This window comes from Duganella hordei (assembly GCF_040369125.1).
Taxonomy (GTDB): Bacteria; Pseudomonadota; Gammaproteobacteria; order Burkholderiales; family Burkholderiaceae_D; genus Rugamonas; species Rugamonas hordei.
The window spans coordinates 168,389-226,059 of sequence record NZ_BPWI01000007.1 but is presented as its reverse complement, the minus strand read 5'-3'; the positions used below and the strand labels follow the sequence as shown (position 1 = coordinate 226,059).

43 protein-coding genes (2 of these 43 running past the window's edge) are annotated in these 57,671 nt (G+C 64.1%); 7 read left to right on the top strand and 36 right to left on the bottom strand.

Annotated features, from left to right (window positions below):
* Nucleotides 1-1,329: the 5' portion of an acetolactate synthase large subunit gene (locus ABWW33_RS18240; RefSeq protein ID WP_353403117.1), read on the bottom strand. The gene continues 252 nt to the left of window position 1, outside the view; only the first 1,329 of its 1,581 coding nucleotides appear in the window; its start codon is at nt 1,327-1,329; its stop codon lies beyond the left edge, outside the window.
* Nucleotides 1,330-1,716: 387 nt separating this feature from the next.
* On the opposite strand from ABWW33_RS18240, the gene ABWW33_RS18235 reads away from it, so the two are divergent.
* Nucleotides 1,717-2,682, top strand: coding sequence for a helix-turn-helix domain-containing protein (locus ABWW33_RS18235; protein WP_353403116.1), 966 nt, complete (start codon nt 1,717-1,719; stop codon nt 2,680-2,682).
* Between the two features lie 60 nt (nt 2,683-2,742).
* Here ABWW33_RS18235 and ABWW33_RS18230 read toward each other — a convergent pair whose 3' ends face one another.
* The 6 genes from ABWW33_RS18230 to ABWW33_RS18205 form a co-directional block, all read right to left on the bottom strand.
* The gene (locus tag ABWW33_RS18230) at nt 2,743-4,065 is read right to left on the bottom strand and encodes an aspartate aminotransferase family protein (RefSeq protein WP_353403115.1); all 1,323 of its coding nucleotides are present in this window, start codon (nt 4,063-4,065) and stop codon (nt 2,743-2,745) included.
* Between the two features lie 151 nt (nt 4,066-4,216).
* Entirely contained in the window at nt 4,217-4,963 is a 747-nt protein-coding gene (locus ABWW33_RS18225; RefSeq protein ID WP_353403114.1) for a LuxR C-terminal-related transcriptional regulator, read from the bottom strand.
* A 63-nt stretch (nt 4,964-5,026) separates the two neighbouring features.
* Complete coding sequence (locus ABWW33_RS18220; protein WP_353403113.1) at nt 5,027-5,347, bottom strand: 2Fe-2S iron-sulfur cluster-binding protein; 321 nt, start codon at nt 5,345-5,347, stop codon at nt 5,027-5,029.
* Entirely contained in the window at nt 5,344-6,561 is a 1,218-nt protein-coding gene (locus ABWW33_RS18215; protein WP_353403112.1) for an NAD(P)/FAD-dependent oxidoreductase, read from the bottom strand. The genes ABWW33_RS18220 and ABWW33_RS18215 overlap by 4 nt, the downstream gene beginning before the upstream one ends.
* A 5-nt stretch (nt 6,562-6,566) precedes the next feature.
* Entirely contained in the window at nt 6,567-8,555 is a 1,989-nt protein-coding gene (locus tag ABWW33_RS18210) for a cytochrome P450 (RefSeq protein ID WP_353403111.1), read from the bottom strand.
* Between the two features lie 3 nt (nt 8,556-8,558).
* Nucleotides 8,559-9,863: a type I glutamate--ammonia ligase gene (locus ABWW33_RS18205; protein ID WP_353403110.1), complete on the bottom strand. Its 1,305-nt coding sequence runs from the start codon at nt 9,861-9,863 to the stop codon at nt 8,559-8,561.
* A 275-nt stretch (nt 9,864-10,138) separates the two neighbouring features.
* On the opposite strand from ABWW33_RS18205, the gene ABWW33_RS18200 reads away from it, so the two are divergent.
* Both ABWW33_RS18200 and ABWW33_RS18195 read left to right on the top strand, forming a co-directional pair.
* Nucleotides 10,139-11,872 carry an amidohydrolase gene (locus tag ABWW33_RS18200; protein ID WP_353403109.1) on the top strand — a complete coding sequence of 578 codons (1,734 nt, stop codon included), beginning with the start codon at nt 10,139-10,141 and terminating at the stop codon, nt 11,870-11,872.
* Nucleotides 11,873-11,903: 31 nt separating this feature from the next.
* Nucleotides 11,904-12,839 carry a SphA family protein gene (locus tag ABWW33_RS18195; RefSeq protein WP_353403108.1) on the top strand — a complete coding sequence of 312 codons (936 nt, stop codon included), beginning with the start codon at nt 11,904-11,906 and terminating at the stop codon, nt 12,837-12,839.
* 19 nt (nt 12,840-12,858) lie between these two features.
* Here ABWW33_RS18195 and ABWW33_RS18190 read toward each other — a convergent pair whose 3' ends face one another.
* From ABWW33_RS18190 to ABWW33_RS18145, 10 genes are all read right to left on the bottom strand, one after another.
* Nucleotides 12,859-13,989, bottom strand: coding sequence for a helix-turn-helix transcriptional regulator (locus tag ABWW33_RS18190; RefSeq protein ID WP_353403107.1), 1,131 nt, complete (start codon nt 13,987-13,989; stop codon nt 12,859-12,861).
* The gene (locus ABWW33_RS18185) at nt 13,986-15,608 is read right to left on the bottom strand and encodes a methyl-accepting chemotaxis protein (RefSeq protein WP_353403211.1); all 1,623 of its coding nucleotides are present in this window, start codon (nt 15,606-15,608) and stop codon (nt 13,986-13,988) included. The genes ABWW33_RS18190 and ABWW33_RS18185 overlap by 4 nt, the downstream gene beginning before the upstream one ends.
* Before the next feature lie 10 nt (nt 15,609-15,618).
* Nucleotides 15,619-17,094, bottom strand: a complete 1,476-nt coding sequence (locus ABWW33_RS18180) for an APC family permease (protein WP_436143790.1) — start codon at nt 17,092-17,094, stop codon at nt 15,619-15,621.
* 13 nt (nt 17,095-17,107) lie between these two features.
* The gene (locus ABWW33_RS18175) at nt 17,108-18,100 is read right to left on the bottom strand and encodes a WD40/YVTN/BNR-like repeat-containing protein (RefSeq protein WP_353403106.1); all 993 of its coding nucleotides are present in this window, start codon (nt 18,098-18,100) and stop codon (nt 17,108-17,110) included.
* Between the two features lie 10 nt (nt 18,101-18,110).
* Nucleotides 18,111-20,507 carry an efflux RND transporter permease subunit gene (locus ABWW33_RS18170; RefSeq protein ID WP_353403105.1) on the bottom strand — a complete coding sequence of 799 codons (2,397 nt, stop codon included), beginning with the start codon at nt 20,505-20,507 and terminating at the stop codon, nt 18,111-18,113.
* A gap of 5 nt (nt 20,508-20,512) precedes the next feature.
* Nucleotides 20,513-22,165, bottom strand: coding sequence for a DUF1302 domain-containing protein (locus tag ABWW33_RS18165; protein ID WP_353403104.1), 1,653 nt, complete (start codon nt 22,163-22,165; stop codon nt 20,513-20,515).
* Nucleotides 22,166-22,213: 48 nt separating this feature from the next.
* Nucleotides 22,214-23,581, bottom strand: a complete 1,368-nt coding sequence (locus tag ABWW33_RS18160; RefSeq protein ID WP_413449566.1) for a DUF1329 domain-containing protein — start codon at nt 23,579-23,581, stop codon at nt 22,214-22,216.
* 86 nt (nt 23,582-23,667) lie between these two features.
* Entirely contained in the window at nt 23,668-24,306 is a 639-nt protein-coding gene (locus ABWW33_RS18155) for a cytochrome b (RefSeq protein WP_353403208.1), read from the bottom strand.
* 28 nt (nt 24,307-24,334) lie between these two features.
* Nucleotides 24,335-25,786 (bottom strand): aldehyde dehydrogenase family protein, encoded by a 1,452-nt coding sequence (locus ABWW33_RS18150; protein WP_353403103.1) that lies wholly within the window; start codon nt 25,784-25,786, stop codon nt 24,335-24,337.
* A gap of 16 nt (nt 25,787-25,802) precedes the next feature.
* Nucleotides 25,803-27,149, bottom strand: coding sequence for an aspartate aminotransferase family protein (locus ABWW33_RS18145; protein WP_353403102.1), 1,347 nt, complete (start codon nt 27,147-27,149; stop codon nt 25,803-25,805).
* A 248-nt stretch (nt 27,150-27,397) separates the two neighbouring features.
* Between ABWW33_RS18145 and ABWW33_RS18140 the strand changes: the two genes are divergently transcribed.
* Nucleotides 27,398-28,195 (top strand): IclR family transcriptional regulator, encoded by a 798-nt coding sequence (locus tag ABWW33_RS18140; protein ID WP_353403101.1) that lies wholly within the window; start codon nt 27,398-27,400, stop codon nt 28,193-28,195.
* A gap of 59 nt (nt 28,196-28,254) precedes the next feature.
* On the opposite strand, the gene ABWW33_RS18135 is transcribed toward ABWW33_RS18140, so the two are convergent.
* The 12 genes from ABWW33_RS18135 to ABWW33_RS18080 form a co-directional block, all read right to left on the bottom strand.
* Nucleotides 28,255-29,457: a helix-turn-helix domain-containing protein gene (locus tag ABWW33_RS18135; protein ID WP_353403100.1), complete on the bottom strand. Its 1,203-nt coding sequence runs from the start codon at nt 29,455-29,457 to the stop codon at nt 28,255-28,257.
* Between the two features lie 230 nt (nt 29,458-29,687).
* Complete coding sequence (locus ABWW33_RS18130; RefSeq protein WP_353403099.1) at nt 29,688-32,078, bottom strand: dockerin; 2,391 nt, start codon at nt 32,076-32,078, stop codon at nt 29,688-29,690.
* Nucleotides 32,079-32,197: 119 nt separating this feature from the next.
* A complete protein-coding gene (locus tag ABWW33_RS18125; RefSeq protein WP_353403098.1) occupies nt 32,198-33,724 on the bottom strand; it encodes a tryptophan halogenase family protein in 1,527 nt (508 codons plus the stop codon).
* Between the two features lie 125 nt (nt 33,725-33,849).
* Nucleotides 33,850-36,924 carry a TonB-dependent receptor gene (locus ABWW33_RS18120; RefSeq protein WP_353403097.1) on the bottom strand — a complete coding sequence of 1,025 codons (3,075 nt, stop codon included), beginning with the start codon at nt 36,922-36,924 and terminating at the stop codon, nt 33,850-33,852.
* Between the two features lie 404 nt (nt 36,925-37,328).
* Nucleotides 37,329-38,276 (bottom strand): alpha/beta hydrolase, encoded by a 948-nt coding sequence (locus tag ABWW33_RS18115; RefSeq protein WP_353403096.1) that lies wholly within the window; start codon nt 38,274-38,276, stop codon nt 37,329-37,331.
* Nucleotides 38,273-38,659: a hypothetical protein gene (locus ABWW33_RS18110; protein ID WP_353403095.1), complete on the bottom strand. Its 387-nt coding sequence runs from the start codon at nt 38,657-38,659 to the stop codon at nt 38,273-38,275. The genes ABWW33_RS18115 and ABWW33_RS18110 overlap by 4 nt, the downstream gene beginning before the upstream one ends.
* Nucleotides 38,660-38,779: 120 nt before the next feature.
* A complete protein-coding gene (locus tag ABWW33_RS18105; RefSeq protein WP_353403094.1) occupies nt 38,780-40,423 on the bottom strand; it encodes an alpha-L-fucosidase in 1,644 nt (547 codons plus the stop codon).
* 279 nt (nt 40,424-40,702) lie between these two features.
* On the bottom strand, nt 40,703-41,494 hold the full coding sequence (locus ABWW33_RS18100; RefSeq protein ID WP_353403093.1) for a substrate-binding periplasmic protein: 792 nt from the start codon (nt 41,492-41,494) through the stop codon (nt 40,703-40,705).
* Nucleotides 41,495-41,524: 30 nt separating this feature from the next.
* A complete protein-coding gene (locus ABWW33_RS18095; protein ID WP_353403092.1) occupies nt 41,525-43,129 on the bottom strand; it encodes a methyl-accepting chemotaxis protein in 1,605 nt (534 codons plus the stop codon).
* Nucleotides 43,130-43,251: 122 nt separating this feature from the next.
* Nucleotides 43,252-43,398 carry a hypothetical protein gene (locus ABWW33_RS18090; RefSeq protein ID WP_353403091.1) on the bottom strand — a complete coding sequence of 49 codons (147 nt, stop codon included), beginning with the start codon at nt 43,396-43,398 and terminating at the stop codon, nt 43,252-43,254.
* Between the two features lie 33 nt (nt 43,399-43,431).
* Nucleotides 43,432-44,523 carry a porin gene (locus ABWW33_RS18085; protein WP_353403090.1) on the bottom strand — a complete coding sequence of 364 codons (1,092 nt, stop codon included), beginning with the start codon at nt 44,521-44,523 and terminating at the stop codon, nt 43,432-43,434.
* A gap of 253 nt (nt 44,524-44,776) precedes the next feature.
* Complete coding sequence (locus ABWW33_RS18080) at nt 44,777-47,056, bottom strand: glycoside hydrolase family 31 protein (protein ID WP_353403089.1); 2,280 nt, start codon at nt 47,054-47,056, stop codon at nt 44,777-44,779.
* A 177-nt stretch (nt 47,057-47,233) separates the two neighbouring features.
* Here ABWW33_RS18080 and ABWW33_RS18075 point away from each other — a divergent pair, with 177 nt between their 5' ends.
* Entirely contained in the window at nt 47,234-49,204 is a 1,971-nt protein-coding gene (locus tag ABWW33_RS18075) for a sialate O-acetylesterase (RefSeq protein WP_353403088.1), read from the top strand.
* A 48-nt stretch (nt 49,205-49,252) separates the two neighbouring features.
* A complete protein-coding gene (locus tag ABWW33_RS18070) occupies nt 49,253-51,169 on the top strand; it encodes an NPCBM/NEW2 domain-containing protein (protein WP_353403087.1) in 1,917 nt (638 codons plus the stop codon).
* A 286-nt stretch (nt 51,170-51,455) separates the two neighbouring features.
* On the opposite strand, the gene ABWW33_RS18065 is transcribed toward ABWW33_RS18070, so the two are convergent.
* The 7 genes from ABWW33_RS18065 to ABWW33_RS18035 form a co-directional block, all read right to left on the bottom strand.
* Nucleotides 51,456-52,493, bottom strand: a complete 1,038-nt coding sequence (locus ABWW33_RS18065; RefSeq protein ID WP_353403086.1) for an HAF repeat-containing protein — start codon at nt 52,491-52,493, stop codon at nt 51,456-51,458.
* Between the two features lie 207 nt (nt 52,494-52,700).
* A complete protein-coding gene (locus ABWW33_RS18060; protein ID WP_353403085.1) occupies nt 52,701-53,204 on the bottom strand; it encodes an SRPBCC family protein in 504 nt (167 codons plus the stop codon).
* Nucleotides 53,194-53,538, bottom strand: a complete 345-nt coding sequence (locus ABWW33_RS18055; RefSeq protein ID WP_353403084.1) for an ArsR/SmtB family transcription factor — start codon at nt 53,536-53,538, stop codon at nt 53,194-53,196. Before ABWW33_RS18055 ends, ABWW33_RS18060 begins: the two co-directional genes overlap by 11 nt.
* A gap of 146 nt (nt 53,539-53,684) precedes the next feature.
* Complete coding sequence (locus tag ABWW33_RS18050; protein WP_353403083.1) at nt 53,685-54,755, bottom strand: S41 family peptidase; 1,071 nt, start codon at nt 54,753-54,755, stop codon at nt 53,685-53,687.
* Between the two features lie 81 nt (nt 54,756-54,836).
* The gene (locus ABWW33_RS18045; RefSeq protein ID WP_353403082.1) at nt 54,837-55,589 is read right to left on the bottom strand and encodes a LytR/AlgR family response regulator transcription factor; all 753 of its coding nucleotides are present in this window, start codon (nt 55,587-55,589) and stop codon (nt 54,837-54,839) included.
* A complete protein-coding gene (locus tag ABWW33_RS18040; RefSeq protein WP_353403081.1) occupies nt 55,589-56,920 on the bottom strand; it encodes a sensor histidine kinase in 1,332 nt (443 codons plus the stop codon). Before ABWW33_RS18040 ends, ABWW33_RS18045 begins: the two co-directional genes overlap by 1 nt.
* A gap of 205 nt (nt 56,921-57,125) precedes the next feature.
* The gene (locus ABWW33_RS18035; RefSeq protein ID WP_353403080.1) at nt 57,126-57,494 is read right to left on the bottom strand and encodes a winged helix-turn-helix transcriptional regulator; all 369 of its coding nucleotides are present in this window, start codon (nt 57,492-57,494) and stop codon (nt 57,126-57,128) included.
* Between the two features lie 100 nt (nt 57,495-57,594).
* Between ABWW33_RS18035 and ABWW33_RS18030 the strand changes: the two genes are divergently transcribed.
* Nucleotides 57,595-57,671 carry the beginning of an NADH:flavin oxidoreductase gene (locus ABWW33_RS18030; RefSeq protein WP_353403079.1) on the top strand. It continues 1,039 nt past the right edge of the window, so only the first 77 of its 1,116 coding nucleotides appear in the window; it begins with the start codon at nt 57,595-57,597; the stop codon falls past the right edge of the window.

Below are 57,671 nucleotides of genomic sequence, written 5' to 3'. Positions count from 1 at the left end.
CATGACCACCGGCAAACGCTCGCGCGCCATGGTCCACAAGGACTGGATCGTGTATTGCGCGCTGCCGTCCGACTGCAGGGCATACACGCGGCGATCCGGGCAGGCGATCGCCGCGCCCAGCGCGACCGGCAAGCCCTGGCCGATGGCGCCGCCGGTATTGGTGAGCAAGGTGTGTCGTTTGGCGGCGGCCGAGGCGGTGACAAAGGGATAGCCGCAGGTCCCGCCCTCGATTGAAACGATGGCGTTGTCGGGCAGCGCATTCGACAGCGTGCGGCCGACGGCCGCCGGCGTCAGCGGGCCATCTTCAAGCGCGTAGCGGCTGGAGGCGACACCGGCAATGGTGCGCGGCGCGTCGAGCAAGTCGGCCAGCGCCTCGAGCGCCAGGTGCCCCGCCTCGCCGGGCGCCGCCAGTGTGATGAGAGCGTCCCGGGGAGCGAGCTCGCTGGGCAGTCCTTCGTAGCCGAAGTACGCCACTGGCGCGATCGCGCCGGCCAGGATGACGGTGGCGCCATCGAGCGCGGCAATGGCCACTTCCGGGAAATACGGCAGGCGGTCGATATCGGGCAGACCGCCGCCCCGCTCGCTGCGGGCCGGAAAGGTCTCGCTGAAGAGACGGGCGCCGGTCGCCGCCGCGATGCGGCCGGCGGCGATCTGGCCCCGGGCGTTCAACGCGTCCGCGCCGCCGAGCAGGAGCACTGCCTTGCCGCCGCCACGGAGCGTGCGATGGGCCTGCGCCACCAGATCGGCAGAGAACGTGGGCTCGGGACGGGAAACCGGGGCGCGCGTCGTCTGCGCGGGCGCCGCGATTTGCTGGAAATCGACCGGCACAACCAGCGTCGACACCAGGCCAGGACTGGCGTGCGCCGCGCCGATGGCGTCGACCGTATCTTGCTGCAGGTCGGGGGCCGACGCCACGCTGCGGTACCAGCCTGAAACGGGCCGCGCCAGCGATTCGATATCCGAAGTCAGCGGCGCATCGTACTGCAGATGCCAACTCGCATGATCGCCGATGATATTGACGATCGGCGTGCGCGCCCGACGGGCGTTGTGCAGATTGGCCAGGCCGTTGGCCAGGCCCGGGCCGAGGTGCAGCAGCGTGGCCGCCGGCTTGCCCGCCATGCGGCCGTAGCCGTCGGCGGCGCCGGTGCACACGCCCTCAAACAGTCCGAGCACGGCCCGGACGCCGACGCCTTCATCGTCGAATGCGGCAACGAACGGCATTTCCGTTGTTCCCGGGTTGGCGAAACATACATCGACGCCCGCCATGCTGCAGGCACGAAGTACGACTGATGCGCCGGTCGGCGCTGGATTGGGTGTTGGAGTGTTCATGTTTTAAAGAGTAATCCCACAATACGGGACTGTCAATCGATATTTCCGACCATTTTTGTTTTGAAATTCCATGATCCAGCGCAAGGAACGTGCGCCAGCTGGGATGAAATTGTTGTATTTGCGCTTAAAACGCCATTTCATTTCAATAATCCCGCCCCCAAGCGTGGTTTTCTCTCGAAAAGCATGTGACATCGAGTCCCGCAATGTGGTACTTTAAAATCATTCATGCAATGGACGATATTTGCTCTACATCAAGTCGAATGGGCGTACGATGGACTAAGCATCCCGTTGATTGCAGGCATGAAATTCGCTTGGATAGGCGGACGGCCGCAACGTCGATTGCCCGCTGCAGGACACCCACTTTGTGAACAGACCGGTGAGGACGCTATGAACGCAACAATGGATCGCTTCCGGGACGTGCATCTCCACGCCGCCTCCGTAAACGAGTGGAATCAGACCTACAACCAGATAACACCGGGGTGCCTGCAGAGTTCACTGGTGCAGATTTCTACCGGCCACCTCCATGTTTTTCGCGAATACATGAATCAGCGTGTGGTCCAGCACGGCCAGGCGCCGCGCGGAAAATTGTGTTTCGCCGTCCCCACCGCCATGCCCGGAACCGCCCGCATGCAGGGGCGCAAGGCGTCCGACAACAGTGTCTTCGTGCTCCAAAGTGGTGAAGAATTCATGTTCCACATGCCGATGGACACGGACATGCTGGCCATCACGCTTGAATATGAGGTATTCGAGAACTTATTGTCCGCGTCGATGTCGCCCAGCAGCCTGGATGCGCTGCTGAAGCAGCCCGTGATCGAGGTCCCCGAGGATAGGCTCAACGAGGTCCGAACCAAGTTGCTCGCACTGTTCTCGCACGCGGCGGCCAATCCGCACCTGATCGGGACACCCGCGGCGGAAAAGATGCTTGAGCACTCGATCATCAGCGCCCTGCTGGACCTGATCAATGACCCGGAGTGCGACAAGAACCAACGCCTGAGCAGTTCCACGCAAAGCTTTATCGTTGACAAGTGCCACCACATTGCGATGTCGAGCGGCGACATGCCGGTCACTATTCTCGATCTCTGCGAACGGCTGCATACCAGCCCGCGGACGATCCAGAACAGCTTCAACGCGGTGACCCAGACCTCGCCGCTCGACTACCTGCGCTCCATCAGACTGAACGCGGTGCGCAGGCTGCTGGTGTCAACCAGCGCGATCGAGCTAGGCATCGGACAGGCCGCCGCGAACTGGGGCTTCTTCCACCTGAGCCACTTCGCGACCTGCTACAAGGGTTTGTTTGGCGAGCTGCCGTCGCAAACGCCGCGCGCGCGCGCCGCCATCCAGTCCTCTTTGTAAGGCTGCAAACCGCCGCTCAACCATGCGGCGCAGCAGCGGGCATGGTCGAACGGCGGGCACTCAGAGCGCAGCCAGCCCTTCGCCGAAGACGTCCAGCGCCTTGAACAGCAGGGAGCGCGGTATCGTGAGAGACGGCATGACACGCATCACATTGGTGTAACGGCCGCACGGCACCATCAGCACGCCGTGGCTCAGGACGTAGCCCATCAACTTACCCAGTTTCTCGCCGCTCAGCGGCTCCTTGGTGACCTTGTCTTCCACCAGCTCGATACCGATCATCAGGCCGCGGCCGCGCACTTCGCCCACGTACGGGCTGTTGAAGGCGCGGATATGCTGTTGTACTTCCAGGCCCAGCGTATGCGCGCGGTTGAGCAGATCCAGCTCGGGATCTTGCAGCAGGCTGATGTTGGTCAGGGCCACCGCCGCCGCCACCGAGTTGGCCGCGAACGTGTTGGGCACCGAGCCGTCGGGGATCTTGGCCGCCAGATCCGAGCGCATCGCCAGGCCGGCCATCGGGACGTCGCCGCCCATGCCCTTGCCGAAGGTCAGCATGTCAGGCTTCACGCCCGAATGTTCCACCGCCCACATCTTGCCGGTACGGCCGGCGCCCGATTGCACTTCGTCCACGATCAGCAGCGCGCCGCTGCGGTCGCAGGCCTTGCGCAGCAGGCGCAGGAATTCCGGCGACGGCGGCACGTAACCGCCTTCGCCCTGCACCGGCTCGACGATCACGGCGGCCACGTCATCGGCCGCCGTGTACGGAGTGTTCAGCAGATAGTCGATATACTCGCCGGCGATCGTCTCGGCGCTCTTGTGGGTGGTGTCGAACGGGAAGCGGTAGGCGTAGGGATAGGGAGCATGGATCACGCCGCCCATGAACGGACCGTAGCCCTTGCGGTAGGCGGTGCCGGTGGTCAGCGCGTTCGAGGCGTTCCACACGCCATGGTAGGCGCCGTGGAAGGCGATGATCTGGTGCCGGCCGGTGACGCGCTTGGCGAACTTGACGGCCGCTTCCAGCGCATCGCTGCCGCTTTGCGTGAAGAAGGTGATGCAGTCGCCACGCAGGCCATCGGGCATGATTTCGGAGATCTTGGCGGCCAGTTCGGTGCGCTTGGAGCTGTTCACCTCCATCGCGTGCATCAGCACTTCCGACTGCGCGCGCATGGCCGCCACCACCTTCGGGTGGCAACGGCCAACGCTGCTCACGCCCACGCCGGCCGACAGGTCGATGAAGGTATTGCCGTCCGGGTCCTTGATCGTCACGCCGAAGGCTCGGTCCATGACCACCGGCATGCGACCGCCGCCACGTGCCATCGATTCCGTGCGGGCGGACAATGCGAGCGCCGCTACCGCCTTGGGGCCGGGGAATTCGGCGGATATCATTTTCGGAGCATCTGGGAAATTCAGAGCTTCCAGTTCAATTTCAGTCATAAACGTACCTCGTCTGGGAATATATTCGGCGAATTGCTCGGTGCGCAGCGAACCCTGATCGGCAAGCATGATCAAAGTTTGTTTTGCACATGCCAATAGTGATTCAGATCCCGTCTGGCGCGTTAGCCCGAATCGGCAATGTGGGCGTGATCGCGAGGTCGACGCGTCCCAATTTTGCGATCAGCTCCGCATTCGAGCGCACGCCCATCTTGGTGTAGATGTTCTGGATATGGGTGCGCAGCGTGGGCAGGGAAATGGCAAGGTGCTTGCAAAGGACCTTGTTGCTGACCCCGGTGGCGGCGATCTCGACCACATCGATCTCCCTGGGGGTCAGGCGATACTCGGCCGACAGGCTGGCGCGATTGTGCACGCGGCTGGGCACGTAGATCGCGCCCAGGGCATATTCGACAAACGGCTGCACCTGGCGCAGGAGCGCGATTTCACCGGCCGTGAATGGCTGATCCGCACGCTTTCTCACCAGCGTCAGTACCGCGACTATCCGGTCTTTTTGCCTGAGAAAGATATCGCAATTATGGAAATAGCCGTTCGGCTGGTAAAACCCCTTGAAAATCCCGGTTTCGCGCCACGCGGCGTCTTCCATGATCGTCGAGTTGGAAATGACGACGGTCCCGGTCTCCTCGAACCGGGACGGATGCATGGGATCGAGCGCCCAGAATGTTCTCGCATAGTCGTCGACCATTTGATCGAGCTGGCCGTCCGACGCGGTGTCCTGCTTGAGCTGCGCCCACGGGACGTAGATATAGAATCGGGTGCCGTCGGCCGGCAGCAGCCCGCTCACGAGAGCGAGCAACTCCCGTTTGAACTCGTCCGAAACATGCGAAATATCCATGAAGCCGCGTCCCTATCCTGGTTCGACCGGGCACAGTATGCACCGCCGTCGGCCGGCTCGTCCCTAATACTGGCTTTCCGGCAAGCGGACGGTCATGCCATCCATGTCGTTGGTCAACGTAATCTGGCAGGACAATCGACAGTTGGGCTTGTCGCCCGCAGCCGATTCCAGCATGGCATGTTCCATGTCGCTGGCGCGATTCAGGGTTGCCGCCCATTGCTCATCGACATAGCACATACAGGTCGCGCACGAACAAAAGCCGCCGCATTCCGCGACCACCCCGGCAATGCCATTGTCGACGGCCGCTTGCATCAGCGTGCTTCCAACCGCCGCCTCCGCCACGCGCACCTGATCGAGATGGTCAACGAAATTTACTTTAATCATGGCTTGGGAGACTCCAGGTTGAGAAGGTGACTGGGATTGAAAACTTGTTCTGATGCGATCATTTTTTTGCCCTGCATGAATTCCTTGGGTTGATTCACGCAATCGAGCGCGATGAGTTTGCCGGCCGCCAAATAGTAGACCGAGAAACTCCGGCCGGTCCTGTGATCGCCGCGCACCACTACTTGATCATGCCCCTGCGATAGTCCCGCCATCTGCAGCTTCACATCGTACTGGTCCGACCAGAACCAAGGCTGCGCCTGGTACGCCACCGGTTTTCCACACAACGTGGCGGCGGCGCATGCGGCCTGCCCCATCGCGTTGGGCACCGATTGCAGATGAATCATGCGTCCATATTTCACGCCGAAAAACTCGGTGCAGTCGCCGGCGGCCACAATGCGCGGGTCGCTGGTTTGGGCGAACTCATCGACCACGATGCCGTGGTTGGTCGTCAATCCGGCGGCCGCGGCCAGGTCGGTATGCGGGGTCACGCCGATGCCGACGATGACCAGGTCGGCGCGCAAGGTCTCCCCGCCTTCGCACACCACCGCTTCCACGTCGCGCTGGCCGAGCAGCGCATTGACGGTTCGGTTGCACAGAATCGTGACGCCCTCTTCGGCGTGTAGGCGTTCGTAGAAACCGGCGACGTCTGCGGTGGTGACGCGCTGCAGCAAGCGCGGCATCGCTTCGAGGACCGTCACCTGCATGCCCAGCTTGCTCAATACCGCGGCCGTTTCCAGGCCTATGTAGCCGCCGCCGATGATGACGGCGTTCCGCTTCGCGCCGGACGCGATGTGGGCCTTGATGCGTTCGAGGTCGGCGACGGTATGCAGATGAAACACGCCATCCAGGTCACTGCCGGGGACGCGAAGCCGGCGCACCTGCGCGCCCAGCGTCAGCGCCAGGTCGGTGTAGCGCAGCACCTCCCCGTTGGCCAGATGGACTTGCCGTGATTGGCGCTCGATGCGTTCGGCGCGCACTCCCAGCTTCAATTGAATGTCGGCCGTTTCATATGCCTGCGCGCTTTTGATCAGCAGTTGGTCGAAGCCCAGTTCGCCCGCCAGGTATCCCTTCGACAGCGGCGGCCGCTGATAGGGCGGGACGCTCTCCTGCGACACCATGGTGATCGCGCCCCGCCACCCTTGCTGCCGCAAGCTCGTGGCCAACTGGGCGCCGGCATGCCCGCCGCCCAGGATGATGCAGTGTTGTTTGTCCATGGCGGTCACCGGGCGGGGAGGAATCTGGCCGGCTGGCGTTTGATGCCGTGGATGTGATTGCTGCGCAGGCGGTCGACCGGGCCGGCGAGCTCGATAGCGGCGACGCGCTTTGCCATTTCCTCGAGCAAAATGCGCACCTGTAACTTGGCCACATGCGTCCCCAGGCAGAAGTGGGGGCCGCCTTTTCCAAAGGCCATGTGCTGGTTGGGCGTACGGTCGATGCGGAAGCGATGGGGCTGGTCGAAATGCGCGTCGTCGCGATTGCCGGACGCGAAATACATCGCCACCTTGTCGCCGGCGGCGATGTGGGCGCCGGACAGTTCGATATCGCGCACGGCGACCCGGCGCACGAAGTGGACCGAGCTGGCCCAGCGGAAGATCTCGTCGGCGGCCACGCGCGAGTCGATCCCGCCGTTTCTGAAATGTGCCCACTGGTCCGGAAAGTCCGCCAGGGCCTTGATGCCGTGGGAGATCGAGTGGCGCGTGGTTTCGTTCCCCGCCACCAGCAGCATCAGGAAGTAGTTGCAGAACTCATCATCCGTCAACTGTCGTCCGTCGTACGTGCCGTTGGCCAGCCGCGTCACGATGTCCGGCGCCGCATGCGCGCGCCGCGCCTCTGCCAGTTCGCGCCCGAGTTCAAACGCGGCCAGCGAAGCGGGATGGCCGAACGGCAGCAGGCGCCGTTTTTCAGGAGGGTACGCGGCGGCGGCGGGATCGACGAAGTCAGGATCGTCGGAGCCGATCAGCAAGTCGCTCCAGCGTATCATGTCGTCGCGGCGCTCCTCCGGCACGCCCAACAGCCGGCACAGGGTGAATATGGGTAATTGTTTGGCCAATTCGCCCACCACATCGACCTCGGGCGAGTTCACGACTTCATCGACAAGCTGCTCCGCCGTCGCGCGCACGGAGGCTTCCAGGGCGGCGACCGCCTTGGGCATGAAGCCGGGCGCGGCGATCATCCGCATCTGCGGGTGTTGCGGAGGATCCATTTCCAATAGCGTTCGGCGGGCATCGTTCTGCTCGGCGTCAAAATCGTCGAGACTGATCACGCCATTGCGCGATGAAAACACTTCGACATTGCCTGACACGGCGACGATGTCGTCATAGCGCGTCACGGCCCAGAAGCCCTTGTGTCCGTCGGTCCGCTCGTTCCAGGCGACCGGCGCCTCCCGGCGCAAGCGCGAGAATTCTTCGGTGGGAACGGCTTGGTGCCAGATACCTGCATCGGAAAGGTCGATCCGCGTCAGCGGACGGGTAGAAACTGTTGCGGGCACGGCGGCACCTCGTAGTGAGCGGTGTTTAAGGAAGGCGATGATCCAGCTTGCAGCCAAAGGACCGTCGATCTCGCCCTGGAGACTGCGCACCGCCTGGTCGGTCAGTGCATCGCCTTGCTGGGCGCGCTGGGTCTCGTAGATGTCACGCGCCAACTTGGTCGTCATCTCGGGATGCGCCTGTACCGTCAAGACGTTGTCGCCTATGGTGCTGATGCCGATCGGACAAAATGCGTTACCGGCCAGCACCCGGCTTCCCGGCGCCGGAGCGGTCACCTGATCCTGATGCAGCGCGATGAGTCTGAACCCATCTGCCGCACGTGGCGCCCACGCCGGCGTATCCGTCAGCGCATACGTCTGGACGCCTATCCCCCAGCCATTGGCCGCTTTCTCGACAACGCCGCCAAGGGCGTCATGCAGCAGCTGGTGGCCGAAACAGATACCCACGACGGGGCGGTGCCGGACCGCCTGTACCAGGAAGCGCGCCAGCTGGTTCTGCCATGCGGGGCGCTCGGCAACGCCGCTGGGGCTGCCCGTGATCAACCACGCATCGCATTCGTCCGCCTGCGCGGGCAGCAGCCCCTGGTGCGCCTTGTAGACCCGAAAGGTGAGCGCCGGATCCGCGCGACGCAGGAAGGGAGGAAACGGATCCGCCATTTCGCCGTGCTCGTCGAGCCAGCCGCTTTGCGTCTGGCCGCATTCGATGATGCCGATCAAGGTCATGGCCTACCCCAATTCAAAGAAACGGCGGCGCTCGTCGATCAGCGACTTGCCGGCGAATTGCTTCAGCTGGGCTTCGCGCGTGGCGCTGTAGGTTTCCACGAAGCGGGCACCCAGCCACTCCTTGACACTGCTTGAATCGCGCAGCGCGGTGATGGCCGCCTGCATGTTCTTGTGCAGCGGCGGGCCGTGGCGCGCATCCGGCAGGTAGCCGTTGCCCGTGGTTGGCGCCGTCGGCTCGAGCTCGGCCTCCATGCCGGCCAAGCCCGCCGCGATCGTCGCCGCCGCGGTCAGGTAGGGGTTGGAGTCGCCACATGGCAGGCGGTTTTCGACCCGGATCGAATTCGGACTCTGGCCGACCATCCGCAGGCAGGTCGTGCGGTTTTCGACGCCCCAGGTAAACGCCGGCGGCGCGAACGTGCCTTCGGCAAAACGCCGCCAGCTGTTGACCGTCGGGGCGAAGATCAGCATGAATTCCGGCAAATAGGTCTGCAGGCCGGCGATGAAATGGCGGAAGCGTTTTGACATCTGGTGGTCGGCGCCCTCCTCCCAGAAGCGGGCTTTGCCCTCCTTGTCCAGCAAGGAGATATGGATGTGGGTGGACTGGCTGTCGGCTTGCTCCGACCAACGGGGCATGAAGCTGATCGTCTGGCCGCGGCGCATGGCGAACGCGCGCAGGAAGTTCTTCAGCAGCACGGCCTGATCCGCGGCGGCCATCGCCGTGTTGGCCGCGATGCATGCCTCCATGAACCCGCCGCCGATTTCCTCATGCATCTTGGCCAGCTGGATATTGAGCGGCTCGCAGAAATCGGCGACGCCGTTATAGAAGTCCGACTGCGCCGTCTGGTAGATCACCAGGTCGTGGCTGGCGTGCGCGGTGGCGGTGCGCAGATTGTCGTAACCCTTTTCCTTCAACGTCTCCGCGGTTTCATTGAACAGGGTGAATTCGAGTTCAAAGCCCAGCTTGGGAAAACAATTCATGGCCGCTGCGCGCGCCAGCACGCGCCGCAGCACGCTGCGCGGGCAATAGGCCTCGGCGTCGCCGGTGAATTCCGACAGGAACAAGCCCTGGTCGGTGTCGGCCTCCCACGGAATGTCGCGGCGGCTGCTCGCATCCACCCGCAGAAAACTGTCGTGGAAGTCGCCCGTGCCATCGGTGACGCCGGGCATGGTCAGGAAGACGTCGGTTGGATCCAGCGCCAACTGTGCCGGCGACATGCCCATACCGTTGGCCAGGATGCCGGGAAGCTCGCCGGCGGCCACTTTTTGTCCACGGAGTAAGCCGTTGGTGTCCACGACCGCAACGGTCACAAAGCGTTCTGCACTGGTTTTTGTCATGACTTTATAAAAATCTCTTGGGTTGGCTTGCGCGAAGTTGGATGGTTGCGAAATGGTTTTTCGGTTCCAACGTTATCGACTGTATCGATGCCCATGACCCAAGTAAATCATCTGATCAGATGAGGCCAGCCGTTCGTCCAACGCTCACCCCCTATATGGGAGGTGACGCGGGTCCTCCCCCTCCCTAGACTGATTTTGGGCACAGGAAATACAAACGATATAAACAATATAAATAGGGGAGTCCAGATATGCATGAAAGAAAGTACGCGGCGCAACGGCTGGCAGCCGGAATCGTCCTGGCGGCATTGCCGTGGCTGACATGGGCCGCCACGCCGGCCGATCTCATCGTACGCAACGGCGCCATCTACACCATGCAAGAAAAAACGCCATGGGTCGAGTCCTTCGCGGTGCGCGACGGCCGCTTTGTCGCCAGCGGCAGCAACGCCGAAATCGCGCGCTTGGCCGGTCCGCAAACCCGCATCGTCGACGTGCGGGGCGCGATGGTCATGCCGGGCATTAACGACGCCCACATCCATCCGCTCGACGGCGGTTACGAAGATCTATTTTCCTGCAACTTCCCGCCGTCCGCCACGCTCGCGCAGGTGTTCGCGCGCGTGGCCGACTGCGCCGCCAAGGCCGAACCGGGCGACTGGGTCGTCGGGGCAGCCTGGAGCGCCAGCCTGCAGGCGGAAATCTCGTCGCCGGCCGCGCTGGCGGCGCTGGACCGGGCCAGCGCCGGCCATCCGGTGATCTTGCGCGACGACACCTTCCACAACCGCTGGGCCAACAGCGAAGCGCTGAAACGGGCCGGCATCTCCGCCGGCAGCGCCGATCCCGCCGGCGGCGTCATCGACAAGGACGCGGCCAGCGGCCTGCCTACCGGCCTGCTCAAGGAATTCCCCGCCTTCCTGGCGCTGGAACGGCAAATCCCGCCGCGCACCAGGGATCGCCAGCTGGCCGCCGCCCGCGCCGCGCTGGCCACCTTGAACGGCGTCGGCATCACCGGCGTGCAGGACGCGTACACCACGGAGGGCATGCTCGGCATCTGGAGCCAGATCGACCGCCATGAAGGCCTGAGCGTGCACATGGTGTCCACGCTGTCGTCCATGCCCGCCGCCGATCCCGCCGAGCGCACCGGCCTGGCGCTGGTGGCGGTGCGCGAGAAATATCGCGGCACCAACCTGCGGCCGGACTTCGTCAAGCTGTTCCTGGACGGCGTGCCGCCGGCCCGCACCTCCGACTTCCTGCAACCCTATCTGCCCGACGCCGAACACGGTGCGCATTTCCACGGCAAGAGCAACTACACGCTTGCGCAACTGGTGCAGCTGCTGACGCAACTGGACAAGCGCGGCATTGCGGTAAAGATGCACGCCACCGGCGACGGCTCTGTGCGCCTCGCGCTCGACGCCATCGAGGCGGTCCGCAAGCACAACGGCATGCCGGGGCAGCGCCACCAGGTCGCCCACGTCAACTCCGTCGCCGAGAGCGACATCGCGCGCTTCGCCCGGTTGAACGTGACCGCCGAAATTTCGCCGATGATCTGGTTCCCCTCCGGCCTGGGCATGGCCAGCGCCATGGCCATCGGCAAGGAGCGCGCCGATCATATGTATCCGGTCAAGAGCCTGTCGCGCTCCGGCGCGCTGGTGGCCGGCGGCTCGGACTGGCCGGTCGGCCAGGCCACGCCCAATCCCTGGGTGGGCATCGAAGGCCTGGTCACGCGCAAGAACCCGACGGACGCCATCCCGGGCGCGATGTGGCCCGAGCAGGCGGTCGACCTGGCCACGGCGCTGCGCATCTTCAGCATCAACAGCGCCGAGGCGATGGGGCTGGGCCGCCAGACCGGATCGATAGAAGCGGGCAAGTCAGCCGACTTCATCGTGCTCGACAGGAATCTGTTCAAGGTTCCCATCGAGCAGGTTCACAACGTGGAGGTCAAGCAGACCTTCTTCCACGGCCGCCAGGTTTTCCCTTCGCATGACTAAGTGCGCCCTCCCCCATACAACAGGTACTCATATGATCCAGCACAAATATTTCCCAACACAACACAAGCACGCCATCCTTTGCGCGACCCTGCTGGGCCTGGCCTGGTCCGCTGCCGCGGTCGAGGGCGGCGCGCCCATCACCCCTTTCGGCGTGTCCGACTTCAGCGCCGCCATGTTGCCGCCGCCGTCGGACGGGGCGACGGTGGGCCTGCGCGCCACGTCCTACCACGCCTCGCAATTGCGCGATGACGCGGGCAACCGCTCGCCCACCGCCATCGACCTGACCGTCAACACCCTCAGCGTAGCCGTGATCAAGACGACCAACACCACCATCCTGGGCGCCAAATACGGTTACATCGCGGTGTTGCCGGTGATGAACATGGACCTCGGCCTGGGCATTCCGACGCCGGCAGGACCGCTCAACCTGTCGGGCAAGAAGACCACGCTCGGCGACATCTGCGTCATGCCGGTGATCCTGCAATGGGCCTCGGGCGGGCTGTTCCAGACCGCCACCCTGCAGGTGCAGGCGCCGACCGGCTCCTACGAGAAGAACCGCCTGGTCAACACCGGCTCCAATCACTGGACCTATTCGCCCACCTACGCCGTCAGCTACATCGGCGCAACAGGCTTCGAGGTCTCGTCGACCGCCCAGATCAATATCAACACCAGGAACCACGCCACCAACTACCGCTCGGGCAATGAGTGGCAGCATGAGTTCGCGCTCGGCCAGCATGTCGGCGCCTACACCATCGGGCTGGGCGGATATCGCTACCAGCAGCTCAGCGACGACGATGCCGGCGGCGCCCTCGCCAACCGCGCCCGCGTCACGGCGCTGGGGCCGACGCTCAACTTCTTCGCGCCTGGATCCGGCTTGCCGACCGTCTGGCTTCATGCGTACAAGGAGTTTGGCGCCAGAAACCGTTCTCAGGGCACCCAGATCGCATTGCGGGCCGCCCTCGCGTTCTAGCGCGGCACGACAGCGCCGCTCAGAACAGGGTGGCGCTGTCGAGCAGTTGGGCGGCCACGGACGACAACACCAGGCGCACCAGTTCCGCCTGGCGCGTGGCGCCGGTCTTGCCCAGTACCTGCTTGAGCTGTCCGCGCACGGTACCGAGCGAGACGCCGCGCCGGACCGCGTATTGTTCCAGGGAGTAGCCGGCCGCCAGGCCGGCCACCAGGCACGCCTCGGCCGGCGTCAGCCCGAACAGGGTGGCGATGGCGGCCGCTGGAATCGGCGCACCGGCGCCGGCGCCCGTCACGGCCAGCAGCACCGACGTGGCGCCGCCGGGTGCGCGCGGCTCCAGACACAGCCCTTGCAGCGCAAGATGCAGGCAATCCGCTCCCTGGCCCAAGCTCAGGTAGCGGATGGCGCCGGTGCCGCCATCGGCAAGCTCGCTGAGGTCCCGGCGCAGGCGCGCGTCGGCGGCCGCGCCGGCCGCCCTCAGGCACCCGGCGCGCAGGGACACGCCGCGGCTCCCCGCCAGCGTGGCTTGGGCGCTGCGGTTCATCCACTGCACCCGGCCATCGCCGGCGCACACAATCAAGCCGCAGCGCAAGCGGTCCAGGTGCCGGTGCAGCCGCTGGTCAAGATCGGCGCCGTCCTGCCGGCGCGACTGCAAGCCTATGGCCTGGCCAAAATGCGGCGCCAACATGCCAAGGCGGCCGGCCTGGAGGGCGGAGAAATCGTCCTGGTCGTCGACTGCGCGATGCAAGGCCAGGCCCAGGTAGGTGTCGGCATCGATCTGTTGCAGGCTGCCGATGAAGCGCCCCAGGCGATGCTGCGCCAGTTGTTCGTGCAAGAGGTGCTGGGCCGGATCGTCACGGTCGAACAAGTCCTCGTCGCGGCTGATACGCCCCAGGGCGCGCGCCATGCGCCGCGCGTCGAACCGAGGATTGTCGGGGCCGGCCACACCGGCCGGCGCCGTCTCGCGGCTCAGCGTGAGGGAATCGGCGGCCATCCAGCCGATGGACGGCCGGGCGCCGCCCAGTTTGACGGACTGGAGCACGGCGGAATGAGCGCCGGTCTCCAGGCACAGCTGGTCCAGGACGGCGGTCCACTGCGCCGGCTCGTCCTGGCAGCCGTAGAGCTTGAATAACAGCGTGTCGCTGGCATTCACGCGATCTCCACGGTCCGGTCGCGAGGCCGCGCGCGCCGCAGGGCTGCCGGGGCCAATGCAACGGGTGCGACGGCGCGCACGCGGTCGGTCTTGAACACGTCGACCGCCTGCACCAGATTGCCCGCCTGATCCTGCAGCGATTCGGCTGCAGCGGCCGCCTGCTCGACCAGGGCGGCATTCTGTTGCGTGACCGCATCCATCTGGATGATGGACAGATTGATCTGGTCGATGCCTGTGCTCTGCTGGTGGCTCGCTTCAGAAATACCGCTCATCATGTCCGCCAGGATTTTTACGCTGTCGACGATCTCGTTCATGGTCGAACCGGCTTCGGCCACCTGCTTGCGGCCCACGTCCACCTTGCCGACCGAATCATTGATGAGCACCGCTATTTCCTTGGCCGCCGCCGCCGCCCGTTGCGCCAGGCCGCGCACCTCGGCGGCGACCACGGCGAAGCCGCGTCCCTGCTCCCCCGCGCGCGCCGCCTCGACGGCCGCATTCAATGCCAGGATGTTGGTCTGGAACGCGATGGCGTCGATGGCGCCGATGATGTCGACGATCTTCCTGGCCGCCGCATTGATCGCATCCATCGTGTGGACCACTTGCGCGACAGCGGCTCCGCCTTTGAGCGCGAGATCCGAGGCCGACCCGGCCAGTTGATTGGCTTGCCGCGCGTTGTCGGCGCTCCGCTTCACGGTGCTGGTCAATTCATCCATCGCGGCCGCGGTCTTTTCCAGCGAACCCGCTTGTTGTTCGGTGCGGGAGGCCAGGTCGAGGTTGCCGACCGCGATCTGCGTCGACGCGGTGGCGATGGCGGCCGTCGATTGCCTGATTTCCTCTATCGTCCGCAGCAAATTGCGCTGCATCGCCTGCATGGCAAACAACAGGCTCTGTTCATCGCCCTTCCCGGTGGCGACATCCACGGTCAGGTCGCCGGCCGCGATACCGCGCACGATCTGCAATGCGTATTCCGGTTCGCCGCCGAGCTGGCGATAGGTCCTGCGTATCAGGAAAAATCCGACCACGGCGGCGATCAGCACCCCCGACGCGATCGCAACGATGATCGCGCTGCGCAGCGAAACGTAGCGCGCACTGGACTGCTCATATTCCGCCCTGACCGCCTCGACCTGCAGCTTGCGCAGCGTATCTATGCCGTCCGTCACCGCGGGTATCAGCAGCCGGAGATTCTCCTTCATCTGGCCGCCAAGATCGATGTTACCTTCCCGCAGCGCGGCGGTGGTCGGCGCCACCCCTTCCTTGACCATCCTCGCGTAATTCAAGTCGAACTTGCGCGCCAGCTGCGCTTCCTGCGGTGTATGGGGGGCGGCCATGTGCGCGCTCCAGATCCGGGCGATTTCCGCGGAATTTTTTTTGATCAGCTCGGCGTCGGCGTCGATCTCGGTTGCGATGGGATTCAACAGCGCCTCGGCGATCGCGAGCCGGTTCTGCACCAGGAGAATATCGATGCGTGACACCCGCTCCAGGGCCTTGGTGCGGTCTTCGTAGACGGCCTTCAATCCCTCGTTGGATTTGTTCATGCCGTACAGTCCCACCAGGCCTATGGCGATGGCCAACAGGCAAAGAAAGCCAATTACCGCACTCATGCGCGCCCGCAGTGTCATTTTCATTTTCTCAGTTACGGTCTTGGCCGAGGCCGGCAAAGCGCACCGCATCGGCATTGCACAAGAGGCGCGCGGCCACCAGGCCACCGACGAAGGCCAGCGGGATCACGCAAATCAGCGCATACGACGTGAACCGGCTGGCGCCCGTCAACACGTGAAAATTCATCACGGCCAGCAACAGGATGGCCATCAGCCCGATGCCGGAGACGACAGGCAGTATCAGCGTACGCATTTTCCCCAATCTGCCGTCATTGTTTCGCAAAAAGAAAATAACGACGGCGGCGCTGGTCAGCGACATCAGCAGCATGATGCACAGCGTCGCCAGATTGGACAGCCACGCAAACAAGGTCAGGACCGGATCGGCGCCATTCACCGCGAACAGCAGGACCACGCAGGCGCACAGCACGCTTTGCAGCACCGAGGCTTTGTGAGGACTCTGGTGTTCGCGGTGGGTATGGCCCAGCACACATGGAAACAGGCCTTCGCGGCCCATGGCGTAGAAATAGCGGGCGGTCGCATTGTGGAATGCCAGCAGCCCGGCGTACACGCTCATGATGAACAGCCCGCGCAGAATGGTGGTCAAGACGGGGCCGGCGTAACGGTCCGACAGCGTATAGAGGAACATCGTCGGGTCGGCCAATGCCTGGATGATGGCCACGACCTTGTCCGGCCCCGCGCCCACCACCATGCACCATAGCGACACCGCATAGAAACACCCGATCAGCAGTACCGAGATGTAGGTGGCCAGCGGTATATTCTTGCGCGGATTTTTCGCCTCTTCGCCGTAGATGGTGGTCGCCTCAAACCCGATAAAGGCGGCAAAGCAGAACAGCAGCCCGATGGAAGGATTGCCGCTTTTGACGACCGACGGCGTAAACGACGCCAACGTTATGCCGCTGTCGCCGCCGGCCCTCAAGATGGAGACGTCGAGAAAGAAGACGGTCGCGTATTCGGCAATGACGAACAGCGCCAACACCTTGGCCGACAAGTCGATTCGGCGATAGCCGAATACCGCGATGGTGCCCATCGCGGCGAACGCGCATGCCCACCACGGCACGTGTACGCCAAATACGGCCAGCAACGAGTCCGACGTCACCGCGCCGAACATCCCGTACAAGGCGAATTGCAGGGTGTTGTAGCCGACAATGGCGATCACCGCCGCGGCGCCGCCGACATGGCCGCCAAGTCCCCGGGCAATGAGGGCATAGAAACCGCCGGCATTGGTCACCTGCCCCGCCATCGCCGTATAGCCTGCGGCGAACGCCAATAACAGAAGCAAGGCCAGGATGACCAGGGCCGGCGTCCCCGCGCCGTTGCCCAGCATGATCCCGATCGGGAATCCCCCGGCCACGACGCTGAGCGGACTCGCCGCCGAGATAACCAGCAGGACGATCAAACCCACACCCAAGGTGCCTCGCCGCAGCTCCGTGGATTGCACCGGCAGCCCTTCCACCTCCATCAGGCGGGTTTCTTCCAACATATTCATTACTTAGTCTCCTTCAATTTCTCTGGGGTGCCGCGGGCGGCACTGGCCCTGTCGTCGAGAACAATATCTGCCGGCCATCGGCGGCAATCAGGGCCGCGGTCAACGACGCTCCGCCTGCCGTGCTTGTATTGGAAAAACTCAGCCCGCCATTGTCGCTGACGATGTGCAGGCCATCCAATCCGACGGCAAGCAGCTTGCCCTTGGCCTCCACCAGGCGCGTGATCGAACTCTTCAGGCCCGTTGTCACGGGCGACCAGTGCGCTCCCTGATCCGTACTGCGGTACATGCTGCCCCGCAGTCCCGCGACGACCAGCGTGCCATCGGCCAGGCCGATTCCGCTCCAAAACGAACCCCGATATCCCGTGCCGAGATAGGTCCAGGTTCGGCCCCGGTCGGCGGACCGCAGCACCATGCCGTGTTCAGCCGCTGCATAGAGAATACCAGCAGGGCCGGCAAACAAGCCAAACAGATTCAAGTCCGCCTTGGCCGAGCCGGGCGGAGGGGTCAATGTCTGCTTCTGCCACGTCTTGCCGCCATCCTCCGTCACCAGCACGAGCGACCACAAGCCGACCGCGACGCCTTCGCGGGCATTGAAGAAATGGACCGCGAACAGCGGGCGATCCTCGTCGGCCGCCAGGCGCTGAAGCTCCCAGCTTTCGCCTCCGTCCCGGGAATGAAGAATCACGCCCCAGTGGCCAACCGCCCAGCCCGACCGGGCATCGGCAAAACTCACGGAATTGAGCATCGTGCTCACCGGGACCGAGCGCGCCTGGCGAAAACTCAATCCCTGGTCGTCGGATAGCTCGACCACGCCATGATCGCCGACCGCGACAACACGCGTTCCGGCCCAAGCGGCATCGAGCGTCGTCGCGGTGGCGGCGTGCGCGGCGCGCACGGCCGGCTCCGGACGCAAGGCGGCGTCGGCGGCGAAGCCGGCATCGGCTACCCCAAGCGCAAGCCAGGCGGCAATCGCGGCGCCGGCGATTCGGTTCTTTGTAAAAAACATCGTCATACCCTTAATGAGTCAAGAGACCAGGAACGCGCGGCGGCGACCGGCGCGGGAACAGACGATCGAGCCAGACGGCCAGCGCGGGCAATACCGTCATGGTCGTCAGCATATTGACCATGAACATGAACGCAAGCAGCTTGCCCATGTCCGCCTGGAACTTCAGCGCCGAGAAGGACCAGGTCGCCACCCCGATGGCAAGCGTGACCGCGGTGAAGATCGTCGCGACACCGACTTCCAGCAACGAGTTTTCGAGCGCCTTGGTGATCGTCTGACCGCCGGCCAGATGCAACTGCAGGCGGTTGTAGATATAGAACGCGTAATCGACACCGATGCCCACCGCCAGCACCATGACCGGCAGCGTGGCCACGGTCAGGCCGATTTGCAGTTCCTTCATGAACCAATAGCCGATAAAGGTCCCGATGGTCAGCGGTACGCAGCAGGACACCACCGCCCGCAGGTCGCGATACACCACGAACACCAGAATAATGATCGCGGCATAAACGTATAGCATCATCGGCAATTCGCTACGCTCCAGCTCGTCGTTCACGGCGGCCAGCACGCCGGCGTTCCCGGCCGCGAGGCGGATGGTCGCGATGTTAGTCGGATGCGTGTCGCGGAAGGCCTTCACCTGTGCGATCACCCGGTTGATGGTTGCCGCCTTGTGGTCGGTGAGGTACAGGTGCACCGCCGTCATGCTGCAATCCTTGCGCATCGCGCCGCGCACCCTGGCGACCTCGGTGGACAAGGCCGCGTAGTTCGCGGCGTCGATGGGCACCACGTTCATCTTGGGGTTGCCCTCGTTATAGCCTTCGTTGTATTGGCGCAGCTTGCCGGAGTACGACTCCACGGACAGAACGCCCGCGACCGGCTGCATCGCCCAGGAGAACTGATCCTGGAACACCCCCAGCGCCACGTTGTCGCACGTATGCACCGGCGCTTCAAAGACCACGGTCAGCCAATCCAGTCCCGTGTCGTAGTTCGACGCGACGGACCAGGCGTCGCGGTTGTAGCGGGCGTCCGCGCGCAATTCGGGCGCGCCGGCCTGCAGGGTGCCGACCACGCGGTCGCGGCTTTGCCAGACCGCGCATCCAAGCACCACGGCCGCCACCATCAAGGTCACCAGGGCATTCCGGGGTATGGCGATGCGTGCGAGGAACCTCAGCCACTTGGCGCGGTCATCGCGCCGGCGTATCGTTCCGGCAGCAAACATCGCGTTGAAACGGATGTACGAAGCGGCCAGCGGCAACATCAGCAGGTTCGTGACGATCTTGTAGGCGACGCCGAAAGACGCCGCGATCGCCAGTTCGCGCACCATCGGAATGGGTATCAGCAACAGCGTGACGAACGAGACCAGCGCGGTGGCCAGCGCGAGCGTGCCTGGAATCAGCAGGCCGGTGAAGCTGTCCCGGCATGCGTCCAACACCGTGCGGCCTTGCGAGATCCTGCGGACAATGAAATTAATCTGCTGTACGCCGTGCGACACACCGATGGCGAATACCAGGAACGGCACCAGCACCGCGAGCGGGTCCAGTCCGAATCCCAGCAACTTCAAGGTGCCGAATTGCCATACCAGCGAAGTCAGCGAACAAGCGATAGGCAGCAACGTGAGCTTGACGGAGTGGCAGTACCAATACACCGCCAGCGCGGTCAGCAGCAGCGCGATGGCGCAAAATCCCAGCACCGAGGAAGCGCCGTCGGCGATCTCGCCGATCTGCTTGGCGAAGCCGATGATCTGGATTTCATAATTCGCGTCTTCGAACTTGCTGCGGATGCTGTCCTCCATTTGCCGGTTGTAGGCGACATAGTCCAGCTTCTGGCCGTTGGCGTCGAACTCGATCAGCTCCGCCGTGATCATCGCGCTGCTGCCGTCGCGCGCCACCAGCGTGCCGACAAATCCACCCTGGATCGCCGATTGCCGTATCTTGGCGATAATCGCGGGATCGAGGCGTTCCGGCGTGATCGTGCCGTCGATCAGCGGATCGGCGCGAAAGCCCTCCTCCGTGATCTCGTTGACGAAACTGTTCGGCGTCCACAGCGATTGGACACCCAGCCGCTCTATGTTCGGAAGAAACGAAACCGCCTGCGTCACCTCGTAGAGCCTGGTCAGCGCGGCGGGTGTCCAGATAGTCCCCTTGCGCGCCTTGACGACCACCGTCAACCGGTTGGCGCCCAGGACATCGGCCCGATATTGCTGGAACGTCTGGACGTACTCATGACCAATCGGCAATTGCTTTTCAAAGCCGGCATCCATATGGAGCTGCATGCCAAACCAGGCCATCAGGACGGTCAGCGCGAGCAGGCCGGCCAGGATCGGCAGGCGATGGCTGAAGACAGAGGTCTCCAGCCACCGCACAGCGCGTATCAGCCATCCTTCCTTGCCGGATATTTCGTGATCAATACGCATGGTAGTTAAAAGTTCCTGGACACGGTGATGCCGACGAAGCTACGGTCGCGATACGGCTGATCGAAGACGGTGGAGCCGCCCCAGAACTTCGAATAGTTAACCGCCGCCTGCCAGCTGGCCGGATTCTTGATGAACGAGACGGTGAGATTGGCCGATTTCGCCCCTTCCATGAAAGTGCCCGCGCTGTTCGGCGTCCGGCCCTTCAAGGCCTGGAAGTAGTACACCTCCGGCACCACCTGCCAGCCTGGAACGAGGGTCCCGTCGTACACCCAGCTGAAGTCGAAATTCCAGCCGTAGGAGGCCTTGGTGCCCACCGGCCTGGGTGTCCCGAGCGGATTGGTCTCCTGCCCCCAGCCCCATCCACCGGCCGATATCGGATCGCCGGCGTACGTCTGTTTCAAGCCGGGATAGTAGATCCCCACCGCCTCGACCATCAGCGTGGCGGTGTCGGCTTTGAGGAAGTCGAGCAAGCCCTTGGCGTTGCTCGGTGTCGCCGAATACAAGCCCGTGAGGGCGGCCTGCGCCTTATGATTATCGACCCAGCAATTGCCGTTCTGCGATGCGCATCCGCTGACAGCGGAATTCAAGGCCACGGCGTCCCGGGGACGGTATGACAATTCCGAACCGATCGCCCAATCGCCCAGCGGGAAATTCAAGCTGGCGCCAAAGAGCTTGCGGTCTTCAGGAAAAGTCCATCCCACCACGCCCGTGTCGTGGGTATTGAAACTGAAGGCCGGTGCCTTGTCGTGATAATTCATCGCGTACAGGCCGAGATTCATCTGGGTTCCCGCCGGCTGGTAACGCAGCGAGGCGCCCCACTGTCCGCCGTTGCGCGCCTTGGTGGTGGTCAGTCCATAGGCGGAATCGCCCTTTCCCAGGCCGTTGACGTCCGACCAGTAGCTGCCGGTCGGAGGGAAATAACTTTCATTCCATTTGGCCTGGACGTAGGCCTCGAAATTGAAGCCATGCCCCAGGCCGGTGGCGAAACTGGCCATGGGCGCGGGCAAGATCGCCTCCTTCAATTGCGTGCCGGGCTGGGACAGCTTCATGATGTCGACCGCGTTGGTGCTATTGATCCCGCCCGACAGGAACAGGTTTTCACCCCAGCTGATGACCTGGTTGCCGACACGAACGCGCGCCCGCTGATCGCCCAGGTCGAAGGATTTGCTGACCCAGAAATCAAGCAGGCGCGCCTTGAAGCGCAGATCGTCGCGCGCAGCGTCCGAGAGTCCGTTGGAGACCGCGGGCTGACCCGGGTCCGCCGCGCTGGTATATCCGGTGGTGTGGGTCGAGGAAATATCCTTCGTCCAGAGCACACGCGTCATAAAGGTCACGTCCTCGGCCGGCATCTTGAGCAACACCTCATGGGTGCCCTTCAGGAAGGTGGTGAAGCGGTCCCCTTTGGCGTAGTTCAGGTCTCCCTGGTCACCCAGCGCGGAGGTGGGCGCCAGGCAGCCCGCCGGCGCTCCCGCTCCCGTGGCGCCGCTGAGTATCAGGCCGCACGAGGGGTTGCCGGCCCTCACCCCGGTCCCGATGGACACCGTCGAATCGATGCTGCCGGTGATCGCTTCCGTGCCGAAGGTGGTGGCGTTCGCCGCATCGGCGTACATGGCCAGGGCGGCGATCGTGCAGAACAGCGGCGGATTTATTTTTTTCATGATTTTTTCCCTAAAAGGACAGTTTGGTACGCACCGAGGAAATGTCCGTTAGCGCTCGCTGATGGCGCGGAGGTTTTCCGATGTATAGAATCCCGCCTTGTAGCGGGGACCATTCGGCTCGGTCACCCACTGCACGTCCTGTCCTGCGCCGACTGAAGAGATATCGAAGACGTAGCGGCCTTCCGTGAGGTTGTGCTGCACAAAAGCCATCACGTCGCAGCTGCCGGTCTCGTAGACGGGGATCTGGAAACCCTCGCGGGCCTTGGACAGCTTCCCTTGGCCGTCATAGTCATCGGCAAGCAGCGCCGCCCAGCTGTCCTCATCCAGGTAGAAAGTTCGTTTCGGCGCCGAGTGGCGCATGCCGGCCTTGACCGTCGCCTCGACCACCCACACCCGGTGCAGCTCATAGCGCCGGTGGCCCGGCTCGATGAAATCGCGCTGTGCGACATCCTCGAACTTCGCGCGGAAATCGTAGGCGCCGAACGCGCTATACGGCACGTATACTTCCTTCTTGCCGACCAGCTTCCAGTCGAAGCGGTCCAGCGCGCCGTTGAACACCTGGGGCTCGTCCAGGGTGTACTGGTTTTCAAACCCGATCTGCGGCGCGTCATGTGAATACGACGGCATGCGTCGAACCCGGCGCTGCCCCGGGAAGTAGTAGAACGTCTCGTTCTCCGCTTGATTCAGGTACTGGGTGATGGCCAGCGACTGCCCGGCCAGCGCGGTCGGCGTGTTATAGGCGAAGTAGACATAAAACTCCACCGGCGGCAGGGTCGAGAGCAGGGTCGATCCCTTGACTCCGGAAGGCAGGAACACGGTCTGGTCCGAACCGGCCTTGATCCACTCGTCGGATCCGCGCCGCGGCGAGGCCGCCGTGGTGAGATTCTTGTAATTGATGCCGACGCCGCGGTAGCGCATTTTCGAGTTCCACATCGCCTCGACGCCGCTGGAAGGAATCGGGAATGGATATCCCGGCACATAGGCTTCCTTCAGGCTCCATCCATCCGGGCCGAGTTTCGCGGTGCCGACGTTCTTCTTCGTGTTCGCGGCGACAAAATCCGGCACGCCGCATACGCGATGGGTCGGATAGACATCCATGCGGTAGCCCTTGATCTGCTTGAGCATAGCCAGCTGCCCCGCCGACAACTTGTCCGCGTATTTATCCGCGTTGCTGGCGTCGATGGAGAACAGCGCCTTTTCGCCCTTGTTCTTCCAGTACTCTTGCCGCGGCTTGCCCCAGCTCCAGCCGGGCAAGGCCGGCTCCGCCCCCTGCCAGGCGGGTATCGTGCCGTCCTTGTTCCCCGCTTTTTCAGCGCCGGAAGGGGTGAGTGTCTTATCCAGCATGGAGGCGTCGGCGGCGGTCGACGGGCGCGCCGCCATCAGAGCGATGGAAGCACACGCGGCCATCAAACTCATCTTGAAACCAGCATGCGAGGTAGGTCGGTAAATCATCTGAAATCTCCTTAAATTCATTAGCTTGCGACATACAAAGGGGGCTGCCGCTAATCCAGTTTCGGGGGCGTCCCTGCGCCCGGCAGCATGCGGGTCAAGGTGTCGTCCCGCCGCGCAAAATGATGGAACAACGCTGCGGATGCGTGCAATGCGACGACTACCCATGCGACCCAATGCCCCAGGAAACGATGGACCGCTTCCATCGGCGTTTCAACGTCCTTCCAGGACAGCGCGAATTCGGCCGCTATCCAGTGATACAGGGAAGTGTCCTTGAACGCCGGCACAACAAAGACGCCAAAATTCGTCGGGTCGTTGGTATTCATGTATCCGGTCACCGGCATCATGATCATGAGAAGGTAGAGGCCCCAGTGGGCGAGGCGCGCCATTTGGTGTTCCATCCGCGATCCGGGCACCGGATCCGGCGCCGGGCTCCATATCCTCCACAGCAGCCGTGGAACGACCAGGACCCCGACCGCGATACCCAGCACCCAATGAAGGTTGAGCAGCGGGATCACCAACGTGTCATCCGTTTGCATGCCGAACAGCGGTGGCTTGATGCTCGTTTCCGGGTCGATAAACCAGATCACGTAGTACACAATCACGTAGGCTGCGATGAACGCGATGGCCATCGACCAATGGAAGGTCTTGGCGACAGTGCCGAAGCGCTCACGAGTATTTTTCAAGATCATCAAACCACCTCCATAAGACGTATGCGGATCAAGGCAGCAGCACCGTGATCACTTTCTCTTCCGTGTACGACAGCACGCCCGTCAGGCCGCACTCGCGTCCGATGCCGCTGGTCTTCACGCCGCCCCACGGCAGGTTCGGATCGAGGGGACTCCAGCAGTTCACCCCGACCGCCCCCACCTTGACCGCGTGCGCCACCTTGTGGGCGCGCGCCAGATTCGTGGTCCAGACGGTCGCCGCGAGGCCGTAGCTCGAATCGTTGGCGATGGCGATCGCTTCCTCTTCGGTATCGAACTCGATCACGGTGCCGACCGGTCCGAAAATCTCCTCGCGGGCGATGCTCATCTGATTGCCGGCGTTGCCGAAGATGGTCGGGCGGACAAACCATCCGCGTTCGTGCACGGATACGCCGCCCGCCAATACCGTCGCGCCCTCGTCTATGCCCTGCTGGATGTAGCGGTTGACGCGTTCGAACTGCCCTTTCTTGGCCACCGGCCCCATCGTCACACCCGGCTGCGCGGGATCGCCCACCCGCACCTGGGACGCGGCCTGTACCAGGGCTTCGGTAAAGCGCTTGGCGACGCCGCGCTGAACCAGGATGCGCGTTCCCGCCGCGCACACTTGGCCCTGGTTGACAAACAGGCCCAACGCGCAGCCACGCACGGCATCGTCGATCGACGCGTCATCAAACACGATCTGCGCGCTCTTGCCGCCGAGCTCCAGGGTGACGCGCTTGAACATCGAACCGGCCACGCGCTGGATCTCCCGCCCGACGTCGGGACTGCCGGTGAAGGTGATCTTGTCGACGTCGGGGTGCTCGCACAGCGCCCTGCCGACCACCGCGCCCGATCCCGTCACCACGTTCACCACGCCGTCCGGGAAGCCGGCCTCCTTGCACAAGGCGGCCAGGTGCAGGGCCGACAGCGGGGTCTCCTCCGACGGCTTGATCACCACGGTGCATCCGGCGGCCAGCAGCGAGGCGAGCTTCCAGCTGGTGATCATCAACGGCGCGTTCCAGGGAACGATGGCGCCCACCACGCCGACCGGCTCAAGCCGGGTATAGGAGAGCGTCTTCACGCCCATATAGCCGCCGGTGGGGATCGTGCGTCCCTCGAGCTTGTCGGCCCAGCCGGCCGCCGCGCGCAGCGTGCCGACGGCATTGGGCACGTCCATCATCTGCGGCTCCATCGGCGAGCGGCCGATGCATTGGGCATCCATGTCGCCCAATAATTTGCCATCGCGTTCGACCAGGTCGGCCAGGCGATTCATCAGCTTGCCGCGCGCGGCGGCGGGCAACTGGCTCCACGCCCCGCCGTCGAGTTGCGCACGCGCAGCCGCGACGGCGCGGTCCACGTCCTCCCTTGTGCCGCTTGCGGCCGTTGCAAAAGCCTGTTCGGTGACGGGGCTGACGAGATTCATCGTCGCCCGGTCGGAGGCATCGACGGACTGGCCGTCGATGAAATGCTTGAGGTTTAACGTCATGAGAACTCCGAATGAATTATGTGCGGTTAAATGGCACTGTTTTAAAACCGGCCTCCAGCGCCTCGACGATGCGGTTCACGTCCTCGCGCTGGATCACCAGTGGCGGCGATAGAATGATTTGGCTGCCGACGGGGCGGACGATGACGCCGTGCTTGCGCACGGCTTCCGCGACGGCATAGGCGTATCCGGAGGTCGGGCTGACCGGCTCGCGGGTCTGCCTGTCATTGACCAGATCGATGGCCAGCATCAACCCCTTGCCGCGCACCTCGCCGATAGCCTCGAATCGGCCGACGAAGGATTGCAGCGCCGTCAGCAGGTAGCCTCCTTGTTTTGCCGCGTTGCCCGGCAATTCTTCCTCGATCACGATTTTCAGGCTCGCGAGCGCGGCGGCGCAGCCGACGGGATGGCCGGAATACGTGTAGCCGTGCATGATGGCGCCGGAGGCGTCGGCGCTGTCGTCGAAGGCCTGCGCCACGCGCGCATTGAGCGCCGTCGCGCTCAGTGGGATATACCCTGACGTGATTCCCTTGGCGAAGCACATGATGTCGGGTTTCACGCCCCAACCGCGTGAGCCGAACAGATTGCCCGTACGGCCGAAACCGGTGACGACTTCATCAGCGATGAGCAAGACCCCATATTTGTCGCACACGGCGCGCACCATTGGCCAGTAGTTCGCCGGCGGGACGATCACGCCGCCGGCGCCCTGGACCGGCTCCGCAATGAAGGCGGCCACCGTGGCAGGACCTTGGAACTCGATTTCGCGCTCAAGCAGCATGGCGCAGATGCGTCCCAGCTCTTCCGGGTCGGTGGTGAACGGATTGCGATACTCCGAGGGATTTTCCACATGAAAGCAGCCGGGCATATTGGGCTCGTAGCTGCGCCGGAAGACCGCGTTCCCGTTGAGCGCGGCACTGGCAAAGTGACTGCCGTGATAGCCCTGCTTCAGCGCGATGAACTTGGTGCGTTCGGCCTGCCCCGCGATCTTCCAGTACTGGCGCGCCAGCTTGAGCGCCGTTTCCGTCGCGTCGGAACCGTTGGAGCCGTAGAAGACGCGTTGCATGCCCTCCTTCGCCAGCATGCGGACCAGTTCCGCCGAGAGTTCCTCCGCGCGGGGATGCGACACGCCATCGAAGAGCTGGAAGTACTCGAGTTCGTCCAGTTGCGCGGTGATCGCCGCTTTGACCTCCGGGCGGTTGTGCCCGACGTTCACATTCCACAACCCTGCGACCGCGTCGACGAATTCTCGGTTCGCATCGTCGAATACATGGCAGCCTTCGCCACGTACGATGCGCAGCGGTTCACGCTCCTTCATTGCGGCGGGATGCATCATCGGATGCCAAAAACGAGAATCCTGGTAGGCCATGCGAGACTCCTTGATTACAGGCTAGTGCTATTGAAGTGAGTCTAGGCCTTGGACGTTCCGAGCGTTATCCCAAATCAGCACATCGTGAAGTCGGCGCGTTGGGCGGTGTCAGAGGCGTGGACCGCAAAACAACACTTGTCGCAATCCCACAATTTGAAACTATAAATAAACAGCCCCCAGCCGAAGGGACTCCGGCGCAGTACAATAGCCAACATTACCCTCCCACCAACGCCTCGCCACCTTCCTATATGTCAAGTCTCACCCGGATGCTCTCCATACTTGGGTTGTTCTCGAAGGAACACACCGCACTGACCGCCGACACCATCGCGGACGAGCTGAAACTCACGCGCACGACGTGCTATCGCTATATCAAGGAATTAATGGAGGTAGGATTACTCGTTAGCAACATGGGGGCGTATGGGCTCGGGCCCCGCATCATCCAGCTGGACTATCAGATCCGGGAGACCGACCCGCTGCTGAATATCGGTCGCGACGTCCTGGCCGAACTGGTCGCCAGTACCGGCGGCATCGGCCTGCTTGCAACCATCTACGACAGCCAGATCATCAACATTCATCAGGAGGGCGACGACAGGGAGCTGGCCCTGACCTACAGCCGCGGAAAGGCCGTGCCCACCTTCCGCAGCGCGAGTTCCAAAGTCATCCTGGCCCACCTGAAGCAGGCGCGCCTGAAGCGAATTTGGAAAATGCATCAGCACGAAGCGGATGTCGGCGCCATCGGGCCCGACTGGGAAAGTTTCAAAGTACACATGCAGACAATCAAAGACCATGGGTATTGGGTGTCGCACGGCGAACTGGACTACGGCGTCGATGGCGTGGCAGCCCCGATCCTGTACCGCGACGGGACCGTCGCGGGCAGCATGACGCTCGTGTTCAGCCACGAGCGCTTCTGCCTCTACAACGAGGTGTTCCTGGGTCAACTTGTCATGGGCGCGGCGACGCGTGTCGGCGACATGCTTCCGGCAAACGTCGCCATGGACGCGCAGAGCGCAACGGCCAAGCCATCAGGCGGTTTGGATATGGAATGAAAAAAGGGCAGCCGCATCGGCTGCCCTTCATCGATTGGTTCTGCAAAGAGTGCGAATGCTCAGGCCGAGGCATCGACGGGGGAAGCTAGCGGGGGCGATGCGGGTGCTTGCTGCTTTGCAATGGAGCGGAAAGCTTTCGGCGTGCAGCCGTATTCTTCCTTGAACAGCTTATTGAAATACGACACGTTAGCGTAACCTACGGAATAGGCGATTTCCGCCACCGCTGCGCTGCTTGCCTCGGCCAATAACCGGGCGGACTCGGTCAGCCGGAGTTTATTCAGGTAACTGGTGAATGTCATGTCCAGTTCGGATTTCAGGACTTCATTTACTTTATTGCGGTTGACGCCAGTTTCATTCATGACGCGTTCCAGATCCAATTCGGGGTCCGTGTAATTGGTCGCAATAAACCGCAATATGGACGCTTTTTCTTTGTCTTTATACGGCTCCAGCGTCAACTGGCGATACGCCATCAAGGGCAGGTCCTTTTTCATTTTCGAATCCATGCTTGCCGTCAGCGCGCGCGTATGAGCCAGGAAAAACCAGATGGCAAAGATGGTCAGGCTGGACACGATGACAATCGCCAGCGCCACCAGATAACGGTAATCGCGTCCATGCAAAGTCAGCTCGCTGATTTCCAGGTACGAGTCCCTGTTGCGGGGGCTGTTGCCACTGGTCCCGAACAGCATTTTTGCCACATGGTCCAGCTTGTAGGCCTGCTGCGACAATTCGAGTTTCATCGCCGCGAACCACCAGTCGGGCTGGGTGAAACGGTTCAGGTCCAGCGATACCGACACACCCTGTTCGGTGCAGGAAAAATAGGTGCCGGGCGAGCGGTAGGTCAGGAAATCGCCTGGCTTGGAGAATTTCTCGTCCAGGGTGGAAATCCCGAGGAACATCGAGTTGGCCGGCGCACATTTGGCCAGGAAGGTCACCGTTGCATACTTCGACCAATCCGCATGCGCCAGCTTCCCCTTGCCGTCATCAAACATGAGTTGGACGGACGCAAAGGGAAAATGGTCCTGGTTGGTCAACCGGAAGTCAAACCGCATGCGCTCGCGCGAGCCGTCATGCATGCGCACCGTCGAGGACCCGCCGGTGGCGACGTCGGTATAGGTGTCGTAGTGCCAGCGCGCGTCTTCGTTCTTTGCTGGCAGCAAGGACAGCGACAGATAACTTTGATACACCAGCATACACGCCACTAGCGCGTCGGCAATGACCAGGAAAATGAACGCGAGCAGCGCCTTCTTGTAGAATTCATGCATACGATACGGTCCCGAACTTTCTTCCCGCGCCGGCTATTTTGCCGGCTGCGATGCCGCATCATAACAGTTTCTTTCCCTCACCAGCCACACTCAGGGCATGGAATGTCAGACCTGACACCGGGTTTCGGACACCTTGAAAAAAACGGAGGCGCGGGGCCTCCGTTGCCGGCAACCGCGCGCCATGCGCAAGCCGGCTGCCGCGCGCGGCGCCGACCTGACATCAGGTGAAATTAATTGGTGTAGATCAGACCGCGGCCGGTGCCGGAGAAGTAGATCCTGCCGTAGATGTTCTGGTCCGCCGCCAGCACGCCGATGCCGCCGTACTGATGCGCATCGTCGTTGAAGCGGGTCCAGTTGGCGCCGCCGTCATCGGAGCGGTAGATGCCCCACACGCCGTTCATGGCCCCCACCACGTAGACCGCGGCCGAGTACGCAGCGCCGGAGGCCGCCTTGCCAAGGGCCACGATGCTGGCGCCCTGCGTGCCGTTGGCGCTGGCAAAACCGTTGAGCTTGGTCCAGTTCGCGCCCGCATCCAGCGAGTGGTACACGGTGTTGCCGTCGGCCAGCCAGAGGTCGCCTTCGGCGTTGGGGTTGACCGCCATCGAAGTGCTGCCCCAGGCGTTGGGCGCCAGGCCCGCCGCCACCGAGCCCTGGCTCAGCGCAAAGGTATGGCCGCCATCGGTCGAGACGTAGACCTTGCCCGCCGTGGCCCAGGCCGCGCCGCCCGAATCGTAGGCATAGACCTTGTTCGGATTCTTGCGGTCGGCGGCCAGGCGATAGCCGCGGTCCCAGTTCTGTCCCACCACGGCAAGCGCCGGCAGGTTGGTCGCGGCCCAGCTCGCGCCGCTATTGGTGGTGTAGGACGGCACCGAGTTGGCCGGCGCCCAGACCACGTTGTTGCGCGACGGAACCGCCAGGTTCCCGGCGTTGCTGGTATTGGCCTGCGCACCGGCAGGCAGGGTCGCGAAGTTCGACCAGGTCTTGCCGCCGTCGCCGGACCAGAAGCCGAAGCCGCCCGCGCCGGACCAGTTGGCTACGCCCGCGCCGGCGATATACAGCGGATCGTTCCATGCCATGTCGGCGGCGTTGCCGTTGCTCCAGTTGCTGGCGGGCCCCATGCCGGGCTTGGTGCCGAGGTCGGTCTCGACCCAGGTGCCGATGTCGCCCGCACTGTTGATGAACTTGTAGGGTGCGCCGGCCGGCCCCACCGCCAAGGCCAGGGTCGCGGTTTCCTCGATATTGGCGACCGCGCCGCTCCAGCTTGGCGTGGCCGCCGAGGCGTTCCTGGTCTCGACGATGCCGCCGCCGTGCACGTGCAGGATGTGGTCGCGGTTGAACGGATCGATCTCGACATCGTCAACCCAGCCGGAGGCGGTTTCGCCCGGCATGGTGGCTTCGATTTCGCGCCAGGTCTGGCCGCCGTCGTCGGACAGCTGCACGATCTGCTGGCCGCTCCAGCTGCCCCAGGAATTGCTCACGCCCAGCGCGATACGGGTGGTCGCGCCGCTGCCGTAGACCGACACGCCGCCGAGGCCGAAGTTGGTGCCGTTCAGCGGATCCTCGCTCTTCAGCAGGGTCCAGTTGCTGCCGTCGAACTTGTAGAAGCGGCCGGGACCGCCGGCGCCCGGCCCGGCATCCTTGGTGAACACGACGTAGAACATGCCGTCCGCGGCGCGCACCATGTGCGGGATGTGGTAGCCGGACACCGGCGTCGGCACTGGCGTCCAGCTGGCGCCGCCGTTGCCGGACTTGTACAGGCTGGAGCTCAGTCCCGCCGCGCCGGCATAGTCCGGCGCGATGGCGGCGTAGATGGTCTGGGTAGCGCTGCCGCTGCCCTTGGTCCCGGTGTCGTACAGCACCAGGTCGATCCCCATCCCGCCGCCCGCGGCGCTGATCTGATCCGGGCTCAGTTTGAGCGGGGACAGCGAACTGACCTGGCTCCAGCTCCGGCCCGCATCACCGCTCTTCCACAAGCCGGCAGTGCGCGAGCCGTAGAACAGGATGGACGGCTTGTTCGGATCGACCATCAGGCGTTCGCCCATGGCCCGGCCGGGGTTGTTGCCGCCCATCGCGAACGGCACGTCGACGTGGGTCCAGTGGTCGCCGCGGTCGCTGGAGATATAGAGGCGGCCGTTGCCCTCGAACGTGTACATGCCGGTCATCACGTAGACCAGCTGGTCGTTGTTCGGATCGAGGGCGATGCTTTCGATGCCGTGGAAGCGGCTCTCGGCCGCGCCGAAACCCAAGCCGTCGGTGACCGGCGTCCAGGCCGAGGCGGCCTGGTCCCAGCGGTAGGCGCCGCCGATATCGGTCCGTGCGTACAGCACATTCGCGGAGGTCGGATGGAAGATCAGGCCGGAGACATAGCCGCCGCCGCCCCACTTCACGCTTTTCCAGCTGGCGGCCGCCGTTGGCGTTGGCGTTGGCGTTGGCGTTGGCGTTGGCGTCGGGGTTGGCGTGGGCGCAGGTGCCGGCGTGGGTGTCGGGGATGGGGCCGGCCCCGGCGCCGGTCCGCCGCCTCCACCGCCACCACCGCAGCTTGCCAGCAGCACCATGGCCGACAGACCGGCCAGCCGGCGAATCCGAGCGCTCAGCTCAGGCGATTGATGACGAACACGCATTTACACCTCACACAATGGATGGATAGTGCCCGCAGCATACGTACGCCGGGCGGGCCTCACAATTACTAAAATGGGCAAATACGGAAATGAAATCTGCCACGACGCCGCATCAGCACGGCCTATGCGGCGGTCTGCCGGACCGGAGCGGCCGCCACGTGCTTGTGCACGAACTGCGCGTGGTCCGGCATGCCGTCCACCGCGCGCGCGATCGCATTGCGCAGATTCCAGAAGTGGGCCTGCACTTGGCGCAGATCCTGCAGCTCCGCCAGCGGATCGTACGCCTTGGGCTGCACGCCGAGCCCGGTCAGGATCGCCAGGTGGGACTGTTCACGGAAACCCTGCTGGTCGTAAATCATGACATGGCCGGTTTCGCGGAACAGTTCGATCTGATGCCGCAGCGTGTCCGGAATCGGCATGTTGGCGCAATAGCGCCAGAACTCGGAGTCGCTGCGGTCGGTGATCTTGTAGTGCAGGATGATGAAGTCGCGCACGTACGCGTAGCGCTCCGACACCAGGCGGTTGAATTCGTTCGCCAGCTCGGGACGGAAGCTGCGGTCCGGGAAGAACTGCACCAGCCAGCCCACCGCGTTTTCGATGATGTTGATGCTGGTCGACTCGAGCGGCTCCAGGAAACCGCCCGACAGCCCGACCGCAACGCAGTTCTTGATCCAGGACTTGCGGCGGCGCCCGGCGGTAAAGCGCAGCTGGCGCGGCTCGCCCAGCGCTTCGCCGTCCAGATTATCGAGCAGCAGCCGCCCCGCTTGCGCATCGGAAGTGAAGCCGTCGCAGTACACGTAGCCGTTGCCGGTGCGGTGCTGCAGCGGGATGCGCCAGGTCCACCCTGCCGGGCGCGCGGTCGAGATGGTGTACGGCGTGATCTGCTCGCCCTTGGCGCACGGCACCGCCTGCGCGCTGTTACAGGGCAGCATGGCGCTCCAGTCGTCGTAGCCGGCCTGGTACACGCCCTCGATCAGCAGGCCGCGGAAGCCCGAGCAATCGATGAACAGCTCGCCCTCGATGCGTTGGCCGTCGCGCAGCTTGACGGCGGTGATGAAGCCCGTTTCGGGATGCTGTTCCACCTCGGTGATCATGCCTTCCACGCGCTGCACGCCGCGCTGCGTGGCGTACTCGCGCAGATAGGCCGCGTACAGCCCGGCGTCGAAATGGTAGCCGTAGGAATAGGCCGGCCCGGCGCCCGGCACCAGCTCGAACGGCGGCGCAAAGCGCTGCCGGCGCGCCATCATCGCCGTGATCGACCATTCCTCGAACGGCGGCATGTCCTTGAATTCGCGCGCCAGCCGCATCCAGTGCAGATAGGGCGAACGGCCCTGGACCGGCGGACCGTAGTCGCTGAAGCCGTGGAAGAAGCGCTTGCCAACCTGGCCCCAGTCCTTGAACTCGATGCCTAGCTTGAAGGTCGCCTGCGTCTTGCGGATGAAGTCCGTCTCGTCGATGCCGAGCGAGCGGTTGAAATACGGCAGCGTCGGCAATGTCGCTTCGCCCACGCCCACCGTGCCGATTTCCGGCGACTCCACCAGCGTGATCCGGCACGATGCTCCCAGCACACGCGCCAGTCCCGCAGCGCTCATCCAGCCGGCGGTGCCGCCGCCGACGATGACAATTTTACCAATCGCTTGCTCGTTCATCTCAGCTACTCCTTGCTCAATCAGTCACGTCATAGGTCGGGCCGTCGCTCCAGTTGTTCCTTGGCGAACAAAGAAAAAGCCTCCCGCGGCCGTGCCGGGCCGCAAGAGGCTGATGCGACATCAACTTAGAACGCGTAATGCGCCTTCAGGTAGTAGCTGCGGCCGGTGAAGTTGGCAAAGTGCTCCTTCAGGCCGATCTGCTGCTGCACGTACTGCTTGTACATGGCGTTGGTCAGGTTGCCGACGTCAAAGGACACACCGATCCTGTCGTTGACCTTGTACTGCAGGCCAAAGTCGACCTGGCCGTATGCTCCGCCCCACAGCGGCAGCGCGTAGTTCGCCGAGCTTGGCTGGCCCCGGTTCGGGCTGTCCGGGTTCAGGTCGACGCCATCGCTGCCGTTGCTGCCGAACAGATTGATGCCCTGCAGGTAGTCCGACCGCCATGCATAGGCCAGACGCGCCGACCACGGCCCTTTGTCGTACAGCAGGGCAAAGTTCGCGGCGTTCTTCGACATGCCCTGCATCGGCAACGAGCCCAGCACGTGGCCGTCGGTGTCGCAACCGGCCAGGGCGATCAGGGTGGCCGAGTCCAGCGTACCTTTCGGCGTGCACCACAGCCCGGCCGGGGCGTGCATATCCTGCTTGCTGCGGATATAGGTGTAGTTGCCCTGCACCCCGATGCCCTTCAGCCAGTCAGGCACATTGTCGAAGTAATGCTGGAAGCCCACCTCGGCGCCGTAGGCGCGGCCATCGGCGCCGTTGGCCGGCCCGTTGGTCAGGAAGTCATGCGTCGCGCCACTGGAGTCGGTCAGCCTGTTGATCACGGTGCGCTGGATGATGATGTCCTTGATGTGCTTGTTAAACAACGACAGCGTCAGCGAACTGCCTTTGCCGGAGTACCACTCCGCCGTCAAGTCCACGTTGTTCGACAAGACCGGCTTGAGCAGCGGGTTGCCGGCATTGTCGCCTTTGTAGTCGATCGAATCGAGCACGCTCTGCTTGGTCACCGGGTCGGTGTGCGTGTTCGCCTGCAGGTTCAGCGAGGTGTACTGCTGCATCTGGTAGAAGTCCGGCCGCGACATGCCTTTCGAGGCGGCGAAGCGGAACTGCAGCTCCTCGTTGGCCTTCATGCGCAGGTTCAGGCTCGGCAAGACGTTGCTGTAGTCGTGCTCGATCGTGCGCATCTCGTTCACGCCCGCAATCGTGGGCACGCCCTGCACCTGGGTGCCGGTCGGCGGGCTGAAGACGAACATGCCGGTCGCCTTTTCATTGGTTTTCACCACACGCATGCCGACATTGCCGTCGACCGGATAGCGCAAGTCGTCGAAGCCGAAGCGCAACTGCGCGTAGGCGGCCTTGGTGCGCTCTTTCTGCAGGTTGGTATCGGTTGGACCGCCAAATACCGACGGCTTCCAGCCGGTGCAATCGCCGTTGGCGGGCGGGTTGGCGCAGTAATAGTTGGCGTAGTTGTGGATTTCCTGGTACGACGACGGCACCGAGTTGAAGGAGCTGGTCACCACCGCCTGGGTCGGTACGATGATGGTCGGCGCCGCCGGCAGCGTGCCATTGAAGAAGTTGCCGAAGCTGTGCGCGACGTAGTTGGTCTGGCTCAGGCGCGGATCGGTCACCACCGCGAAGTGGTTGTAGGGCTGCCAGCTGTTGCCGACCGACCAGGCCTGGGTGATGTTCTGCCACTCGTTGCCACCATTGCCGCCGTGGGTACGCTGGGTGTCCGAATCGCGGTCGGTCAGGCGCACGCCGAAGCGCAGGTCGTGCAGCACCGGCGAATCGAACACGAACTTGCCGTCGAGGCGAGCCACATTCTGGGTGGCCACCGCCGCGTCGCGGTGCTCCTGGGCGAAGCTCCAGTAGTAGTTATGGGGATCGGCCAACCAGGCGCGGTCGCTGGCGTCGAAGGTATAGGTCGGCACCGAGGTGCGCAGATCCACCGTTTCCTTGGGCATGAAGCCGCCCAGGCCGACCGTGTTGTCATAAGCCTGGCTGGTGGCGCGCGTGTGCTGCAGATCGGCGCGGAACGACAACTGGTCGTTGGCGCGCCAGTCGACGTTCCAGGCCAGGTCGGCGGTGTCGGCCCGGCGGCTCGACTGGCGCGCGTCGGTACCGAAACCGATGCCGTTGCTCAGGCCGAAACCGCCGTCGACCGGGTTGTGCAGCACGCCCGTCAGCAACGCCCCTTTGGAATCGAAGGTCGCGCCCGGATCGAGGGTCAGCGTGGACGGCGTGGTGCTCATGAAGAAGCCGCTCTCCTCGGTGTACATCTTGTACTTCGATTTGAAGTAGGTCATCGAGGAAGACCAATCGTCTTTCTTCCATTGCAGTGCGCCATACAGGCCGTCACGGGTACGGTTGAAAATGTTCGAGCTCCAGCTCGCGCCCGGGCTGATCCAGCGGGTCTGGCCGGGCACCAGGTCGAGGCGTGGAATGTAAGGGCTGATGCCCATGCTGTCGCTGGCGGTGGAAATTTCCGAATGCGCCAGGTCGAGCAGCGCGCCAAACTGGCCCAGCGGGGTTTTCCAGCGGTTCGAGACCAGACCGGACAGGCCCGGCTTGTTTTTGTTGCTACGGGTGGCGCGCGATTCTTCCAGCGACATTGCCGCCTTGAAGCCCGGATAGTCGAACGGCAACGCGGTGCGCAGGTTGACCAGTCCGCCGATCGCGCCCTCGATTTGCTCGGCGGACGGATTCTTGTAGACGTCCACCCCGGCCATCAGCTCGGGCGGCACGTCTTCAAAGCTCAGCGCGCGGCCGCCGTTGGCTGAGAACGAGTCGCGCCCGTTCAGTTCCGAGCGCACATAGTTCATGCCGCGCACCGACACGCCGGTGCCCTCGGCGGCGAAGCGCTGGTGGCCGTCGCCCACGCTTTGCAGCGGGTCGGCGCGCATCTGGGTGCGGTCGATTGACACCCCCGGAATACGCTGCAGCACTTCGGTCACCGATCGGTCCGGCAGCTTGCCGATGTCGGCGGCCACGATCGAATCGACGATCTCATCCGAATTCTTCTTGATTTGCGATGCCGACTCCAGCGCGGCGCGCTGGCCGGACACGATCACCGTGGTGGTATTGGCATCCTTGTCCTTGTCGGCGGGTGTGGTGCCGCTTTGCGCAAATACCGCGCCGCTGGCCAGTAGCATCACTTGGGCGACGCCTGCGGCAATCGCCGTTTTCTTAAATTCTTTCAATTTTATCTCCGTCATTGTTCTCAGGCCGTGCGACCCATTTTGTATCGCTGGATATCACAATGCGATGTACAAATTTTGCTTGCGGCATCAACTAATAGCAATTCTCAAATTCACCAACGTAAAAACAAAAAATCGTATGCTCGGCGCGCCGGCGCATGCTCGCGCGACAATTCCTGCGGCACAGGATCGGCGCACTGAGGCCAGCTGGTGCCATCGAAACCCTCTTCGTCGTACTCCAACAACAAAGGGGGCGCCGCGCGCCGCGCCGCATGGCCATCCGGCGCAGATAGTCGGCATATGGGCTGGCGTGAAATGGCAGGCGTGCTTGAAGGGCGCGCCGCGCATCGCATCGGGGCGCAAAAGCGCTGCGCTGCTACATCGGCGATTCCGGCGATGACCGTTAGTCAGCGGAACAGCAGCTGGGCAAAGTCATACAGGTTCTCAGCCCAGCTGTCGCGGTCGTGACTGTACGGGTCGACATTCCACACATGCGGGATGGCGCTGGACTTGAGGTAGCGGTGGAAGTCTTGCGAAATGTGGAACAGGCCGTCCTGGCTGCCGCACGACAGATACAGCAAGCGCAATTGGGTCCGCGCGCGCGCCGCGTCGGGCAACAGCACGGCGGCTGCGGCGGTATTCGGCGCCGACGAGAAGCCGCCCACCCAGCTGAAGCTTTCCTGGTGACCCAGGCCGAAGTTCAATGCCTGGCCGCCGCCCATCGACAGGCCAGCGATCGCCCGGTGCTGGCGGTCGGCCAGCGTCGGGTACTGCCGGTCGATGGCGGGTATCAGCGTTTCCATCAGCTCGCGTTCGAAGGCGGCAAAGGCCGCAATATGCTCGGGCGTGAAGCTGCGTTCCGGCGGCGGCGGCTTGTCGTCCGCCCGCGCGCGCCCGTTGGGCATGACGACGATCATCCGCACCACCTTGCCATCCGCGAGCAAGTTGTCGAGGACGGCGTTCGAACGCACATAGTAGCGCCAGTCGTCCAGGGTGCCGCCGAAGCCGTGCAGCAGGTAGAGCACGGGATAGCGGCGCTCCGTGCTATAGCCCGCAGGCAGATAGACATTGGCCTTGCGCCGCGTGCCCGTCACCGGCGAATCGTAGCTGAACTCCTCCACCCTGCCCTGTGCTACCCCGGCCCGCGCGTCCGCAAATCCGCCCGGCGGAACTGGGAAAGCGCGCACGTCATCGGCCGCCAGTTGCGCAGGCTGGTAGACGCCGGGGGGCGGGCCGGAGCGAGGCTGCTCAGGGTTGGCTTCCCGGCCGGCGTTTTGAGCCCGCGCCGCCACAGCAACGGCCAGTACGGCCGCCAGCGCCGCCGCGCGGGCGAGCATATGACGGCCGGTTCTCATGGCGCAGTCCTGTGCGCCTGCGCGCCCGCCAACGGCGTCAACACCACCAGCGCGCCACCACCGCCCGCCAGCGCCAGCTTGATGCGGCTGTTCTGGCCCGGCTGCGCCGTGCTCGCGGCCAGGTGGCCGCGATCCTTGCCGTCCTGCAGTATCTCGGCGCGACAGCGCACCCCGCCTGCGAGGAAGTCCAGCGGGCTCTCCGGCCTGCCGTCCGGGTTCTTGTACGCTTCCGGATTGTCCGCCACCATCACCAGCGGCGAGTCATACACCACATACATCGCCACCCGGATGCGGTGATCAGGAGGCCCCAGCACCGTGTTCGATTGCGCCCCTGCCGCCAGGGGAAGCGCCAATACCGGCAAGGCCTTTATGAAATTGCGCAAGGTGCGGCACATAATTTATGGCTTCTTTTTTGCGTTCGACAAATTGATTACCATGCCTTTTCGTTTAACCGAAAGGATGTGAAGGCTCCCGGCGGGCCGGGAGCCTGCCGGTCAAGCGCTTCAGGCCACTTTCAGGGCGAAGGCGTAGGGCAGCGCCGGCTTCTCGGACGGCAGCGTCACGTGCAGGCCGTCGGCATCCTGCCTGAACGCCAGCGGCTTGCCGCGTCCCGCCAGCTCCACCCGCGCCACCCGCCGCTTCAGGTAGGCGCCGCCGCTGGCCATGGACTTGATGCTCACCTTGCCGTTCTCCGGCCAGCCCATGACGAAGGCGTACACCATGCCATCCTTGGTGGTAAAGCGCACGTCCTGCGCGCTGAAAGGCCGGTTCTTGCCCTCGTTGAAGCCCGCGCCCTCGGTCGGCGCCACCGCTTCCATGACCGGCCCTTCGCCCAGCACATGCCAGGGACGGGTGTCATAGATGCCTTCGCCGTTGACCGCGATCCAGCGTCCGATTTCTTCCACGATCGCGCGCTCCTGTTCATCGATGGTGCCGTTGCCGCGTACCGGGACACTCAGCAGCAGATTGCCGTTCTTGCTGACCACGTCGATCAGGGTCTGCACCACGGTCTGCGCGCTCTTGTAGCCCTTGTTGTCGTAGATGCGGCGGTCGTAATGCCAGCTGCCGATGCAGGTATCGGTCTGCCACGGCAGCGGCTCGATCCGGTTGCTCTGGCCACGTTCAATGTCCATCACCATGCTCTGGCGCTGCACCGGATCGAGGATCTTGCCGTTGACGACCGCCTCCACCCGGCCCTTGCGCATGACGCTGCGGTTGTACATGTGGGCCGCCAGCCGCATGCCGACGTCGCTGACCGGGTACAGCGGCAGCACGGTATCGTCGAAGTAGAGCAGGTCCGGATCGTAGGCGTCGATCAGGTTGACGGTGCGGTCGAACAGCTTGTCGGCATACGCCTTGCCGGGCAAAGAAGCACCGCCGCGCCAGTGCCATTGCTCATAGTAGTTGCCGCCTTCGGCATCGGACTTGCTGCGTGGGTGCCGCTGCGCATACAGCGCCTGCGGATCGTATCCGTCCCACCACTTGCCCTTGCCATCGGCCGCCGTCAGGTTGCCGTCGTAGGGAACGCCCGCCTTGGGGCCATTCTTGTCGGCGCCCTGCGCCACTTCGTACCAGGTCCAGGCGTGTGCCGCGTGCACGCTGACGCCGAAGCGCAGGCCGTGCTTGCGGGCGGCCCTGCTCCAGCCGCCAATCAGGTCGCGCTTGGGACCGATGCGCGTTGCGTTCCATTCCGGCTGGTGCTTGCTGTCGTACAGGTCGAAGTTGTCATGGTGATTGGCCAGCGCAACGAAGTAGCGGGCCCCGGCCTTCTTGTACAGCGCCACCAGGCTGTCCGGATCCCACTGCTCGGCCTTCCAGTGCTGGATGACGTCCTTGAAGCCGAATTCGGACGGGTGGCCGTACTTCTCCAGGTGATGGCGATAGGCTTCGCTACCCTCCTCGTACATCCCGCGCGCGTACCAGTCGCCGAACTCCGGCTCGCACTGCGGCCCCCAATGGGCCCAGATGCCGAACTTGGCGTTGCGGAACCAGTCCGGCGTACGGTAGGCGGACAGCGACTTCCAGTCAGGTGCAAACGGTCCTTCGGCCATCGATTCGGCCACGCCATCCGCCGCAAAAAGGTGGGGGGATACGGCCAGCGCCGGAATGGCAGCGGCCAGATGTTTCAGCAGTTCTCGTCGTCTCATTGTTATCCTTTCCGCGCTAGGCGGCGGCCCTTCCGGGCGGGCGGGTTAGTGATTATGTCTCGGCAGGTCGTGCCCCACGCCGCGGTAGGCCACGGCCAGCTCCATGCAGGCCGGCGGCGGCTCTTGCGATCGGACCGGCGCCGCGCATCGCCAACATGGTGCGCACATCGATCGCCACGATTGAAATGTTGCCCGTTGTGTTCAGCCGCCGCAAGTATGAAACTCACCAACGAGGCTGACAATTACACGTACCACTGCAAGCCGATGCGGCACCAGACCTTACTGGTCCCACTTCCGCAGCAACTGATCCAGCTCCCCGCTGCGGGCCATCTGGTCCAGGGCGCTGCGGACCCGTTCCGCGACGCCAGGGTCGAGCTGGCGCGACAGGGCCATGTACAAGGGCGCCCGCGACATCACCGTCGGCATAATGCGCACCTTGCCGGCCACGCCGCTGTGCACCAGGATGGCCTGCAGGCCGGGGGTGCGGTGCACGAAAAAGCGGCCCCGGCCGGCGATCAACTTTTGCAGGTTGACCGCGGTACTGGCGGCGCTGCCATCAATCTGCAAGCCGCCCAGCTGCTCCAGAAAGCTCGTCGCCGCGAAGCCGCGGTTAGTGAGCAGCACGGCTTGCGGACCCAACTTGCGGACATCGTCCCAGCTATTGATGATTGCCGTTTCGTCGGCGCGCGCCACCAGCACATAGTTGACGATGAACAGTTCCTGGTCGAGAAAATGATACAGGGGCAGCCGTTCCACCGTACGCTGCAGGCCGCAGGCGGCGTCTTGCTGGCCGACGGACACTTCGTAGAGCACCCGCACCAGCGGCATCCACTGCTGATGCCCTTCAAACCGCAAGCCGGGGGCGATGCGCTCGATGGCGCGCATGATATCGATGCACATTCCGATCACGCTACCCTGCGGGCCGGGCACGAACTTCGGTTCCGTGCCTTCCTGGGCCGCCACGCGCAGCACCGTGATCCCGCTGGCCATGGCGCTGCAGGCGAGCGCAAGGCAGCACCCGGCCAGCATGATCCCGATACCGCATCCCAGCCGTGGCAAGACATTGGACATCAGGCACTCCCGGAGGACGATCTCATGCCATCATATGCCCTGGCCGGCGCGGCCCGGCAGCATCCTGGCGGCGCGACGTTCGCCGCCACGCGCCAGCCGGAACACGCTCACCGAGGTGGACAGCTGCGCGGCCAGATCCTGCATCGACTGTGCTGCGGCAGCGGACTGCTCCACCAGCGCTGCGTTTTGCTGGGTGACCGCGTCCATCTTGATAATGGCGGTATTGACTTCCTCGATGCCCACGCTCTGTTCCTGGGTGGCGGCGCTGATGTCATTCACGATATCGCTCACCTTGCGCACGCTCTGCTCGACTTCCTGCATGGTGTGCCCGGCCAGATCCACCAGCTTGCTGCCAGCGCCCACCTTCTCGACCGAGTCGTGGATCAGGTCCTTGATCTCCTTGGCCGCGGCGGCACTGCGCTGCGCCAGGTTGCGCACTTCGCTCGCCACCACCGCAAAGCCGCGTCCCTGTTCGCCCGCCCGCGCCGCTTCCACGGCGGCGTTCAGGGCCAGGATATTGGTCTGGAAGGCGATGCCGTCGATCACGCCGATAATATCGACAATCTTGTGCGACGAAGCATTGATGGCGTCCATGGTGGAAATCACCTCGCCCACCACCTGGCCGCCGCGGCCCGCCACCTCGGTCGCGGAGCGGGCGAATTGGTTGGCCTGCCTGGCGTGGTCGGCGTTCTGCTTCACGGTCGAGGTCAATTCTTCCATGGCCGACGCGGTTTCCTCCAGCGAGGCGGCCTGCTCTTCGGTGCGGGTCGACAGGTCGAGATTGCCGGCGGCGATTTCCCGCGATGCGATGCCCAGCGTGTCCGTCCCTTCGCGCACCTGTCCCACCAGCCGGTGCAGGTTGGCGCTCATGGCCTGCATGGCGCGCAGCAGCTGGCCGATTTCATCGCACGTTTCCGCCTCGATGCTGGCGGTCAGGTCCCCCTGGGCGGCGCTTTCGGCCACCCCGACGGCGGCGCGCAAAGGCCGGCTGATCAAGCCGGCAATCCATAGGGCCAGCGTCGCGTTGACCAGCACCGCCAGCGCCAGAATGGCAATGATCCAGGTCCGGGAAGAGGTATACAAATCGTTGTTGGTGACCAGTGCCGCATCGCTTTCCACCTGGCTAAGCTCCACCAGCTTATCGACCACGTCATTCACCTGGCGGAACAGCTTGACCGAGTCGCCCCGAATCGCCTTGCGCGCCTCCTCCTGCTTGCCGGCGCGCGACAAGGCCAGCACCTGGCGGCCCGCGCTCCGATACGCGTCAAATGCCGACGCCACTTCCGCCATCAGCCGCAGCTCGTCGGACGAATGCGCCAGCGGCCGGTACTTGCTCTCGTACTCGGTAAATTCCCTGGTGCGGCTGGCAATGCTCTTCTCGTAGTAGTCGTAGTCGGACGCTTCGGTGGAAAGAATATGCTGCAACTCGGACACGCGCATCCGGTTCAAGGTTGCCTTCATGAGCAGCGCGTACCGCACGCTGGGCAAGGTAACGTGCAGGACAGTGGTCGAAGCGCCGTTCAGGCGGGCGTTCTGGTAAATGCCGAAAATGCCGATGGCCAGCGTCAGGCTCAATGCGGCAAAGAAAGACAGCAACAATTTATATGCCATCTTCAGGTTCAAGAACCACTTCATGTCAACTCCTTGACACCACGATAATGATTTTTTTTCTACGCGGCGGCGCCATCCCACAATGGCCGTGTTCGCACGTGCCCTTGCTTAAATACACTAATCTTCTCAAGGTGAAATTGCAAATTTTATCGGCGCTGGATCCGGCAAAGCGGAAGGCCGGCGAGGCTTTGGCGCAACTGGCCGCAGGCAATCGGCGAATTGGCCGGCACCGCCTTGCGGCCCGGCTGCAGGCGGCCTTCGGCCATCAGCTTGCCCAGGGCAGCGCCCACCATGATGAGCGCATCGATGGCGTCTGCTGGTGTGCTTTAGAATTTTTGCATGAGGCCGAACGTCAGCCCGGCGCCGTGGCTGTCATTGGGACGAGTCCCGCTCAGGCCGGCGGCATTGCCGCGCCAGCTGGTGTAATCGGCTTCGGCATAGGTGGTGGTGCGCGGTCCCAGCGCCTTTTCCAGGTAGACAAAGGCGCGGTCGAAGCCGTCATTGACAAAGCCGCTAGCTTCGCGCCTTACCTTGTACCAGGCCGTGGTGAGCAACAGGCCGGCCCCCAATGTGCGGCTCACGCCGACCGAATCCACACGCTGGTGCACCGTCTGCTTCGGGCCGGTGTCGGCCTGGTTGCGGGCGATGGTGGCCTTGAACTGCCAGGCGTCCAGGCGGTAGGCTGCACCCAGCAGCCAGGCGTCCAGCGGCAGGTCTTCCTTGCTGCGGAACTGCATGGCGGCGCCGGACAGCGCCCAGGCCCCGTCCTGGTAGGCCAGCGCGGCGCCGCGCGCGGAGGCAGCCCGGGTATCGCCCGCCACCTCGCCGGCCGACCACGACGCGCGCGCCTGCCAGGGGCCGGACTTGAAGGTGTACTTGAGCGTGTTGTCGAGGCGGTAGAAATTGTCGCTGTAGCCGCTGGGGCCGTACTGGCGCCCGAAGGCATGGGTGCCGAAGGCGGTATTGCTCAGACCGGCAACATTGATATTGGGATTGAAACTGGCGTCGCGCTTGCCGATCGGGTCGATCGGGGTCAGGGCGTCGGACAGCAATGTGGGCTGGCGCCCGGCGGCGATGGTGCCATACGGCGTCTCCAGGCCGACCCAGGCGTCGCGGTCGAACAGGCGGTCGCTCTTGGCCGAGGCGCCGGTGTCGGCGTTGATACCCCCTTCCAGGCGCAGCAGCGCGGCCCAGTCGCCACCCAGCGCCTCGCGGCCGCGGATGCCAAAGCGGCTGGTTTCATCGGTGCCGCTGCTGACTGCGCTGGTTTGGCCGGACGGGGTGGGCGCGTTGCTGGCGCCCAGGCCGCTGGTACTGCGCACGCCCACGTCGATGATGCCGTACAGGTCGATGCCAGTCTGGGCCAGGCAGGTGCTGCTCGTGACGAGCAATGCGGTGAGAGCGCAGGAATGGCGCATTTTTTGTCTCCTTGATATTGTTAGCCTTCTTGCCGAGGCTGATGACGAGTCTGTTGACCGAATGGAAGAATCATCCGCCAGATGGCGGAATTTGATAATTGCATTTTTTAAGCCGATTAATGCACCATGCGCATCAATCACGGCGTACACGATTTGAAGGCCTTTGTCGCCGTGGCCGGTCTGGCGGCGCACCCTGTTCGAAATGCTCAGCGCGGCGCTGCGCAAGCGCCCTGCGCGCCGCCGAGCTTGGCCATCAGCGGCAGTCCGGCAGGGACACCTCGACCGGGGCGCCAGCGGCCACCACGCGCACCCCCGCCCTGCCCGGCGCCGCCGCGCAGCGCACCAGGAAGGCCTGCTCGCGCCGCAGGCCGGGGAAACTGCCCTGCCACGGCGCGATGGTGAGCCGACGGCTCGCCTGGTCCCAGCTGAAGCGGCGCAGCGCATGCTCGCCCTGGGCATAGCCCGGGCCGTCGCCGCTGTCGTCATACCATTCGAAACTGCCGTCGCGGCCCGGATAGACGCGCAGTTCGACCGGCTCGGCGCTGGCCTGGTCGGCATATTGCCGCTGCGGCCCCAGCGGCAATATGCTGCCGGCCCGGGCGAACAGCGGAATGGTGGCGATATCGGCCTTGGCGGCAACCACCTTGCCGCCCGCGTAGCGCTGGCCGGTCCAGAAGTCGAACCATTCGCTGTTGGCCGGCAAATACACCGTGCGCACTGCCGTGTTGGGCGACGTGACGGGCGCCACCATCAGCGCCTTGCCAAACATGTACTGGTCGGCCGTGGCGACCGCCTGCGCATCGGTGCGGAAATCCATGGCCAGCGCGCGCATCATGGTGCCGTGGCGGCTGGTGACGTCCCACGATGCCGAATAGATGTAGGGCAGCAGGCGGTAGCGCAGCGCTGTCACGTCGCGCAGGATCTTCTGCGTGGCCGCCGGGAAGCGCCAGATCTCCTTGGACTCGCCGGTGCCATGCACGCGGAACATGGGATTGAACGCACCGAACTGGTACCAGCGCGTATAGAGCTCGGCATAAGCGGGATCGGCCGGATCGCCGCCGAAGAAGCCGCCAATGTCGGCCGACCAGTAGGGGATGCCGCTCAGCGTGAAGTTCAGCGCGGCGGGCAGTTGCGCGCGCAGCACCTCCCAGGTCCCCATGGTGTCGCCGGACCAGGTGATGGCGGCATTGCGCTGCTGGCCGCTGTAGGCCGAGCGGGTCAGGATGAACGGCCGCTTGGCCGGCGCATCCTTGGCGCTGCCCTCGAACACGGCCGTCGTGTGCAGCAGCGGATAGGCGTTGTACACCGCCGTGCCGGGACCGGCGGCCGTGGCGACCTCGCGCATCTGCCCCCACCAGCCGCCTAGCTCGGCTTCGCTGGCGTCCAGCCACCAGCCGTCCCAGCCGGACTGGCCCAGCGTGCGGCTGATCTGCTGCCAGTACAACTGGCGGCCGCTGGCCGAATAGGCGTCGTACCAGCGGCCTTTACCGGCGGGATAGACGTTGTTGTACAGCTGGGGATACAGGGCGCCGGCCGCCTCCAGCGCGGCGGCGTTGCGGGTGCCGCCGTCAAACCGCGCCCACACGGAAATGATGGCGTGCACATGCTCGGCGTGCAGCTGGTCCAGCATGCCCTTGGGATCCGGATAGCGCGCCGGATCCATCTGGTGCTCGCCCCAGGCGCCCGGGGTCCAGTACTGCCAGTCCTGCACCACCGCGTCCAGCGGCACCTGCAGCGCGCGGTAGCGCGCCGCGATGCCCAGCAGCTCATCCTGGCTGGCATAGTGCTCCTTGGATTGCCACAGCCCCCAGGTCCAGCGCGCCATCATGGGCGCGCGCCCGGTCAGCTCGCGGTAGCCGGCCACCACCTGGTCCAGTTCCGGTCCCAGGATGAAATGATAGTCGACGCCCGGCCCGGCCTCCGAGCGGAAGGCCAAGGGATAATGGCCGTTGGGCAGGCCCGCCTCCACCTCGGTGACGGCGGCATTGTTCCACAGGATGCCGAAGCCCGCCGGCGTCGCCAGCATCGGCACCGCCACATCGCGATTGGCCTGCTGCAAGCGCACCGTGCTGCCACTGTAGTCGAGCTTGCCGTTTTGGTGCTGCCCCAGTCCGAACACCGGCCCGGCGTAATCGAACCCTTGCATGACACCGTTGCTGGCGATGTCGCGGCCGGACTCGGACAGCAGCGGCTTGCCCTGCGCGTCGAGGAAGCTGACGGCCCCGCCTGCCTTGGCCACGCGCACCTGCAGCAGCGCGGTGCTGAGCTGGTAGTAGTCCGGCATTTCGCTGGCCGACCAGTCCACCGTGCCCGGCTGGGCGATCACGGCGGGATTGTAGTTGCCGTCCCAGTCCGCCGCCGGACCGACCAGTACATGCACGACGCGCTCGCTCCACGGCTCGACGCGCACGGTGCCCTGCGCCGTCGCCACCACCAGCCCGCGCGCGCTCCGGGTCACCTCCGCATGGACCGGCAGCGCGGTCACGCCAAGGCAGGCCAGGACCAGGGCAGCGGGCAGCAATTTCTTCATCATGTTCCTCCTCGAATAAACGGACCTTTATTCTATCGAGCGATCCCTGCAACAAGCGTCTCCGCCGCCCTTCTTCTTCAATTATGTTCGGCCATTTGAGCGTTTTCGTAATTGTCTGAACCCAGCCCAGGTCGCACAATCCGGCCCAAACCCCATCGACAACCTCAACGAAAAAGCACCATGACGGAGACCACACGCTTTGCCGCGCCCCTGCTGGCGCTCGCCTTCGGCAGCCTGAGCCTGCCCGCACAGGCGGACCAACTTGCACTGGCCCGCCTGTTCTCCGACCACGCGGTCCTGCAGCGCGACCAGCCCATCACCATCTGGGGCACGGCCAGCGCCGGGCACAGCGTGACCGTGACGCTGGGACAGCACAGCGCGCACGGCAACGCCGACGCGCAAGGCAAGTGGCGTCTCACGCTGCCGCCGCAGCCGGCGGGCGGCCCCTACCAGTTGAGCGCGCACGCGGACGGCCAGACCCTGCGCCGCGCCGACATCCTGGTCGGCGACGTCTACCTGTGTTCGGGCCAGTCCAATATGGAATTCGCCCAGCGCGCCTCGACCAACGCCCAGGGCGCCACCTACGGCGCCGGCAACCCGCAGCTGCGCTACCTGAACGTGCAGAAGCACAGCGCCATGACGCCACAGGACGAGCTCAAGGGCCCGGTGGCGTGGACCCCGCTGACCCCGGAGTCGGTCGGCGACGCCTCCGCCGTGTGCTACTACATGGCGCGCTCGCTGCAGGCCAGCTACCGGATTCCGGTCGGCTTCATTCACGCCAGCTGGGGCGGCACCACGATTCAAAGCTGGATCGGGGCCGAATCCTTGCGCACGTTCGGCGACTACCAGGCCGGCGTTGCCGCCGTCACCCAATACGGCGCCGATCCGGCTGCGGCCATGCAGGCCGAGGACGCCCGCAGCGAGGCCTGGTGGCGCGCGCACGATCCGGCCGCGGCCGCGCAACGCGCATGGGCCGCGCCGGACTTCGACGACAGCGCCTGGCCGTCCGTCACACCGACCGGATCGTGGAAGAACAGCGGACTGGCCGGCTTCAAGGACTTCGACGGCGTGGCCTGGTACCGCACCAGCGTCACCCTGACGGAAGCCCAGGCCAGCGCGGCCAATGCGCTGCGCCTGGGGCCGGTCGATACCAGCGACACCACCTGGGTCAACGGCGTGCGCGTAGGCGGCGCCAGCATCCCCTGGATCTGGCGCGAATACGCCGTGCCGGCGGGCCTGTTCCGGCCGGGCCGCAACGTGATCGCCCTGCGCGTGCTGAGCGGAGGCCAGGGCGGCGGCCTGTCGGGCCCGCCCGACCAGCGCAGCATCGCCACCGCCGACGGCCAGCAGATCGCGCTGCCGGCCGCGTGGAAGGTGCAGCGCGGCAATGCGCTGCGCGGCCTCTCCGTGCCGTCCGCGCCCTGGGACTGGCCGAACAGCCTCACCACGCTGTACAACGGCATGATCGCGCCGCTGGTCGGCTATCGCTTCAAGCTGGTGGCGTGGTACCAGGGCGAGGCCAACGCCGACGCGGCAACAGAATACCGCAGCTTGCTGCCCCTGCTGATGCGCGACTGGCGCGGGCGCTTCGGCCAGCCCGAACTGCCTTTCCTGGTCACCCAGCTGACTTCCTTCGGCGACGCGCCCCGCGCGCCCGGCAAGTCCGGCTGGGCCCAGCTGCGCGCGGCGCAGGCCGAGGCCGTGGCCCACGACGCCCATGCCGCCCTGGCCGTCACGCTGGACCTGGGCGACCGCTTCGACATCCACCCGACCCAGAAGACCATCGTCGGCGAACGCCTGGCGCGCGCCGCGCGCGCCGTGGCGTATGGCGAACCGGCCGCGCCCGGCAGCCCTTACCCGGTGTCGGCCAAGCGCAGCGGCAAAGATATCGTGATCGCCTTCCGCGATGCGGGTGCCGGCCTGGTGACGTACTCCGGCGATCGCGCCCTGGGCTTTGAAGTGTGCACGGGCACGGCTTGCCGTTACACCGACGCGCGGGTGGCGGGCGCGACGGTGGTGCTGCCCGGCGCGGTCAAGGACGCCAAGTCCGGCATCACGCGCGTACGCTACGCTTGGGCCGATGCTCCGTTCATCAATCTGTTCAGCGCCGACGACCTGCCGGTCGGCAGCTTCCAGCTCGAGCTGCGCTGACACATGGGCGCCACGGCGCCATTCATCACAATCGAAAAGGAGTTTTTGATGCAAGAGCAAGCAACCCCGGGCTGGCGAGCACTGTTACCGTTATGCCTGGCCATGGCCACCGGCTACGCGGCCGCGGACCCGCTGGCGCCCGTCGCCGGCTGGAGCGCCTACACGGCCGGCCAGGCAGCCACCCCACCGATGGGCTGGAACAGCTGGAACGCGTTCGCCACCAATATCGACGAGGCGAAGATCCTCGGCTCGGCCCAGCGCATCCTCGACAGCGGTCTGGCCGCCAAGGGCTATCGCTACATCAATCTGGACGACGGCTGGGTGGCGCACCGCCGCATCCCGGACGGCCGGCTGCTGATCCGCCCGGACCGCTTCCCCTCTTCCGTGACGGCCGGCGGCAGCAGCTTCCGCCCCTTCACCGACCGGCTGCACGCGATGGGCTTCAAGGCCGGCATCTACTCCGACCTGGGCCGCAACACCTGTTCCCAGGCCTTTTCCCCCGATTCGCCCGACCTGCCCAAGGGCAGCGTGCTGGAACGCGAAGTCGGCCTGTACGGCCGTATCGACCAGGACATCAAGCTCTACTTCGCCGACTGGGGCTTCGACTACATCAAGGTGGACGGCTGCGGCGTGCGCGCGTTCGGCGCCAACGAGGACAAGGTGCGCTCCGGCCAGTATCGCGCGCTGCCGCCGGTGCTGGACCTGGAGACGGTGACCCGCTCCGACATTCCGGCCGTGCAGGCCGAATTCGCCCAGATCAACGCGGCGCTGCGGCGCTACCGGCCCAACGACGACTTCCTGCTGTCGCTGTGCATTTGGGGCGCCGGCGATGTGCGTTCCTGGGGCAAGAACTACGGCAATGTCTCGCGCACCAGCGACGACATCACGCCGTCCTGGGCGCGCATGCTCAGCAATTTCGACAGCGCCGCCAAGCGCGAGCTCTATGCGCACCCCGGCAGCTGGAACGATCCCGACATGCTGTTCATCGGCAAAGGCGACTTCGATGCCGATCACCTGGTGGAAGCGCGCTCGCATTTCTCGCTGTGGGCCATGCTCAACGCGCCGCTGCTGATCGGCGCCGACCTCCGGACCACGCCGCAGGCCCTAATAGACATCCTGGGCAATGCCGACATCATCGCGCTCAACCAGGACGCCGCCGGCAACCAGGCCACGGTGGCCTATGACGCCAACGACCTGCAGATCCTGGTCAAGCAGCTGGCCTCGGGCCGGAAGGCGCTGGCCATCTTCAACCGCGGCGTCGCCGCCATCGACGTCGATCTGACGGCCGAACACCTGAAGCTGCGCAAGGACGCGCCGATCACGCTGACCGATCTGTGGAGCAAGACCGACACCACGTTTACCAACGAGACCAAGCTGCGCGTGGCGCCGCGGGAGACGCGCATCTTCCGCGTCCAGGGTGCGCGGGAACTGGCCCACGGCCTGTATCTCTCGGAACAGCCTGGCAGCGTCAATCCGGCGGTCGATGGCGTCACCCAACCGCAGCCCGACCCCACCCTCTTCCGTTCCTCGGCCGCCTGGTCCGGCACCAAGGGCCCGGGCGAGCGGCCCATGTATGCGGGCTGGGGCGGCGCCCGCGCCGACAGCACGCCTTACGGCCAGGTCCTGCAGATCGCCGGCACCCGCTACGCCGCCGGCATCGGCATCCTGGCCAATTCCCGGCTGGAAGTGCGCAATCACGGTTATCGCCACATCACCACGCGCGTCGGCGTGGACGATACCGCTCAGGACCGCAAGCACGCCGTCACCTTCATGATCTACGGCGACGGCAAGCTGCTGGCAAAGAGCAAGGCCTTGCGCTGGGGACAGCCGGCGCAGGCGCTGGACGCCGATGTCTCCGGCGTCAAGAGCATAGAACTGGTGGCGCGCAGTGCCACGCCGGGCAATGCGCAGCAGCCTGTCACCTGGGGCGACGCCGCCTTGCTGTCGTCCGCCCAGCCTGAGTAAACGAACTCATCGTGCACGGCCCGGTTGCCGTGCACGACGATGACATCACACGAAATTAATTCGTCAGTTGATGCCGACACCGGAGAGCGCGGGCAGATTGGTCGGGGTCCAGGTGGCGCCGTTGTCGGTGGTGTGGGATGGCACCGAATTGGCCGGTGCCCAGACCGCCTTGTTGCGCGCTGACCACGGAGTTGCCGTTGCCCCAGCCCAGGCCAGGATTCAGGGTGGGCGCGGTTGTGAGGTCCGTATCGACCCAGGTGCCGACGTCGCCCGAGCGGCCGCCCTGCTATCCGATATTGGCCTGCAGGGTGATGCCGCGATAACGGCGGCGGTACATCACCACGCCGCTTGCAGCCAGCAGCACGACGGCCATCATGCCCAACAAATCCTGGCCGCCGTGGGTGACCACCGCCGGCTGGCTGGAAACCATGGTGGCGGCATTGAACTTGTTGCCCACGCTGCGGGCGCCGATCACCAGCTCCTGGTTGTTGATGGCGTTGACCAGATACAGGCCGTAGCCGCCGCGATGCACGGTCATCTTGCCGTCGCGGTAGACGAAGGACCGGCGCTCGTCGCCGACGCGGATGCTGCCGACTACATGGCCGGCTTGGTTGACGGCGGTGGCGAAACTGTCGCCGTAGCCGATGAGCGCGCCGAGGTCGACCATCTTGCCCTTGTTCCACATGAACGCGTGCCAGCGGCGATCGGGCGTTTCCGACGCGCCGACTACCACGCCGTCATCGTTGACGGCGGTGGCGCTGCTGATCCGTCCACCGAGCGTCCCAAGATCCTGCATGGCGCCGCCGGGGGTGGTCAGGAAAGCGTGGCGGTAGCCATCCCCCCGCGCCGCCGTACCGACCACGGCGCCTTGATTATTGATGCCGGCCGCATAGCTGATCTTGCCGCCCAGCGTGCCGAGGTCGCGCAACTGGCCGTCCTCGCCGCTGACGAAGGCGCGGTAATAGCCGTCGCTGGTGTCTGAAAAGCCGGCCACCTGGCCGGTGTTGTTGATGGCCGCGCCGTAGCTGCTGTTGCCACCGAGCGTGCCGACGTCCTGCATGCGTTCGCCATGATGGACTACGAAAGCGCGCCAGTAGCCGGCGCTGTTCTGCGCCGTGCCGACCACGTCGCCGTTGGCGTTGAGGCCCTTGGTGACGCCTTCGCTGCCGCCCAGCGTACCCAGCTCGACCGGGCGCTTGTCGTACAGGATGGCGCGCTGGTGGCCGTCCTCATCTTCAATGACGCCGGCCATCTGGCCCCGCGCGTTGATATCGACGGCGACGCTGGTTTCGGTGCCGCGCGCGCCCAGAGTCAGATCCTGCATGGTGCCTCCTTGGTGGTTAGTCAGGGAGAGAACTGCAAGTCCCGTGCCACGGCTGGTTATGGCGTGGGCACGGCCAAAGTGTGCGGAAATGAACGTTTACGCTGTTCACTTTCGGACATTCGTGACGGGTCGCGGGCCAGGCCTATAGCGGTGAGGCGCCATTCACCTGGATGGACGGGCTGATCCGGTCACCAGCCCGTTCATTATTCATGCACCCAGCGTCAGCAACAGCTCATCCAGGCGCTCGAGCGTGGACGCCATGCCCTCTTTCATGCCCATATCGATGACTTTTTGCACGTCTTCCGGCGAGTTGTAATGCACGACCGTGGTGACCAGCGTATGTTCTTTCAGGTCCGAAAAGGTCACGTCCCAACGCGAACGCGGCATGTCGGCATTGACGACGCCGGTTTCATCCGTAAAGCCGTCAAGGGTCGCATAGCTGTCGATCGGGCGGATGGCCAGGTAATCCACGCGACTCCAGTAAGCCTGCCCATCGGGCGTGACCATGGCGTAGTGCCAGTAGCCGCCCTCCTTGAATTCCATATGCTTGGTCCTGGTGCTCAGAGGCTTGGGCGCAAACCAACGGTCGAGCAAAGCGCTCTGCGTATGGCAATCCCAGACCAACTGGCGCGGGCCAGCGAATTCCCGCGCCACGGTGAGGGTGCTCTTTTCCTTGTTGACCACAAAATCGAATTGAAGCTTAGCTGCCATTGTCGTCTCCTTGCAGTTGTTCCAAAAGGTTGTCCAGGTTTTCGTATCGGTTGCTCCAGAGCGTGCGCTGCTCCTCGAACCAGCGCTCGGCTGCGGCGAACTTGTCCCGCTCGAGCGTGCAGGTCCGCACCCGCCCGCTCTTGCTGCTGCTTACCAGCCCGGTCTCTTCCAGTACCCGCATGTGCTTCATGAACGACGGCAGCGCCATGTCGAAGGGCTCCGACAATTCACTGACAGTCGCCGGGCCCGCGCCCAGCCGGCGCACCACGGCCCTGCGCGTCGGGTCCGACAAAGCGTGGAAGATGGCGTCCAGCGCAACTCGATAGTTATCCATATGGCTAACTATACACGCAAAAAAAATTGAACGCAACAACTCACACCAAACGGCCTTCCATTAGCGGAGCAAGCATCCGCGCCTTTGACCAGAGGCGGATGCTGATTTTCGAGCCGTATTTCCTTGTCTAACTGGTCAGTGGAAATTTACAAAGCCGTCTCCAACTCGGCGAGCTTTTTTTCAAGCATAGCCCGCTCCTTCGGGTTGTTGATTTTTGGCAGCACCTGACGCAGTGCCAGTGCATTTGCTTTAGTCAGAGCCTTATCCGCGGCGGCGACAACATCAGGTTTAACTCCAGTACCTTCCCAATCGCTTTTTGTGATCAGGTTGATCGAGCGTCCTACCGGTATCACGGCGACCAGGTTCGGATCGATACGGAACGGTTGGGTCGGATGCGCGCCGCCTCCGGTTGTTTCACCAACTACAGTGATGCGCTTGATAGCTTGGAGGTTGTACGTAAAATCTTCGGCTGCGGAGAAAGTTTCGCCGCTGGTTAACACATAGACAGGCTTGTCCGCGCCAAAGCGCGCTCCTGAAACGGCGGGATCGCTCCAGAAAGAATGGGTTTCATTATCAGCCCGAAAATATATATCCGACAGATGGACCTTCTTATCGCCAAGCAGGTAACTTGCCACATGCGCCACCATGCGCGGGTCACCGCCACGGTTTTCGCGCAGGTCAATGATCATCGCGTTGCCATTGGCTGCCAAATTCATCGCGGCTGTAGCGGCCGCCTTCCCGATGTCCGCTTCAAAGAATCCGTTGAACTTGACGTACATAATATTGCCGGGCAGGCGCTCTACCTTTTCAAAGGAGAAATTCAAGTATTGCCCCACTTCGGTCATACGCTGTCGAACCTCGGCAGGCACGGCTTGATTGAGAGAGGGGCGGGGCCGATCAGGTTGCGCATTTGGGACGTAGCGGATGTTCAGGTGTTTGTCCGGGTGGGAAGCTTGGATATGGGTCGTCAGCAAGTCTGCGAATTCCGCATCCGTCGCAGCTTTCTCGTAGTCGCCCCTGAGCAAATGATCGCGGACGGCGGCGGCCATCTTGTTGCCTTCGTCAGCGTAAATGTATTTGTCGGACAGGCGTTGGGCTAGTAGGTCGACGGCAGCGGCCTTGTCTGCTGCGCTCAACGGCCGGGCCTGTTGCGCGGCTGCGGCAGGCCCCTGTTCTTGTGCGCCTGCGGTGGGGAGGGCGATGATGCAAAGGGTCATGACTGCTGCGGGAACGAGGTATCGCATAGTAGGTCTTGGCTCCATAAAAAAAATAAATCACAAGGGGCAAACGCAGGCCAGCTACATCTGGCGGAACTGCCTGGTAAACGCTTCACTAACGGTCAATCGCTCGGTTCGGCCTTTCAGGATCACCTCCAGGCCGGCGCCGCCGCGCCCCCCGTCGTCACCGCGTTCGATCCGGTCGACAGCCTGAAGGTTGACGATGGCGCTGCGGTGGATTTGCGCGAACAGCTGCGGGTCCAGCTGCTCGATCAGGGACTTCAGAGGCAGCCTAATCAGCGCATCGCCTTTCTCCGTCACCACCCGTATGTACTTTCCGTCCGACTGGAAGTACAGCACTTCGCTCACCATCACCAGCCGCACCGTATTGCCGCTAGAGGCCTTGATCCACTTGAGGTACACCGGCGCGCTCTCCTGCTCGAACAGCTTTTCCCACACGGCCGGCGGCGGGCTTGCGACCGCGCGCGACTTCAGGCGGCGGATCGTCTGCAACAGGCGTGCGGTCGTCAAAGGCTTGACCAGGTAGTCGGCTGCGCCGGCATCGAAAGCGGCCAGGGCATAGTCCGCGTACGCCGTGACGAACACCACCTGGCAGGACTCGGGTATATGGCGCGCCACCTCCATGCCGTTCAGGCCGGGCATCTGGATGTCCAAGAACACGATGTCCGGTTTCAGTGCATCGATGCAGGCCACCGCGTCGATGCCGTTTTCGGCTTGGCCGGCGATCTGCAGCTCGGGCCACAGGACGCGCAGCTGGTCCGTCAGTTCCGCTCGCAGCAGAGGCTCGTCTTCGACGATCAGGGCGCTCGGCATCAGGCGTGGTTTCCCGCCACAGGCACCGTCAGCACGGCGCGCACGCCTTGTCCGTCGCCGGGCTCCACGCAAAGGCTGGCCTCGCGTCCGTACAGCAGCAGCAGGCGTTCCACGATATTCGCCAGCCCCGTGCCCTGCCCGGCCTGTTCGGTCAAGCCGACGCCGTCGTCGACCACGGACACGCTCAGCAGCTCGCCCTTCCCCTTGCTCTCATACCTTGCGCTGATGGTGATCAGGCCCTGCCGGCTGGCCCGCTCCAACCCGTGTTTGACGGCGTTTTCCACAAGCGAGATCAGCATCGCCGGCGGGAACGGCAGGCTGCGCAATTCCTCGCCCACGTCGACCGCGAAGCGCAGGCGCGTGCCCATGCGGATGCGCATCACCGCCAGGTAGTCGCTAACAAGATCCATTTCTCGCCCCAGGGTCGAGGACACCGAGCGCATATCCGGCAGCGCGTTCTGCAGGTAGCCAACCAGGTGGTCGAGCATGTCCTGCGCGGCCTGCTGGTTGGTGCGGATCAGGTACTTCAGATTGGCCAGCGTATTGAACAGGAAGTGCGGCTCGACCTGGGCCTGCAAGGCCGAGAGGCGCGCCTGCAGCGAGGTGCGTTCCAGCTCGCGTTCACGCCGGGCCGCATCCAGCGCGTTTGCGTGGCGCGTAAGGTGTTGGCTCAGCTGGGCGCACACCATCTCGGCGGCCCTCAGTGACTCGCCCCGCTGGATCGCGAACCAGGCCAGGCCCGGGCGGCAGCGCAGCTCGATGTGGCAGCTGGGGCCCAACTCGGACGATACCCTCACCTCGACATGGCGCCCCAGCACCAACGGGCGCCAGCGGCCCAGCACGATCCGGCCCTTGAAAGGGTCGTGGAAGAACGCCGGCGGGCCGGCGTAGCCGAGCGCTGTGCCGAGCGCCAGTCCCGACAAGGATTCGGTGCACAGGTCAAAGGTGGTATAGGGATTGAACGGCGCATCGATGCGGCGCGTCACCGAGGAAGCCATCCCCTCGGCACACAGCGCCTTGCCCTCCTCGCCCAGCCGGGCAAGAAAGCTGCGGGCGATCCCGCTCGACGTCAGCGCGAGCCAGGCCATCAACGCCAGCACGACGCCGCCGACCATGTACGGATTCAGCTTGCGGGGCTCGAATTCGCCCGGCGCAGCCGTGCCCAAGTTCAGCCAGAGCGGCAGCAGCGCGATCGCCAGCGACAGGAACAGCAGCGAACCGGCGTTGAAGCGCAGCGCCGACTGCAGCAGGTAGCGGCGCACCAAGCGGCGGTCGTGCTCGACTTCCGGCACGGGAGGAGCGTTGAATGGCAGAAATGCGGGAGAACTCATTAAATTCCTCGTGTTGAACTTGCCCCGCCATTCTAGCGGTTCGGGTACGCGTGTTTTCGCCCATGCGACGAATGCCCGCAAATCGGGCACGAAACCGGCGCCGGCGCGATGAACGCCGCCGACCGAAGCGCTGCGTCAAGCCACGCACAGGTCCGGCGCCGTACCGGGTACCGCCGCTCCAGCCCGCCCCAAGTGTTGGTCAGCCCTACTCCACGTTGCGTTGATCGAAGACTCGCCGCGCTTCCTCAACCTCGGATAACTTTGTCAACGTCCAGTCGTGCATAACCTTAAACGGTTGCAGCAAAGTGCGACCGAGCGGCGTAATCTCGTACTGCACCGCAATAGGTGACACTGGTATCACATGACGCGACAGCAGCCCGTTTCGCTCCAGCCTGCGCAGGCACTGGGTAAGCGCCTTTTGGGTCACGCCTTCCAGGCGACGCTTGATGGCGTTGAAGCGGACCGGACCGTCTTCAAGCGAGATCAGCACCAGCATCGACCACTTGTCGGAAATCTGATCAAACAGGGTGCGGCTCGGGCAATCGGCGGAGAAGCAATCGATACGGTTTTTCATGGTGGTTTCCTTGGCTATACCTAGGCACTTCAAAGTGCCTAATTGACACTAAGTATAATTCATATACCATGCGATTTCCATCCACCATCGAGATCATTTCATGTCCTCTATCGACACCAATGTGCTGTTTCGTCCGCTCACCATCAAATCGCTTACGCTGAAAAACAGAATCGTCAT

What these genes read in the sequence shown, in the direction of transcription:
- ABWW33_RS18235 (WP_353403116.1), top strand. Translation starts at nt 1,717, where the DNA reads ATGAACGCAACAATGGATCGCTTCCGGGACGTGCATCTCCACGCCGCC.
- ABWW33_RS18230 (WP_353403115.1), bottom strand. Translation starts at nt 4,065, where the DNA reads ATGATATCCGCCGAATTCCCCGGCCCCAAGGCGGTAGCGGCGCTCGCA.
- ABWW33_RS18225 (WP_353403114.1), bottom strand. Translation starts at nt 4,963, where the DNA reads ATGGATATTTCGCATGTTTCGGACGAGTTCAAACGGGAGTTGCTCGCT.
- ABWW33_RS18220 (WP_353403113.1), bottom strand. Translation starts at nt 5,347, where the DNA reads ATGATTAAAGTAAATTTCGTTGACCATCTCGATCAGGTGCGCGTGGCG.
- ABWW33_RS18215 (WP_353403112.1), bottom strand. Translation starts at nt 6,561, where the DNA reads ATGGACAAACAACACTGCATCATCCTGGGCGGCGGGCATGCCGGCGCC.
- ABWW33_RS18210 (WP_353403111.1), bottom strand. Translation starts at nt 8,555, where the DNA reads ATGACCTTGATCGGCATCATCGAATGCGGCCAGACGCAAAGCGGCTGG.
- ABWW33_RS18200 (WP_353403109.1), top strand. Translation starts at nt 10,139, where the DNA reads ATGCATGAAAGAAAGTACGCGGCGCAACGGCTGGCAGCCGGAATCGTC.
- ABWW33_RS18195 (WP_353403108.1), top strand. Translation starts at nt 11,904, where the DNA reads ATGATCCAGCACAAATATTTCCCAACACAACACAAGCACGCCATCCTT.
- ABWW33_RS18185 (WP_353403211.1), bottom strand. Translation starts at nt 15,608, where the DNA reads ATGACACTGCGGGCGCGCATGAGTGCGGTAATTGGCTTTCTTTGCCTG.
- ABWW33_RS18180 (WP_436143790.1), bottom strand. Translation starts at nt 17,094, where the DNA reads ATGAATATGTTGGAAGAAACCCGCCTGATGGAGGTGGAAGGGCTGCCG.
- ABWW33_RS18175 (WP_353403106.1), bottom strand. Translation starts at nt 18,100, where the DNA reads ATGTTTTTTACAAAGAACCGAATCGCCGGCGCCGCGATTGCCGCCTGG.
- ABWW33_RS18170 (WP_353403105.1), bottom strand. Translation starts at nt 20,507, where the DNA reads ATGCGTATTGATCACGAAATATCCGGCAAGGAAGGATGGCTGATACGC.
- ABWW33_RS18165 (WP_353403104.1), bottom strand. Translation starts at nt 22,165, where the DNA reads ATGAAAAAAATAAATCCGCCGCTGTTCTGCACGATCGCCGCCCTGGCC.
- ABWW33_RS18160 (WP_413449566.1), bottom strand. Translation starts at nt 23,581, where the DNA reads ATGAGTTTGATGGCCGCGTGTGCTTCCATCGCTCTGATGGCGGCGCGC.
- ABWW33_RS18155 (WP_353403208.1), bottom strand. Translation starts at nt 24,306, where the DNA reads ATGATCTTGAAAAATACTCGTGAGCGCTTCGGCACTGTCGCCAAGACC.
- ABWW33_RS18150 (WP_353403103.1), bottom strand. Translation starts at nt 25,786, where the DNA reads ATGACGTTAAACCTCAAGCATTTCATCGACGGCCAGTCCGTCGATGCC.
- ABWW33_RS18145 (WP_353403102.1), bottom strand. Translation starts at nt 27,149, where the DNA reads ATGGCCTACCAGGATTCTCGTTTTTGGCATCCGATGATGCATCCCGCC.
- ABWW33_RS18140 (WP_353403101.1), top strand. Translation starts at nt 27,398, where the DNA reads ATGTCAAGTCTCACCCGGATGCTCTCCATACTTGGGTTGTTCTCGAAG.
- ABWW33_RS18135 (WP_353403100.1), bottom strand. Translation starts at nt 29,457, where the DNA reads ATGCATGAATTCTACAAGAAGGCGCTGCTCGCGTTCATTTTCCTGGTC.
- ABWW33_RS18130 (WP_353403099.1), bottom strand. Translation starts at nt 32,078, where the DNA reads ATGCGTGTTCGTCATCAATCGCCTGAGCTGAGCGCTCGGATTCGCCGG.
- ABWW33_RS18125 (WP_353403098.1), bottom strand. Translation starts at nt 33,724, where the DNA reads ATGAACGAGCAAGCGATTGGTAAAATTGTCATCGTCGGCGGCGGCACC.
- ABWW33_RS18115 (WP_353403096.1), bottom strand. Translation starts at nt 38,276, where the DNA reads ATGAGAACCGGCCGTCATATGCTCGCCCGCGCGGCGGCGCTGGCGGCC.
- ABWW33_RS18105 (WP_353403094.1), bottom strand. Translation starts at nt 40,423, where the DNA reads ATGAGACGACGAGAACTGCTGAAACATCTGGCCGCTGCCATTCCGGCG.
- ABWW33_RS18100 (WP_353403093.1), bottom strand. Translation starts at nt 41,494, where the DNA reads ATGTCCAATGTCTTGCCACGGCTGGGATGCGGTATCGGGATCATGCTG.
- ABWW33_RS18095 (WP_353403092.1), bottom strand. Translation starts at nt 43,129, where the DNA reads ATGAAGTGGTTCTTGAACCTGAAGATGGCATATAAATTGTTGCTGTCT.
- ABWW33_RS18090 (WP_353403091.1), bottom strand. Translation starts at nt 43,398, where the DNA reads ATGGTGGGCGCTGCCCTGGGCAAGCTGATGGCCGAAGGCCGCCTGCAG.
- ABWW33_RS18085 (WP_353403090.1), bottom strand. Translation starts at nt 44,523, where the DNA reads ATGCGCCATTCCTGCGCTCTCACCGCATTGCTCGTCACGAGCAGCACC.
- ABWW33_RS18080 (WP_353403089.1), bottom strand. Translation starts at nt 47,056, where the DNA reads ATGATGAAGAAATTGCTGCCCGCTGCCCTGGTCCTGGCCTGCCTTGGC.
- ABWW33_RS18075 (WP_353403088.1), top strand. Translation starts at nt 47,234, where the DNA reads ATGACGGAGACCACACGCTTTGCCGCGCCCCTGCTGGCGCTCGCCTTC.
- ABWW33_RS18070 (WP_353403087.1), top strand. Translation starts at nt 49,253, where the DNA reads ATGCAAGAGCAAGCAACCCCGGGCTGGCGAGCACTGTTACCGTTATGC.
- ABWW33_RS18065 (WP_353403086.1), bottom strand. Translation starts at nt 52,493, where the DNA reads ATGCAGGATCTGACTCTGGGCGCGCGCGGCACCGAAACCAGCGTCGCC.
- ABWW33_RS18060 (WP_353403085.1), bottom strand. Translation starts at nt 53,204, where the DNA reads ATGGCAGCTAAGCTTCAATTCGATTTTGTGGTCAACAAGGAAAAGAGC.
- ABWW33_RS18055 (WP_353403084.1), bottom strand. Translation starts at nt 53,538, where the DNA reads ATGGATAACTATCGAGTTGCGCTGGACGCCATCTTCCACGCTTTGTCG.
- ABWW33_RS18050 (WP_353403083.1), bottom strand. Translation starts at nt 54,755, where the DNA reads ATGACCCTTTGCATCATCGCCCTCCCCACCGCAGGCGCACAAGAACAG.
- ABWW33_RS18045 (WP_353403082.1), bottom strand. Translation starts at nt 55,589, where the DNA reads ATGCCGAGCGCCCTGATCGTCGAAGACGAGCCTCTGCTGCGAGCGGAA.
- ABWW33_RS18040 (WP_353403081.1), bottom strand. Translation starts at nt 56,920, where the DNA reads ATGAGTTCTCCCGCATTTCTGCCATTCAACGCTCCTCCCGTGCCGGAA.
- ABWW33_RS18035 (WP_353403080.1), bottom strand. Translation starts at nt 57,494, where the DNA reads ATGAAAAACCGTATCGATTGCTTCTCCGCCGATTGCCCGAGCCGCACC.